Below are 55,411 nucleotides of genomic sequence, written 5' to 3'. Positions count from 1 at the left end.
CACAGATCCTGTGCCCAAGGACAATCCATGCGACGCTCGGCCGCCGGTTCCCTCGCTCTCGCCACCGTTCTCGCCTGCGCGGGCCTGACCCACGTCGCGCTGGCCGGCACCGACGGCGAGACCCCCGCGAAGGCGCCGGCCCATGTCGAGAAGACCTTCCTGATCCCGTCGAGCGACGGCTACGGCGTCGGCGAGTGCCTGACGACGCCGAACAGCGCCTGCGGCCAGGTGGTCGCCAACGCGTGGTGCGAGGCCCAGGGCTACGCCGCGGCGAACTCCTACGGCGTGGCCGCCGCCGACGAGTACACCGGCGCGATCAGCCAGCCGGTCCCGGCCCCGTCCGAGCGCCCGATCCGGATCACCTGTCAGGACTGAGCCGGCCGCGGGCGGCCCGTCGCCGGGACGCCGCGCCGATCGCCCCGGTCACCGGGCGCCGCTCACTTCATGAAGTCGGCGCATTTCTGCGCCGGTTCGGTGCCCCAGGGCGCCAGCGGCACCGCCGACGTCGAGTTCTTCGGCGAGCCCTGAATGACCTTGTCCGAGTAGACCATGTAAATCAGCGTGTTGCGCTTGGCGTCGCAGCCGCGGACGATCTGCATCGACTTGAAGATCAGCGACCGGCGCTCGCTGAACACCACCTCGCCCTGGCTGAGCTTGCCCTTGAAGGCGATCGGCCCGGTCTGCCGGCAGGCCAGCGAGATGTCCGAGACATCCTCTGCCAACCCCAGCGTGCCCTTAATCCCGCCCTTCTCGGGCTGGGTGTACCAGCAGGCCACGCCGGAGACCGCCGGATCGTCGACGCCGTAGACCACGAGCTTGTCGTTGGGCGTCAGCGGGCGCCAGACCGTCGACTTGTCGAAGATCCGGTCCGGCTCCTGCGCCGAGGCCGGACCGGCCGCCGCCAGGCCCAGGGCGAGAAGCCCAACATAGGTGAGACTCCGAAACAACATCGCCGGTCAATTCCCCCTCACGCTTGCCGGCCGGATGTAGGAGGGGTGTCGCGGTCTTGCGAGGGGGCGTAGAATGGCCCCGCTTCCGTTCCGAAGCGCGGATGCGCGCGAGCCCGGATACTCCGGATCGCCGCGCACCCGATCAACGCGATGCAGCCTATGCCTCACCGCCCGATCGTCCGTACGCTCGGCCGCCTCATCCTGAGCGCGGCCATGGCCCTCGGACTGTCCTATCCGCTCGCCACCTCCGCCAGCGCGCAGGAGACCGGGTCCGGTCCGCCGCCCGCCGAGGCGCGGCCGGCACCGCAGCTGCCGTCGCCGCAGTGCCGGCGCTACCGGGCGGAGCTGGCCTCGCTCCAGAGCGGCGCCAGCACGACGCGCGCGCTGAACGACGAGATCGGGCGGCTCGAGGCCTATTTCCGCGGGCTGAACTGCGAGGGCGGCAAGTTCCTGTTCTTCGACACGCGGCCGCCCCAGTGCGGCGCGGTGGAGCAACGCATCCGCGCCCTCAAGGCCACCTACGGCGGCGCGGTGATCGACGACAGCGGCGCCCGGAAGCGCGAGCTCCAGGGTCTGGTCGCCTCCACGTGCCCGCCGCGCGAGGCCTATGCCGGCTCCGGCGAGGCCTACGGCCGGGGCGGCCCGCAGATGGTCTGCGTGCGGACCTGCGACGGCGGCTACTTTCCGATGAAGAACCTGCCCGAGGGCCGCGGCGGCGCCGACGAGATGTGTCAGGCGCTCTGCCCGGGGACCGAGGCGCAGGCCTATTCCATGCCGTACGGCGACGATGCCCTGAAGCACGCCGCCTCGGTGAAGGGCAGCCGCGCCTACGGTAACCTCGCGAACGCCTTCAAATTCCGCAAGGAGTTCGTGCCGAACTGCTCCTGCAAGCCGGAGGGCAAGTCCTGGGCGCAGTCCCTGGTGAAGGCCGAGAGCATGCTGGTCCGGCACAAGGGCGACATCTTCGTGACGCCGATGCAGGCCGAGGCCCTGTCCCGGCCGAAGGTGCGCCTCACCCTCGTCGGCCGGGCCGACCGGACCGCGGCGGAGCTCGCCGCCGACGCCGCCGGCCGCGCGGGCGTCGACACGAAGGGCGCCACCGGACTCGGCCGCGACGATGCGGCGAAGGCCGATCCCGCCGCGACCGACGGCGCGAAGGCCGCGGAGGCCAAGCCGGATCACGTTGCCGTGCGCATCATCGCGCCCGACGTGATCGCGGTGCCCCAGCGCCTCATGCCCTGAGGCCGATCCGCGTCCAAGCGCGCGGAACCAATCGCGGCGTCCCGTGTTCGGCTCGGCCTGAACCGAGACGAGACCGCGATGCGCCTGCTCCGCCTGATCCTCCTCACCGGCACGGTGCTGCCGGCCCTCTCCCTCGTGCAGGTCGCCGACGCCGCGCCGGGAAGGATCCAGGTAGCGCAGGGCGGACCGGACGAGCGCGGTCCCCGCGGCGGCGAACCCCCGCACGGCGGTCCGCGTCCCGAGCGTCCTCCGCAGGAGCGCCCCGGCCCGCCACAGGGCCCGCCGGCCGCGCGCGAGCGCCCCGAGCCGCGGCCGGAGCGTGCCCCGCCGCCCCCGCGCGAGCGTCCCGAACCGCCCGCCCAGCGCCAGCCGCAGGCCGAACCGCCCCCGCGGGAGCGCGCGCCCGAGCACCGTCCGGAGGCGCCGGCGGCCCGTCCCCCGGCGCCGGATCGGCCTGACCGCCAGCCGGATCGTCAGCAGGACCGACAGCAGGACCGGCGGGATCAGCAGCCGGACCGTCCGGACCGTGGGCCGCAGGAGCGGCCGGCCTCGAGGCGGCCCGCACCCGAGCGTCAGGAGGCACCGGATCGCGATCAGGCCCCGACGCCCCAGGGGCGGCCCGGGCCCGAGCGTCCGCCAGCCCCGCCGCAGCAGCGCCAGGCACCCGACCGGGACCGTCCCGGCCCGGATGACCAGCCGAACCGTCCCGCGCAGCGCGACGCGGCCCCCGACCGGGCCGCGCCGGATCGCGGACCGCCCGGCCAGCGTCCCGGCGGACCGGGTGCGCCCGGCGATCGCTCGCAGCCGCCGAACGCGACCCCCGGCGCGCCCGGCCGGCCGGTCCAGCGCCTCGACGCGCAGCCCGAGAACCGCCAGCCCGAGAACCGCCAGCCCGAGAACCGCCAGCCCGAGAACCGCCAACCCGAGAACCGCGCCCAGCCGAATGCCGGTCCCGGCACCGAGCCCGGCCGGCCGCAGCCGCCCAACGCGGCGCCGGGCGTTCCCGGACGGCCGTTCCAGCCCCAGGGAGCCCAGCCCGAGGGGCGGACGCCGGCCCAGCTGAACGGCGCCCCCGGCGCCGAGCCCGGCCGGCCAGTACCGCCCAACATGGCCCCCGGGATCCCGGGACGGCCGTTCGTGCCGCCGGGGCAGGCGCCGACCCCCGGACAGGCCCCGCCGCCCGGTGGGCCGCAGCCCGGGATGCCGCCGGGACAGCCCGGCCAGCCGCCCGCGGGCGGTCCCGGCCGTCCGACCGACCCGAACGCCTTCAACCGGCCGGGCCAGCCGGGCTACGTCCCCGGCGGCTTCCGCCAGAACGACAATGTGCGCGACTTCGAGCAGGTCCGCACCGACCGCCGCGAGTTCCGGGAGGACGGCCGCACCTACTACCGCGAGCCCGGCCGCATCATCGTGCAGGACCGCGACGGCTACCTGATCCGCCACGACGAGAACGAGCGCTTCCGCACCCTCGACCCGCGCGGCTACCGGTTCGAGCGGCAGGGCGCCGACTTCTACAGCTACGTCGACCGGCCCGGCGGCGAGCAGATCGTCACCGTCACGAACGACGACGGGCGGATGCTGCGCCGCTACCTCCGCTATCGCGACGGCCGCGAGCTCATCCTGATCGACAACAGCTATGCCGGCCCGCTCCGCCCGATCTACGAGGACGTGGTGGTGCTGCCGCCCCCGGAGATCCGCATCCCGCGCGACCGCTACGTCGTGGATTACGCTCAGGCCGACGAGGCCGAGGTCTACGAGGCGCTGACGGCGCCGCCCGTGGTGCAGGTCGATCGCCGGTACACGCTCGATCAGATCCGCTACAGCCCGGACCTCCGCGCCCGCCTGCGCTCGGTCGACATCAACACGATCACCTTCGACACGGGCTCGTTCACTGTGACGCCCGATCAGGCGGCCAAGCTGTCGGTGATCGCCGCCGCGATGAACCGCGCCATCCAGGCCAACCCGCGGGAGGTGTTCCTGATCGAGGGCTTCACCGACGCCGTCGGCTCCGCGCTCGACAACCTGTCCCTGTCGGACCGGCGTGCCCAGGCGGTGGCGACCGTGCTGACCGAGCAGTTCCGCGTGCCGCCGGAGAACCTGACCACCCAGGGTTACGGCGAGCAGTACCTCAAGGTGAACACGCAGGGCCCGTCGCGGGAGAATCGCCGCGTCGTCGTCCAGCGGATCACGCCGCTGCTGCAGCAGGGCCAGGGTCAGGGTCAGGCAGCGCCTCCGCCGCCGCCGCCGCGGTGAGGCGGCGCCGCGCGGGCATGTCCTGCGCGGCAGTTGACCGTCCGGCCTCCGCGCCTCACCACCGGTTGAGGACAGCGGCGCAGGACGATGATGGACAGCGAGGCGGATGGCGAGCTCATCCGGTCGGGCACACCGGTATTCCGCCGCACGGCTCTGGCCCTGGCGGCGGCCGGCTTCTCGACCTTCGCGGTGCTCTACGCGGTCCAGCCGCTCCTGCCGATCTACGCGGAGGATTTCGGCGTCTCGCCCGCCGCGAGCAGCCTCGCGCTGTCGCTGCCCTGCGGGCTTTTGGCGGTGGCGCTGCTGGTCGTCAGCCCGCTCTCGGAGATCTGGGGGCGCAAGCCGGTGATGCTGGCCTCGCTGGTCGCCTCGGCGCTGCTCACGATCGTGGCTGCCCTGGTCCCCGGCTGGTACGGTTTCCTGGCGCTGCGCGCGCTCACGGGACTGACGGCCAGCGGCCTCCCGGCCGTCGCCATGGCCTATCTCGCCGAGGAGATGGACGCCAAGGCCATCGGCCTGTCGATGGGCCTGCTCGTCGGCGGCAACGCGCTGGGCGGCATGTCGGGCCGCCTGATCAGCGGCGTGATGGCGGACTTCGTGAGCTGGCGCGCCGGGCTCGCGGTGATCGGCGGCCTCGCGCTCGCCGCCGCGCTGGCGTTCTGGCGCTGGCTGCCGCCCTCGCGCCGCTTCGTGCCGCGCCGTCTGGCCTGGGCCGAGGTGCCAGGCAGCTTCGCCCACCATTTCCGCGACGCCGGCCTGCCCTGGCTCTTCGCCGAGGCGTTCCTGCTGATGGGCGGCTTCGTCTGCATCTACAACTATATCGGCTTCCGCCTGCTCGACCCGCCCTACTCGCTCAGCCAGGCGGTGATCGGGCTGATCTTCTCCGTCTACCTCGCCGGCATGATCAGCAGCCCGGTCACCGGCGAGCTGGCGAGCCGCTTCGGCCGCCGCCGCGTCCTCTGGGTCGCCACGGCCGTCGGCCTGGCGGGGATCGTGATGACGCTGTCGGACCACCTGCTGCTGATCCTCGCCGGCATCGTGGTGACGACGGTGGGCTTCTTCGGCGCCCACGCGGTCGCGAGCAGCTGGGTCGGGCGGCGGGCCCTGCGCGACCGGGCCCAGGCCTCGGCGATCTATCTCGGCCTCTACTATCTGGGCTCGTCGGTCCTCGGGACCGCGGGCGGCTGGTTCTTCGCCCATTCCGGGTGGAACGGCGTGGTGCTGTTCGTGGGCGGGCTGTACGGTCTGGCGCTGACGATCGCCCTGCGGCTGTCCCGCCTGAAGCCGCTCGCGACCTGAACCGGGAAATCCGCCGATGACCGCCCGCAGCCACACCCGACACGTCGTCGACCAATTCGGCGCGCAGGCCTCCGCCTACGTCACCAGCGCCGTGCACGCCGCCGGCGCCGATCTCGACCGGATCGGCGCGCGGGTCCGCGCGCGCCCGGGGCTGCGGGTGCTCGACCTCGGCTGCGGCGGCGGCCACGTCGCCTTCACGGCAGCGGCGGCCGGGGCCGCCGTCACGGCCTACGATCTCTCGGCCGAGATGCTGGCGGCGGTCGCGGCCGAGGCGTCCCGGCGGGGGCTCGACCGGATCGAGACCCTGCAGGGCGGCGCCGAGGCCTTGCCTTTCCCGGACGCGAGTTTCGACGCGGTCCTGACCCGCTACAGCGCCCACCACTGGCGCGACGTGCCGGCGGCCCTCGCGGAGGCCCGGCGGGTGCTGCGGGCGGACGGGTTCCTCATCGTCAGCGACATCGTCGCGCCCGAGGATCCGCTGCTCGACACGCACCTTCAGGCGGTGGAGCTGCTGCGCGACCCCTCGCACGTGCGCGATTACCGGGTCTCGGAATGGCGGGCCCTGCTGGAGGCGGCCGGCTTCGAGCCCGGCGCCGCGACGGCGAGCCGGCCGCGCATGGAGTTCGCGAGCTGGATCGCCCGGATGCGGACGCCGGCGACCCACGTCGCGGCGATCCGGGCGCTGCAAGCCGCGGCGCCCGCGGAGGTCGCGGCGCATTTCGGCATCGAGGCCGACGGCAGCTTCCTGCTCGACGCCGCGCTGATCGAGGCGCGCCCGAAGCCCGGCCGCTGATCGCTCAGGCGGCCGCGCCGGACAGCCGGCGCTCCGCCCGCTCCCGCCCGATCAGCGGCAGCAGGCCGGCGAGGTCCGGCCCGTGCTCCAGGCCGGTCAGCGCGAGCCGGAGCGGCATGAAGAGGCCGCGGCCCTTGGCGCCGGTGCGGGTCCGGATCTCGGTCGTCCACGCCTTCCAGGTCTCCGGGCCGAACGGCTCGGGCGGCAGGGTCTCGCGCGCGGCCGCGATCACGGCGGGCTCGGTGAGCACCGGCTCGACGGGACCGACCACGACCCGCCACCAGTCGGCCGCCTCCGCGACGCGCCCGAGATTGGCCCGCACCGCGAGCCAGAAGGCCTCGGCCCGGTCCTCCGGGATCCCGAGAGCCGCGAGGCGCCCGGCCGCCTCCGGGTACGGCATGGCGTGGATCAGGCGGGCGTTGAGGCCGTCGAGCTCCGCCGGGTCGAACCGGGCCGGCGCCCGCGAGATCTCGCAGAGATCGACGAGGCCCGCGAGGGTGTCGAGGTCGGGCACCGCCCGCACCGATTCGGCCGAGCCGGTGAGGACCGCCAGCGAGCGCACCGCCGCGGGCTCGTAGCCGGCCTCGCGCAGGCCGCGCAGCGACAGGTGGCCGAGGCGCTTCGACAGCCCTTGCCCGTCGGCTGTGGTCAGCAGGTTGTGGTGGCCGAACACCGGGATCGCCGCACCCAGCGCCTCGAAGATCTGCACCTGCACGCCGGTGTTGGTGACGTGGTCCTCGCCGCGGATGACGTGGGTGATCCCGAGATCGGCGTCGTCCACCACCGACGGCAGCGTGTACAGGTAGCTGCCGTCGGCGCGGATCAGCACCGGATCGGACAGAGACGCGCAGTCGACGTGGGCCGGACCGCGGACGAGGTCGTCCCAGCCGACGGTCCGCGCCTCCAGCAGGAACCGCCAGTGCGGCCGGCGGCCCTCGGCCTCCAGCGCCGCCCGCTCCTCGGCGGTGAGCCGCAGCGCGGCCCGGTCGTAGATCGGCGGCTGGCCGCGCCCGAGCTGGCGCCTGCGGCGGCGCTCCAGCTCTTCCGGCGTCTCGTAGCAGGGGTAGAGCCGGCCCGCTGCGCGCAGGCGGTCGGCGGCGGCGTCGTGCTGCGCCGTGCGAGCGCTCTGCCGGGCGAACAGGTCGGGCACGATGCCGAGCCACGCCAGATCCTCGCCGATCGCCTCGGCGAAGGCCTCCGTCGAGCGCTCCGCGTCGGTGTCGTCGAGGCGCAGCAGGAAGCGGCCGCCGGTCCGGCGGGCGAACAGGGCGTTGAGCAGGGCCGGCCGGGCGTTGCCGATATGGAGATAGCCGGTCGGCGAGGGTGCGAAGCGGACGAGAGTCATGGCCCGCTCTCTAGCCGATCTCTGCGGGAATGTGCGCGGGACTTCACGATCACTCGGGCCCGATGCGTCGCCGCGCGGCGCCCGCTACCCAGGACGCCGGAAACCCGTCAGAACGGCGCGCTCCGTGCGGTGCGGGACATGATGGGCAGGATGTGAGCGGCATGGCGACCGACGAGACGGCCGACATCGTGGTCATCGGCGGCGGGATGGTCGGCCTCGCCAGCGCCATCGCGCTGAGGGATCGCGGGCTCGACGTGGTGCTGCTGGATCCCGGCGAGGCGCGGGCCCGGACCTCCTACGGCAATGCCGGCGTGGTCAGCCGCGGCTCGATCCTGCCGATGTCGAGCCCGGCCCTGTGGGGCAAGCTCCCGGCCTACCTGCGCAACGCCGATCGCGGCCTGCGGCTCCACTACGCGCATCTCCCGCGGATCGTGCCCTACACGGCGCACTTCCTCGCCGCCGCGCGCGCCTCGCGCTGGCGCCGCGCCGCGGCGGCGCTGCTGCCGCTGACCAGCGCCGCCTATCCGGCACACGAGCGCCTCGCGGCCCGGGCCGGGACCGGCGACCGGCTGCAGCGGACGGGCTGGATCAAGGCCTACCGCACCGAAGCGGCCTTCGCGTCCGCCGCCCTCGAGCGCGAGATCCTGGCCTCTCACGGGGTCGCCTTCGACATCCTCGACACCGCGGCGCTGCGCGCCCTCGAGCCGGCGCTGGTGCGGCCCTACGCGCGGGCCATGCTGCTCACCGAGACGGGATCGGTGCGCGAGCCCGGCCGGCTCATCGAGGCGTGCGAGGCCCTGTTCGCCGGCCTCGGCGGCCGTCGCCTGCGGGGCAGCGTCGCCCGGCTGGAGCCCGAGGCGGGCGGCTGGCGCGTCGATCACGACGGCGGCGCCATGCGGGGCCGGCAGGTCGTCCTCGCGGCCGGCGCCGCCTCCGGGGCGATCGCCCGGACCCTCGGCTACCGCTTCGCGGTGGCGGCCGAGCGCGGCTACCATCGCCACTACGCCCTGCATCCGGACAGCCCGCCGCTGACCCGGCCGGTCCTCGACACGGGCGCGGGCTCGATCCTGTCGCCGATGGGCGAGGACCGGGTCCGGGTCCTGTCCGGCGTCGAGCTCAACGCCCGGGCCGCCGCCCCCGACCACACCCAGATCGAGGCGGCGTCCCGAGAGGCGGCCGGCACCCTGCGGCTCGGCGGCCCGCTGGACAACGCGCCGTGGCTCGGCTCCCGCCCGTCGACGCCCGACGGGATGCCGGTGATCGGCCGCGCCCCCCGGCACGACGGCCTGCTCTTCGCCTTCGGCCACGGCCATATCGGCCTGTCCACCGGCCCGATCACCGGCGAGATCGTCGCGGACCTCGCCACCGGACGGGATCCGGCGGTGCCGGTCGCGGCCTTCGCGCCGGAGCGGCTCCTGCGCTGGCCGCGGCTGCTCTGAGGGTATTTTCGATCAGCGCCAGTCGTAGGGATTGTAGGGCTCGAGCGCGGCCTCGACCTTCCGCAGGAAGTCCGGCTGGCGCTGGAGATCGGCCTCCCGGGCGAGCGCCCGGAGGAACGCCTGCGGGCCGTGCTCGAGGTCGCGCGTCAGACCGTTGTAGCGGTCGGCCGGCTCGACATGGGCGGGGTTGACCGCGACGCGGTAAGCGAGGCCGCAGGTCGGCGGGTCGATCCCCAGGCGATAGCAGATCCGGACCCGGGCGAACGGCACGTCCGGGCGGTAATCGACCCGGTAGCCGCCGAGCCGGAAGGCGCCGCGGGTCGCGCGCTCCGCGTAGGCCAGCGTCCGCGCCACGGTGGTGAAGCCGGCGGTGCGCCGGTCGCGCACGAGGTCGATCGCCGCGCGCTCGGTGGGCACGAAGGATTGCGCACAGGCGGGGCCGGACACCAGTGCGGCCAAGAGTGCGGGGACAGCGAATCTCATGGCTTCTTCATGCAGACCGCGACGGGCTGGGCATCCTTGGCGGCCTTGGCGGTCATGTCGAGGCAGCCGACCGTGGACACGCCGTCCGTGACGGTCACGGACGGCAGAACCGCCATGCCTCGGCAGTAAGCGCCAATCAATTCCTCGTCACGGCGGCACGCCACGTCGAGGCGCACCTGGCTGTTCAGGGACGGTCCCGGCGGGCCGGCCGGTCCGGCCGGCCCCGGGTCGCCCGTGAGTCCGCGGGCCCCGGTCGCGCCGTTCACCCCGGCCGGGCCGGCCGGCCCAGGCGGTCCGCGATCACCCTTCGCCCCGGGAGGCCCGGCCGGTCCCGGCTTCGGCGCGTCGCAGGCGGCGAGCGCGAGCGCCGTCGCGCCGACCACGAGCGCGATCAGGGGGGATCTCATGCGGTTCTCCGGCCACGCCTGCGCGCGAGGAACTGGTGCGCGCCCGCGGGGCGTCAACCGCGCGTCGCCGATCAGCCCGCCCTTATACAACTCAGAGTAGCAGACCTTTTGATAAGCCCGGTCTAGTCGATCGAATTAAGAGTTTTGCAAAAGCTTGGCGTCACATCGGATGAGATGGCTATTCCGCACTGATCTGCTCGCTCATGAACGGCCGAGGACTTTTACCCGAGCAGGGCAGAGCGACGCCAGGTTGTCTCCTGAAGCGTCTCGGGCGTGACACCGGCGGCGCGGCCGCGGTAGAGTTCGCCCTCGTGGCCCTGCCCTTCCTGGCGCTGTGCGGTGCGATCATCCAGATCGTGTTCCAGATGTGGGCGACGCAGAATTTCGACCGCGCGCTCCAGAACGCGGTCCGGACGATCTTCACCGGCCAGTTCCAGCTCGACACCGCGGGCCAGACCAATCCTGCGACCGTTCTGGCGACCCTGAAGGCGCGGATGTGCGGTCCGGCCAGCAGCCCCGTCGCCACCGTGTTCAACTGCCAGAACGTCAAGATCGACGTCTCGACCGCGAGCAACTTCTCGAGCGCCACCGCCGCCAAGCCGATCGACGCCGCGACGGGCACGTGGAACACGAGTTTCGGCTCCAACTACAAATGCGCCTCGCCCGGGACGATCGTGATTGTCACGGCGGCGGTGCCGTTCCCGACCTTCTTCAACCTGATGGGCCTGAACACGAAGCAGTTCACCAGCGGGTCCGCAGCGGGATCGAGCCTTCTGACGTCCACGGCGGTGTTCCGCACCGAGCCCTATCAGATCGTGGGAGCGAGCCCGTGCCCGTCCTCACCGTCCTGACCCGGCGGACGGCGCGGCTCCGGCACGACCGGAGCGGCAGCGCGGCCGTCGAGTTCGCCGTCATCCTGCCGATCCTGCTCGCGATCTGGGCGGGCATGACCGAGATGACCCACGCCATCGACGAGTGGCGCAAGCTGACCCAGCTCGGCCGCACCGTGGCGGACCTGACGGCGCAGGGCGACACGCAGAACCCGATCAGCACCGCCGTGATGAACGACATCCTCGCCTCCGCCACGGCGGTAATGCGCCCGTTCGACACGTCGAAGATCAAGATCGTGGTGAGCGCCATGGGCATCGACACGAAGAATCCGAGCGGTCCTCCGGTGGTCTGCTCCAGCGTGGCCAACGCCAACGGGGCCGCGCGGAGCCCGGGCGCCGCGGCCGGCCTGACCGTGCCGGACGGCTACCGCTTACCGGGCATGCGCTACGTCCTCGCGGAGGTCAGCATCAGCTATACGCCGATGGTCGGGAGCGCGCTGGTCAAACTCGCCCAGGGCGTGAGCAACACGATCACGTTCACCAGCAGCGCTCCGTGGCCGACCCGCGGCGGCCAGGCCTACGGCACCAGCACCTACACGGAAGTCGTCCTGCCGGACGACAAACACGCGAATTGCGATGGCACGAAAATCGACCGCAAAACCTGACGGCCGCCGCGGGCGGCACCGCGACGTCCTGCGCGACAGCGGCGGAAACGTCGCCCTGCTGTTCGCGTTCCTGAGCGTGCCGATGGTGATGGTCGGCGGCGCGGCGATCGATTACGGCTTCGCCACCCGGCTGGAGACGAAGCTCCAGGCCGCGACCGACGCTACGGCGCTGCTGCTCTGCCAGACGCCGCTGACGACGTCCGAGGCCGAACTCAACGTCCTGGCGCAGACGACCATGACCGGCGCCATGGGGGCCGCGAAGCTCGTCGTCGATCGGCTGGCCATCACCAGCAGCCCGCGCAAGATCACTCTGACCGCACACAAGCAGTCGACGACCTTCTTCGGCGGCCTGACCGGCACACAGCGGATCAACCCGGGCGCCGTCTCGCAATGCGCCACGCCGCTGCCCAAGACCTTCGAGATCGCCCTGGTGCTCGACAATACGGGCTCGATGGCCGCGTCGAGCGGCGGACAATCGAAGCTTCAGGCCGTCCAGACGGCCGCGACCGACTTCGTCAACTACGTCTATACCAGCCCGGCCTTCTCCAGCGCGACCAAGGTCGCGATCGTGCCCTTCGCCGCCGCCGTGGCGGTCGACCCGTCCGCCTATCGCTACGCGAGCTGGATCGATCAGAACGGCCTCTCCAGCTACCACTGGACCAATATCGTCCAGTCGAATCCGGCGCCGTTCAAGAACCGCTTCGAGGTTTTCGCGAAGCTGCAGGCGGCGAACCGGAACTGGGGCTGGGCCGGATGCCTCGAGGCCCTTCCCTACCCGTTCAACGTCCAGGACGGCGCGCCCACCACCAAGGATTCGTTCTACGTGCCGCTGCTCGCCCCCGACGAGCCGGGCGACAGCGCGTCGGGCGTCGCGCCCTTCCCGGTCGGCAACCAGAGGACGACGGCCTACAGCTACAACAGCTATATCGACGACGAGACCGGCCCCGATTGCCGGAACAGCAACGCCTACAACACCGCGCTCGGCCAAGCCTGCAAGTACATCAATCCGAAGGACCCGGCGTCCGGCTCGCCCCTCGGGATCCCGAACGGTCCGAATTTCGGCTGCACGACCCAGCCGCTTCAGCGGCTGACCAACAACACGAGCGCGTTGAAGACCCTGATCAGCAGCATGGCGCCGTCAGGATCGACCAACATCCACGAGGGTTTCATGTGGGGCTGGCGGACGCTCTCGCCCAACAGCGTCTTCGCGGACGGGCAACCCTACGCGTCGAGCGCGAACAGCTCGAACGCCACGACCATCAACAAGATCATCATCCTGATGACCGACGGCACGAACAGCTGGGGTACCAATTCGAGCGCGCCGACCGGCTCGCTGTACTTCGCGGCCGGCTATTTCCGGAACGCCAACGGTACGACGCCGAACCCGCGCCTGACCACGGCGTATCAGAACACCAATATCGCCGACGGTAATACGGCGCGGAAGGCGCTCGACGCGCTCACCGCCGAGGCGTGCGCGAACACGAAGGCGGTCAACGTCTCGATCTACACGATCGGCTTCAGCATCCCGACAGATCCGATCGATTCGGCCGGGCAGACGCTGCTGCGGAACTGCGCCTCGTCGCCGGACCAGTTCTACCTCGCCAACTCGTCCGACGACCTGATCAAGGCCTTCAAGTCGATCCAGGCGAGCATCGGCGCGCTGCGGCTCACGCAGTAGGCGTCGCGCCGGGGGAGCGCGGGATCCGGCGCGCGGCCGAGTCCCGATCAGTCGTCGCGGTAGACGCGCTCGCGGCGTTCGTGCCGCTCCTGGGCCTCGAGCGACAGGGTCGCGATCGGCCGCGCGTCGAGGCGGCGCAGGGAGATCGGTTCGCCGGTCTCCTCGCAGAACCCGTAGGACCCGTCCTCGATCCGGGCCAGCGCCGCGTCGATCTTGCCGGTCAGCTTGCGCTGGCGGTCCCGGGCCCGCAGCTCGATCGCCCGGTCCGTCTCGGAGGACGCGCGGTCGGCGAGGTCGGGGTGGTTCTCGTTCTCGCTCTGCAGCGCCACCAGCGTATCCTGCGCCTCGCGCAGGATGTCGTTCTTCCAGCTCAGCAGCTTGCGCCGAAAATATTCGCGCTGCCGGTCGTTCATGAAGGGCTCGTCGTCGGACGGGACGTAGCCGTCCTCCAGCTGCACCTTCGCCATGCGTCACCCTCGCTGGATGGTAAACCGCCCACCAGGGGATGGCCGGTGTGCGGCGATAACGTGAGGTGCCGTATAGTCGAGGTGCCTCAGCGCCACAACGCACACGGATGCAGGGGCTGTAACTGGCTGTCACTGCATCGCCGCGTGCGGCAAACAGGCCACGGTACAGATGTTTTACGCTGTCATCTGGTCCGCAACCGTACGATCGCCTCGGCGATCTCGGTCGTCAGGCTCCGGGCGATCGGCAGCCTGTAATGGGTCTGGTCGAAGAACTGGTCGGGATCGGCCGCCGCGGGACGGCCGTCGCGCCAGTCGACCACCGCGCTCGGGGCGTGAGTCGCCAGCACGGCGCGCACCTCGGCCCGGCAGGCCGCCTCGGCCCGCGCCCGGGGGCTGCCGGGCGGCGGCTCGCCGCGGGCGTAGACCGGCGGGAACACCACCACGACCGGCGTCTCCGCCGGGATCCGGGTCAGCTCGGCGCGCAGGCGCGCCGCGATCGGGAACGGGCCGCCGTGGTGCGGCTCCGGCTCGGGCCCGACCGGCTTCTCAAGGGCCGCCTTCTTGGCGGGATCGACGCCGAAGCCCTGGCTCAGGTAGTTGCGCTCGTAATCCCACCAGCCGTCGGCCGCGGCGGTCTTGCGGCGCGGGTTCAGGAGCCAGCCCAGGCGGTTGACCGTCTCCTGCGCGGCCGAGAAGCGGATCAGCCCCCGCAGGTAGGCGGGCCAGTCGCCCACGAGCCAGTAGGGAAAGCCGTGCTCGCTCGGGAAGGACGGGTCGTCCGCGCACCAGAACGCGTCGGCCGAGAGCACGATCGCGGCGGGGCGGGCATGGTGCTGCAGGTACCATCCCAACAGGGCGAATTGCTCGGAGGGGCCGGTGGCCGGCACCGAGAGCTGGAGGAACGGGATGCCGGTCAGCCGCGTCAGGGCCGCCGGTTCGATGAGCTGGATGTGCGAATTGCCGATCACCACGCCCGCGTAGGCCGGGTCGCGGCCGCGGACGGCCGAGGCGGTGCGGGGTCCCTGCGGCCGCACCGTGCCCCGGGACAGCAGCGCCGAGCGGCCGGTATCGTAGGGATCGACCAGCACGGCGAGCGCCAGGTAGCCCGCGAACAGGAAGACCGTCGACAGGAACAGGGTGCGGGCGAAGCCGCGCCAGTCCCGGTCGGTCGTGGGGGGTGCGGGCGCCATCCTCAGAACTGGAAGTAGATGAACTCGTAGTTCGCGTCGTCGCCGATCTTGAGCAGGACGAGCACGAACAGCAGCGCGAAGCCGTAGGCGAGGAGCCGCCGCGGCGGCAGGCGGTGCACCGCGTTCCAGGCTGTGGGTCCGACCGTCGCGACCAGCGCGGCGACCGCGATGGTCCGCCACTTGAAGCCGGAACCCCTGGGCGCCAGCCCGAACAGCCCCTTGAAGATCGCGAGGGCCGCCTCGAAGCTCGTCGCCCGGAATAGCACCCAGGTCAGCACGACGAACAGGCTGGTGAGCGCCCAGCCGAGGGGTGCGGGGATCGCGATCCGGGCCCGGCGCGCCAGGACCCCGGCCCCGAGGCCGATCCCGTGCAGCGCGCCCCAGGCGAGGAAGGTCAGGCCCGCCCCGTGCCAGAGGCCGCCGAGCGTCATCGTGGCCACGAGCGCCCCGACTTGCCGCGGCAAGCCGCGCCGGTTCCCGCCCATCGGGATGTAGAGGTAGTCGCGCAGGAAGCGCGACAGGGTCATGTGCCAGCGCCGCCAGAATTCGCGGAGCGACGTGGCGCGGTAGGGCACGTCGAAGTTCTGCGGCAGGACGAGGCCGAACAGCAGCGCGATGCCCAGCGCCATGTCGGTGTAGCCGGAGAAGTCGAAGTAGATCTGGAAGGTGAAGCCGAGCGTGGCCTGCCACGCCTCCACCACCGTGACGGCCTTGCCGGCGGCGGCGGCCTGGAACACCGGGTTGACGTACTCCGCGAGCGGGTCGCCGAGGAACACCTTCTTGGCGAGGCCGACCGTGAGCAGCATCAGCCCGCGGGCGAAGCGCTCGGCGGCGTCGGGCCGCGCGTAGGGCGCCTCGTCGAACTGGTGCATGATCTCGCTCCAGCGCACGAGCGGGCCGGCGAGAACCTGCGGGAAGAAGGCGATGTAGAGGGCGTACTTCACGAGCCCGAAGCCCGGCGCGCGGCCGGCCCGCAGGTCGGCCAGATACATGATGTGGTGGAAGGTGAAGAACGAGATGCCGAGCGGCAGGGCGAGGCCGAGCCGCTGCGCCTCCAGGCCGGGGATCAGGTTGGCGAGGTCGGCCGCGAAGTCGAGGTACTTGAACACGCCGAGCAGCGCGAGGTTGGCGGCGATCGCCGCCGGGATCAGCCAGCGGCCGGGCCACCGGCGATAGGCCCGGGCCACGCACCAGTTCGCGAGGATCGACCCGGCCAGCAGCGGCACGAACCGGATGTCCCACCAGCCGTAGAACACGAAGGACAGGACGACGAGGAGCGGCAGCCGCCACGCGGGCGCGGCGCGCGCCACCAGCCCGTGCAGGATCAGCGCGGCCGGCAGGAAGGCGAGGAGGAAGACGAAGGAGTTGAACAGCATCGGGCGAGGCGGCGCGGAGGAGCCCGGATGGGCCGCCGTTGTCTCCGAGCGGGAGGGACCGCCTTGTCGGGGATCGGGGCCGGCCCGTCAATCGCCGCTCCGCGGACGGGGCCGGTCCGCGGCGGTCCCGTCCGGCTACGCGGCGGCGACGGCGCCCGGTCTCACGCCCCTCGGCGGGCCGCCTCGATGGTCAGGCCCAGCCCCACTGAGCCGAACGTGTCGCCCTCCACCACCCGGGCGGCGGGCAGCGCGGCCGTGAGCGCGGCGCGCAGGTGCGGCAGCCCGGTGGAACCGCCGGTGAGGAACAGGGCGTCGACCCGCTCGGCCGTCAGCTCCGCCTGCGCGAGGCAGCGCACGATCCGGGCCGCCACGGCGCGGGCGAGGTCGCCGGTCTGGGCGGCCAGGGTCGCGCGATCCACCGGCACCGCGAGCCCGGGCTCCAGGAGTCCGAGATCGAGCACCGTCGCGTCCCGCTCGGAGGCCGCGATCTTGGCGCCCTCCACCGCCCCGGCCAGGGCGTGACCGCGCTCGCCCTCCACCGCCTCGCGCAGCCGTGCGAGCAGGTCGGGCCGGGCGCCGTCGCGGATGACCTCGTCGATCTCGCGCAGGGTCTTCTGATTGTAGAGGCGGTTGATCGCCGACCACGTCGCGAGGTCGTGGTAGTAGGCGTTCGGCACCGCGAGGTCGCCGCGGCGCATCGGGCTCCCGAGACCCAGGAGCGGCATCACCGTGCCGAGGCTGAGCTGGCGGTCGAAATCGGTGCCGCCGATCCGCACGCCGTCGTTGGCCAGGATGTCGCCGGCCCGGTCCGGCCGCCCCCGGCGCTCCGGCGCGAGGCGCACGATCGAGAAGTCCGAGGTGCCGCCGCCGATATCGGCGACGAGGGCGATCTCCTCCGCGCGGACCTGCCGCTCGTAGTCGAGCGCCGCGGCGATCGGCTCGTACTGGAACGAGACCTCGCGGAAGCCGACGTCGCGGGCGATGTCGCGCAGCGTGTCCTCCGCGCGGCGGTCCGCCTCCGGGTCGCCGTCGACGAAGTGGACCGGGCGGCCGTGGACCACGCTGTCGAGGCTCTGGCCGCTGGCGGCCTCGGCCCGCGCCTTCACGGCGGTGAGGTAGCGCGCGATGACGTCGCGCAGGCGCAGCCGCTGGCGGCCGACCGGCGTCGCCTCCTCCATGAGCGGCGTGCCGAGAACCGACTTCAGCCCGCGCATCAGCCGGCCGGACCGGCCCTCGACGTAGGCCGCCGTCGCGGCCCGGCCGATGATCGGCTCCCGGCCGAGCTCGAAGAAGATCGCGCTCGGGATCGTCCGGTGCGCGCCCTCCAGGGGCAGCAGCGTCGGACCGTCCGGGCCGTCATGCCCCAGGGTGGTGTTCGACGTGCCGAAATCGAGGCCGCAGGCCGCCATCGTGTCGTGGGTCCGGGAATGGGAGAAGGGTCGTGGGCCTACAGGGCTGACATGCCGGGGTCCAGGCCGGAGGAGCAGGGCCCGGGGCTTCCGAACGGGGGTTGACGGCACGCTCGCCCCTCGGCGGCGGCCGTCGAGCGGATCCGCCCCGTCGCCCCGGGGCCGCGGCGCGCGACAGTCAACCGCCCGAGCTCGCGCATGCGGGAAGCGTGGACAGCGCGCCGTCGACCCACCCGGACCCGCCGGGCCGTGCTATGAGGCCCAATGCGTTCCGACATCGATCTCGGCCTGACGGGCGAGCGCCCCGCGCTCCTCGACCTCACCGAACTGCTCGCCACGCGGCTCCTGGTCCAGGGCAATTCCGGGTCCGGCAAATCGCACCTGCTGCGGCGGCTCCTCGAGCAGAGCGCCGGCCTCGTGCAGCAGGCGATCATCGATCCGGAGGGCGACTTTGCCAGCCTCGCCGACCGCTACGGCCACGTCGTGGTCGAGGCCGACGGCGACGACGTCGCCCTGCAGCGCATCGCCGCCCGGGTGCGGACGCACCGGGTCTCGGTGGTGCTGTCGCTGGAGAACCTCGACGCCGACGGCCAGATGCGCGCCGCCGCCGCCTTCCTGGGCGGGCTGTTCGACGCCGACCGCGACCATTGGTACCCGATGCTGGTGGCGGTGGACGAGGCGCAGCTCTTCGCGCCCGCGGCCGCCGGCGAGGTCTCGGACGAGGCGAGGCGCCTGTCGCTCGGCGCGATGACCAACCTCATGTGCCGCGGCCGCAAGCGAGGGCTCGCCGGCATCATCGCCACGCAGCGCCTCGCCAAGCTCGCCAAGAACGTCGCGGCCGAGGCCTCGAACTTCCTGATGGGCCGGACCTTCCTGGACATCGACATGGCGCGCGCCGCCGACCTCCTCGGCCTGGAGCGCCGGCAGGCCGAGACGTTCCGCGACCTGCCGCGCGGGCATTTCGTGGCCCTGGGGCCGGCCCTGTCCCGGCGCCCGCTCACCATCGCGGTCGGGCCGACCCAGACCGTGAGCCGGAGCTCCTCGCCGGTCCTCGTTCCCCTGCCCGATGCCCTGGAGGATGCCCGCGCGCTGATCCTCACGGCGAGCCCAGCGGAGACCGTCGCGCCGCTGGCGCCGCGGCCCAAAACGCGCCCGACGCCGGCACCCGACGTGCTCGTCCAGCTCGCCAATTACCGTCCGCCGGCGCCGGCCGAGGATCCGGAGGAGGAGCCGATGGACCCGGAGGCCCGCGAGGCGGCGCTCGCCGAGGTGCTGGCCTCCGTGCTGGCGGATGCCGACGCCGCAGCCTGCACACCCGCGACGCTCTACCAGGACTTCACGGTCCGCTGCCGCATCCGTCGACTGCGCGGCGACACGATGGGCCTGCCCGAGTTCAAGCGGCGGCTCGCCGTCGCGCGGGCCGAGGCCGGCGGCGCGGTCGCGGACAATTCCGGCTGGGAGCAGGCCCAGGCGATCGCGGCCGGCCTGCCGGACGACCTCGCCGGGCTGTTCCTCGTGGTCGCGCGGGCCGCCATCGAGGGCGCCCCCTGCCCGACCGACACCATGCTGGCCGAGGCCTACGGAACCAGCTCGGGCGGCCGGGCGCGGCGGATGCTGGCCTATCTCGAGGAGCGCGGCGCCATCGTCACCCGCAAGGACCTGCGCGGCGCGCCGATCATCGCGGTGCCGGATCTCGGCGTCGAGACCGGACCGGGCGAGCCGCAGATGCTGCCGACGGGGCCGAAGCGGCGGGCGGTGTAGCGGGATCGGGCACCCGCCCGTCGCGGTCGCGGGGACGCGCCCAGCGACGGGCGCGGGTGGCCGATCAGACGCCCCGGGCCATCTCCAGCTTGGCCAGCTCCACCGCGGCCCGCAGCTCGATCTCGGCCATGAGACCGTCGAGCCGCGGATCCCCCGAGAGGCCGGCACGCTCGTTCAGGCGGCCGGCGATGGCGCGCAGATCCTGCGGGGCGACGCGGCCGCCGAGCAGCGCCGCCTTCAGCCGGTCGAGACCGTCGAGAAGGTCCTGGCCGCGCTGGGCGGAGCGCCGGCGCCGCTCCTGGGGCGTGTCGGCCTCGGCCTGGAGAAGCAGGACCGCGTCGAGCCCGGCGAGCGTCGCGGCGGCGGCCGGCGCGCCGGCCGACGTCGGCGACGACGGGGCCGCGCCGAGGCTGAAGGCTGCGCCGCCCTCGGGCTTCCGGGCGGACGCGACTCCGCCGGCGCTCTGGATCGGCTGGCGGGTCTCGACACGCATGATCCGGTTCGCGTTGCTCCAAGCGCCCCCGCGCAGAACCGGAAATTCCGCCGCCAGGGTTAAGCGCGGGTAAACAAGGCGGCAGAAGCTGCCGGGTCGGCAGGTTCGGTGCCGGTGCCGCGGAGCGCGCGGCCGGGAATGGTCCGAAAAAAATTCCTTCTCTTCAACAGCTTGCGCGGATCGAGCGACTGGCACGACCCTGGCAGGATGGCGTCAGGTCCGTCACGGTCGAAAACACGGCATGCGCCCGCGTCACGCGTTCAGTCCTCTCCGGTCTCTCCTGGCGGCCCTCACGGGCGCCCTCCTGCTCGCCGCCCTGTCCGTGCCGGCGCTCGCCCTGTCGCGGGTCAAGGACCTCGCCTCCATCGAGGGTGTCCGCCAGAACCAGCTCGTCGGCTACGGCATCGTGGTCGGCCTCAACGGCACCGGCGACACGCTGAACAACATCCCGTTCACCAAGCAGTCCCTCCAGGCCATGCTGGAGCGCCTCGGCGTCAACACCCGCGGCGCCACGATGCGCACGCAGAACCTCGCCGCCGTGATGGTGACCGCGAGCCTGCCGCCCTTCGCCGCGCAGGGCACCCGGATCGACGTGACGGTCTCGTCGCTGGGCGACGCCAAATCGCTCCAGGGCGGCACCCTGCTGGTGACGCCGCTGCTGGGCGCCGACGGTGAGGTCTACGCCCTGGCGCAGGGTTCGGTGGCGATCGCGGGCTTCTCGGCCGAGGGCGACGCCGCCAAGATCACCCGGGGCGTGCCCACCAACGGCCGGATCTCCAACGGGGCCAACATCGAGCGCGAGATCGCCTTCAAGCTGAACGACGCCCGCGCGCTCCGGCTGTCGCTGCGCAACCCGGACTTTACCACCTCGAAGCGGATCGCCGCCGCGATCAACGACTTCATGGGCGCCGACACCGCCGAGCCCACCGACCCGGCCACCGTCACGATCCAGATCCCGGCCCGCTACAACGGCAACATGATCCGCCTCATCACCGAGGTGGAGCAGCTCAAGGTGGAGCCCGACCAGACCGCCCGGGTGGTGGTCGACGAGCGCTCCGGCATCATCGTCATGGGCCGGGACGTGCGCGTGTCGACGGTGGCGATCGCGCAGGGCAACCTCACGGTCACCATCACCGAGCAGCCGCAGGTCAGCCAGCCGGCGCCGTTCTCCGACGGGCGCACCGTCGTGGTGCCGCGGACGGGGGTGAAGGTCGATACCGGGGACGGCAACAAGCTCGCCCTGGTGAAGGAGGGCGTCAGCCTGCGCGAGCTGGTCGACGGCCTCAACGCGCTGGGGGTCGGCCCGCGGGACCTCATCTCGATCCTCCAGGCGATCAAGGCCGCGGGCGCGCTCCAGGCCGATATCGAGCTGATGTGACCGGACCGACGCGAAGGAACGATCCATGCTGCAACTCGCCAGTCTCGCGGCCAGCGCCGCCGCCAGCGTCGGAACCTCGGTGGCCGGGAGCGCCGTCGACGGGATCATCAAGACCGCCAACAAGGCCAAGGCCCTCAAGACGGCGACCGAGTTCGAATCGATGTTCCTGGAGAACAGCCTCGAGCGGCTGACCCAGTCAGAGGGCACCGACGGACCGCTGGGCGAGAACGGGACCGGCGGCGGCGTCTACCGCTCGATGCTGACCAAGGAATACGCGAAGCAGATCGTGAAGAGCGGCGGCGTCGGCATCGCCGAATCGGTTTTCCGTGAGATCATGAAGATGCAGGGTGCGGCGAGCGATGGAGCGATCAATGCAAAGGGCTGAGCCGCTGCGCGTCGGGGACCGGATCACCGCCGAGGCCCTGGTGGCGGGCGTGCTCGGCAACATGGCGGCCCTGGAGGCCGTGCTCGCCGAGGAGGCGGCCTACGTCCGGGAAGGGCGTCTGCAGGAGGGCGTCGCCGCGGCCGAGCCGAAGGCCGCGCTGGCCGCCGCCTACATGCAGGGCCTGGAGGTCGCGAAGGCGAACGCGGTCGCGCTGAAGCGCTTCCACCCCGACGGGGTCGAGGCCCTGCGCACGGCGCACCGGCGGTTCACCGCGGCCGTGGAGGCGAACCAGACGGTGCTCGCCAGCGCCAAGACCGTCTCGGAAGGGCTGATCAAGACCCTGGCGGAGGAGATCGGCCGGGCGCAGCTCCCCTCCGGCTACGGTCGGCAGGCCCCGGCGCCCTCCCCCTACGGCCGCGGCGTGCGCAGCGGACCGCTGGTCCTCTCGCGCAACCTCTAGGGCCCGCCCTGACGGCGGCCGGCGCCGATCCTGACGTAGGTCCGCACCTCGCCGAGATCGGTGTCGGCGCGGTTGTCGACCGCGATTCGCCCGGCGACGGCCGGCGCCGCCGCGGCGCCGCGGCCCGCTCCGAGATCCACCCCCGCGACGACGCGGCCCGAGACGCGGATGCAGCTGTCGCTTCCCGGCAGGCGCACGAAGCCCTGGCCCTTGGACGGGCACGGCGCCGGGCCGGGGATCACCGGCAGATCCCGCAGGTCGAGGGCGGCGGCCGGTCCCGCGCAGGTCAGGATCGCCGCGAGGGCGGCGCAGCTCCGGAGGCGGCCGCGCATCTCAGGCCGCCTGGCGGGCGAGATCCCGGTGAAGCACGTCGATGTAGAGCTCGACCTCGCCGATGAAGCCGTCGAGATCGGGCTCGTGGATGCGCAGGCGGGCGAGGTCGCGCAGCAGGATGTCGAGGGCGATGGCGCGCTCGTCGGGATGCGCGTAGCCCGCGAGATAGGTGTCGACGGCCTGCTCCACCAGGACGATCGCGCCGATGCGCGGGACGGCTCCGAGGCGGAGGACGAGTTCGATGGGTCCGGGCAGCGCCATGCCGACCTCTCCTCAATCGAATGACGGCGCGTGGGCGCGACCGCACGCTGCGCTTCATTCCCGGAAAGCGGCAAGACTATGGTGAATCTGAACGGTCACAAAACTTTTCAAACGTCAGGCGCGCCGTCACCGGTCGGCACCTTCGGCTCAGCCGATGTAGTTGACGAGCGAGAGCTTCGAGAGCGTCGCGGTCACCTGATAGCTGGCCTGGAGCCGGTTCTGCACGTCGAGCAGCTTGGTGATGACCTCCTCGGGGGAGATCTGCTCGATCCCGTCGAGGGTGTTCTGGACCGTGTTCTGGGTGGCCTTGTTGGTCGTGCTGGCGTTCGAGAGCCGCGTCGACGCGACGGTCAGCTGCGTGATGGTGTCCTGCACGCTGGGGGTCTGGTTGACGGAGGTGAGCAGGCCGCCGGCCTTCGTCGCCACCGTCTGGTAGGTGTTGTAGGTGTTCGAATCGTTGGTGGTCGGCAGGCCGAAGGCCATGGTCGCGAGGCCGGCGAGCACGTTCTGGACCGTCGGATCGTTGGCGCGGGCGCCGGTTCCGACGCTCCCGGTCGCGCTCACCTGGACCGACTGCGTGTCGATGGCCGGCGTCGGCTTCCCTGTGGCGGGATCGTAGCTGTTCTCGCCCTGGTACCACAGCACCGTGTTCTGGGGCGTGGCCGCCGTGTAGCCCACCGGGTTCTTGCTCCCGTCGTACACGATGCGCTGCGGCATCACGCCGGCCCCCGCCGGACCGCCGTTCGCCGCGCCCGAGAAGAAGTTCGACGCGGTCGCCGCGGTGGCGTTCACCGCCAGCGTGCTGCTGGCCGCGCCGGTGAGTGCGTTGCTCAGCGTCGTCGACAGGTTCGCCATCGTCTGGGCGGGCGTCGAGCCGATGGCGAAGCTGGTGATCGATTTCGGGTCCGCGCTCGCCGCCGCCGTGAGCGTGATCGTCGTCGAGGTCCCGTCCGCCATCTTCAGCGCGAACGACACGGTGTCGCCGGCACTCGGCTGCGTCGTCATGCTGAGGCTGAAGCTGGCCGGGCTGGTGGCCGTGCCCGGCGTGTAAGTCGCGCCGATCGCCGAACCGGTCGTCGTGGGCGTGCCCGCCAGGGTGAAGCCGAACTTCCCGCGCGTCGCGTCGTTCGCCTCCTCGGTGACCTGCACGGTCGTGGTCGGACTGGCCGGCGTCTGCGTCAGGCGACCGTTGCCCCCCGCGCCCAGCTCGGCGGCGACCCGCTGCGAGATCAGGGTCGAGAGCCCGTCGAGCTTGTTGCCGCTCGCGTCGGTCGTGCCGTTGAGGATCTTGCTCGAATCGACCACCGGCTGGGTCGTGGTGTTGCTGCCGCCGAACAGGTAGTTGCCCGCCGCCGATTCGTTGAGCGTGTCGAGCGCCGTCTGCAGGTTGGCCAGCGCCGTCGACCGGCCGGAGACCGAGTTGGCCGCCACGCTCTGCAAACCGTTCTGGAGCATCGTCCCGGTGGATGTGCCGAGCGTCGCCACCTGCGTCAGGCTCGTGACCGCGAGGTTGGTCCGGGTCTGCGCGGCGGTGATGCCGGCGGCGTAGCCGGTGAGCGCGCTCAGGGTGGCCTGGGCGGACAGGGCCGTCGACCGGCCGGAACCGAGGCCCCCGTAGGTCTGCGAGACCTGACCGCTGGAGAGCTGGTTGGTCAGGTCGTTGAGCTGGCTCTTCAGCGTCTGGAGCTGCGAGGCGTTGCGGGTCGTCAGGTACGAGCCGGCCGCGAAGGGCGTGATCGTCGTCATGATCAGATCTGCAGCAGCTGGGTGAGCATGTCGCGGGCCGCGGTGAGCACCCGGGCGTTGGCGCCGTACGCGGTCTGCAGGGCGATCAGGTTCGACATCTCCTGGTCGATATTGACGCCTGCGCCGGCGGAGAACCGGCTCTGCGCGGTGGAGAGCGCCGTCTGCTGGGTGGCGTCGAGCGCCGACGCGTTCGACGCGTTGGCGCCCTGCGTGGAGACGATGTCCTGCGCGAAGCCGATCACGGTCGCGTTGTAGGGCGCCGAGACGCCGCCGATGCCGCTCGACGACGAGAAGGTCTGCTGGTTCGCGGTGAGCGCCGAGAACAGCTTCTGGGCGCGGGCGCCGGACGCGCTCGTGTCCGTGGCGCTGGTCGCCGTCAGCGCGGCCGTGTTGCCCGCCAGGGCGCCGTTGACCGTGATGCGCTGGGCGAAGCCGGTGAGCTGCGAACCTTGATCGACCGAGCCGGTGTAGAGTTTGTTGGGTGTGCCGTCGACGAACAGGGCGAGCGACGGGTTGCCCGTCGACAGGTCGGTCACGGACGACATAGCCGTGATGTTGGCACTGGCCGACGTCACCTTATTGGTGTTGCCGGCCGCCGGCCCGATCGTCACGGCGGCTCCGGTGCCCGAAGCTGTCACCGTCGTCGAGAGACCGAGATTGCCAAGCGCAGCGTTGATCGCACCGGCATAGTCCGATCCCGCGCTGGGAATCTTGAACGTCTGGACGAGGGCCGTCGAATCCTTCGTCAGATTCGCGGGGATCGAGGCGGCATCGTTGTTCGACGCGACCAGGATGACGTTGCGAACCGCACCGTTCACGGTCACGGGGAAGGTCAAGGTGTTGCCCGGCTGCATGCCGGCCAGATCGATGGCCGTCTGCGTGCCGTCGGAGGTGCCTGTAACCGTCTTGTCGCTCAGTGCGCTGGAGAGGCCGGCCGCGAGATCGTCCAGCTGACGTTGCGCCTGCGGCAGCGTCTGGTCGCGCAGCTCGATTCCGGCCGCCAGGCTGCCTGAGCGCAGCGCGCCGGGAGCGCCGAGGTCGATCTTGCCACCGCCCGGCAGGGTGGCTGTGATTGTGCCAACCGTACGCTTCGTCGGGTCGGTGGAGTAAGCGGAATTGGCGTCGAGGGCACCCCGCCCGTCGAACCTGAGGGTCGCGGCGTTCCCATGATCCACGAGGGTGACGCCCGACCGGGTGATCACCGAAACCGTTCCATCCCGCTGTTCGGATGTCTGCACGTCCATATAGCTCGACAGGCTGTTGATCGCCTGGTCCCGCTGGTCCTGCAAGGCGGTCAGCGCCGTGCTGTCAGTGTTGTTCTGGATCTTGCCGTTCAGTGTGGCGATGTTGGCCAGCAGCGTGCTGGCGGCGCTCGTATCGCTTCCGAGCTGCGACTCGACGCCGGTACGAAGATTTTGCACCGTGTTGGCGGAACTGTTGATCAGGCTCGCCAGCGCCGAGGCGTTGCCCAACACGGTGGTCCGGGCGGCCGCGGAAGTCGGGTTGGCGGCAAGCTCCTGGAGCGACTCGGTGAAGGTGTTCAGCGTGCCGTCCAGCGAGGTCGAGCTGCCGGGAACGCCATAGAGGGCGTCGAGCTGTGTGGCGATCCCAGCCTTGGTGCCGGTATAGGCTGCCCCCGAGGTCTCGAGTCGCAACTGACCCAGAGCCGCCGCATCGAAGCTGCGGGTGATGGTCCCGACGGCGACGCCGGAATTGTTGATCCCACTGGCTACCGTCGAGACTGTGCGCTTGACGTAACCGGCGGTCCCAGCGTTCGCGACATTCTGCGAGACGATGTTGATGGCCGCCTGCGTCGCGGCCAGACCCGCGGTCGCGGTTGAAATCGCGTTCAGCGACATCTCACACCCTCCAAGCCGGGAGCTTGCACCTCAATCAGCGAATCACATTCAGCAGATCGGACATCATCGTCTGGGCCGTCGACATGACCCGAGTGTTCGCAGAGTATGCCTGCTGGGTTACGATCATCTTAGAGAATTCGCTGGCAATGTCCGTATTCGACTGCTCGATGGTGGCCCCGTTGATCGTGCTGCCGTTGAGGCCGGTCAGCGGCGGCCCGGAATCGGCGGTCTGGAGGTAATTGCCCTTCCCATCGGCCTTGAGGCCGTCGGGATCGGCGAATTGCGCGATCCCGACAGTGGCGACGGGGATCACGGACCCGTTTGAGAAAGTCCCGTTGATCTTCCCATCCTCGCCGACCGCGACAGTCATCAGCGTCCCGGCGCTGTTGCCGTCCTGATTGAGCTTCTTCGTGGTCACGGCGCCGCTGGCATCGGCGTACTGTGTTAAGCCGCCACTGATATCTAGATTGAGGCTCGCGAAACTATAGTCACCGATCTGAACACCTGTTAGCGCCACAGGTGCGGTAGAGGCAGGACTGGTCAATTGACCCGTTGAGTCGAAATTGAAGGTTGGCCCGGTTTGGGTCCAAGACGGCGTGTCCGTGGTGCTACCGTTGTAGTACAATTGCCACGATGACGGTGACGTCCCAGCGGTCGACGTCTGGACCCAGCGCATGCTGATCGTGATTGGCGCGCCAGTCGTGGTGTAGCCGGTGATGGACGGACCGGCGATGCTGTTGGCCGGCTGAGCCGACGCACTTACCGTCGGCGTCGCCGGTAGGTTGGCCGAATACTCGATCGTCTTGGTAGGTTGGGCAGGAAGCGTCAGGTTGCCGATATTGACAGGACCGGTGCTCGTGACCTGACCGGTCTGGGGATCCAGATTAGTCCCGGTCAGGTATCCGCCCGCACCGTTAACAAGATATCCGTCCTTATCCTGCGAAAAATCGCCGCGCCGCGTGTAAATATTGGCTCCGCTAAACGTCGGTTGATTGTTGGCATCGCCGGTCTTCTGGACTACGGTGAAGAAGCCGCTGCCGGTGATCGACATGTTGGTCGGAACGCTGGACGACACAACGTTGCCGGCGATCGTGTTGGTCAGCTGCGACTGGGCCAGCACGGATCCCGCAACCTCGCGCTTCGGCGTCGTTTCGGCCATCAGGTCGACGAAGCTGGTGTCGATGCGCTTGTAGCCGGTCGTCTGCGAGTTCGCGATGTTCCCGGAGATGTTGCTGATGGCGTAGGACTGCGCCTGGAGTCCGGAGACCGAGGTCTGCAGGGCGGAGAAAAGATCCATGGCGAACGATCCCGATGCGCGCCGCTTCGGCCCGCAGGCCTGAGCCGCCGCAACCGGCGTGCCAGGACTAAGTCTTTGAGAAATCGAGCCCGTACTGCCGCCGACCCGGCAGGGTTCGCCGATCTCGACGGTGCGCCCGGCAGATCCTGCCGGGTCGGCTCCGCACGCCGCTTGGTCCCGCCCGGCAGATGCGCCCGCCGCGTTTACGCGGTGTTATTCGACACGCGCGAAGATGCCGCCGGGCCGGGGCCACGCGCGGTGAGTCCTGTCCGGAAGCGCTGAACGGGTACGGATTTCGGATCTCGGGATCATGCGGGCGAAACGGACAAGCCTCGTCCACATCATCTACTTCTCGCGCCTGAACCTGTCGTCGGACGCGGCGAAGCGGTCAGAGCAGATCGGCGAGATCGGTCGTATTGCTCAGAAGAAGAACGAGTTCGCGGTGATCACGAGCTTCCTGGTCATCGAGGGCAACTTCGCCTGCCAAGTCATCGAGGGGGAGCGCACGTCGGTGCACGAGACCTTCGATCGGGTGAGTGCCGACAGCCGCCACCGCGACGTCCAGATCAGCGAGTGGCGCGAGATCACCAAGCGCGAGTTCGTTCACTCGTTCAAGAGCGCGCAGCGCACCGTCGGGAACGACACCCTGTTCGCGAAGGCCAACCTGCTCCCGATGCTCCAGCGCGGAACGCCGAAGGCGTCCGCGATCCACGGGCTGTGCCTGTCGCTCCAATCCGACGCGATGTCCCGTCAGGGCATCGACCACCTCTTCATCTGAGCCGCCGATGTCCGAGAGCGATACGCCCCCGATTCTCATCGTCGACGATCAGGAGAAGCTTCTGCGGCTGATCGTGATGCTGATGACCCGCATCGGCTTCCCGGACGTCGAGGGCGTCACCAACGCGCCCGAGGCGCTGGAGCGGATGCGGCAGCGCCGCTACGCCCTGGTGATCTCGGATCTCGACATGGAGCCCATGGACGGGCTCACCCTGCTGCGGGAGATCCGCGCCGACGACGCGCTGATGAACACCCCCTTCATGCTCACCGAGTCGTCCTTCGACTTCGAGGACATCAACCTCGCCCACCAGGCGGGCGCGGACGCCTTCATCCTCAAGCCGTTCGACATGGCGGTGCTGAAGACCAAGCTGAAGCAGGTCCTCAACCGCAAGCCGCGCAAGCGCGAGGCGCCGATCGCGTCCGAATCGAGCCTGAGCGTCGAATTCCCGATGCTCGGGAAGTTCTGACGCCGCGCCGTCCTCGGGAGCGCAGCGAAGCGACCCGGGGCGGCGGGACGTCGCCGCAGGTCGCGGTCCGCAGGATCGCTTCGCTGCGCTCGCAAAGACGCGGCGCCGCCGCGGAAACGTGTCACGCCGCCCGCTTCTGGTAATCCTTCACGTCGGTGAAGCGCACGGCCGGGTAGCGCTCCTCCTCGTAGCGGAGCGAGAACGCGGTCGTCGCCATGAAGACCGGGGCGCCGTCGAGGTCCTTGGCCATTGCCGAGCCGTGCGAGTCGACGAACTTGTCGAGCTCGGCCTCCGAGTCGGACGACACCCAGCGGCAGACCGAGAAGCGCGAGGTCTCGTAATCCACCGGCAGGCCGTACTCGGCCTGCAGGCGCTCCTTCAGCACGTCGAGCTGGAGCGCACCGACCACGCCGACGATCGCCTGGCTGCCGTCCTGCGGGACGAACACCTGGACGACGCCCTCCTCGCCCATCTGCTGGAGCGCCTCGCGCAGCTTCTTGGCCTTCATCGCGTCGGTCAGCTTGATCCGCCGCAGGATCTCGGGGGCGAAGCTCGGCACGCCGCGGAACACGATGTCCTCACCCTCGGTGAGCGTGTCGCCGATCCGCAGCGTGCCGTGGTTCGGGATGCCGACCACGTCGCCGGCATAGGCCTCGTCGGCGATGGCCCGGTCCTGGGCGAAGAAGAATTGCGGCGCCGAGAGCGAGATCGGCTTGCCGGTGCGCACCAGCCGGGCCTTCATGCCCCGGTTGAGCTTGCCCGAGCAGACCCGCATGAAGGCGATCCGGTCCCGATGGTTCGGGTCCATGTTCGCCTGGATCTTGAACACGAAGCCGGTCATCCGCGGCTCGGTCGGCTCGACGAGCCGCTTGTCGGCATCCTGGCCCCGCGGCGGCGGCGCCACCTTGGCGAGACCGTCGATCAGGTCGCGCACGCCGAAATTCCGCAAGGCCGAGCCGAAGAAGACCGGCGTCAGATGGCCCTCGCGAAACGCGTCGAGGTCGAACGGCTTCAGCCCGCCCTCGGCGAGTTCCACCTCCTCGCGCCACGCGTCGGCGGCGCCGTTCTCGGTGAGCAGCTCGTCGAACAGCGGGTCGTCCGGGCCGGACACCGCGACCATCCCGGCATCCTCGGCCGCGTCGAGGCGGCGGACGCGGTTGCCGCCGAGCTCGTAGGTCCCGGAGAAGTTGCGGCCGGTGCCGATCGGCCAGGTGACCGGGGCGACGTCGAGGGCCAGCGTCTTCTCGATCTCGTCCAAGAGTTCGAACGGGTCGCGGGCCTCGCGGTCGAGCTTGTTGATGAAGGTGACGATCGGGATGTCGCGCAGGCGGCAGACCTCGAACAGCTTGCGCGTGCGCGCCTCGATGCCTTTCGCCGCGTCGATCACCATCACGGCCGAATCGACCGCCGTGAGTGTCCGGTAGGTGTCCTCCGAGAAGTCCTCGTGGCCGGGCGTGTCGAGCAGGTTGAAGACGCAGTCGCCGTACTCGAAGGTCATCACCGAGGTGACGACCGAGATGCCGCGCTCCTTCTCGATGCCCATCCAGTCGGAGCGGGTCGAGACCCGGTTGCGCTTGGCCTTCACCTCGCCGGCGAGCTGGATCGCGCCGCCGAACAGCAGCAGCTTCTCGGTGAGGGTGGTCTTGCCCGCGTCCGGGTGGGAGATGATCGCGAAGGTGCGCCGCCGCGCCACCGGATCGGCCGGCCTCGCCTCGGTCTTGGTCTGCATCAGCATGGAGCGAACGCTCTGGGTCGGCGGAACGTGGTGGTGCGCGGCGCGGCACTCGCGCGGTCTCGGGATCGTGTAGCGGCAAGCCCCGATATTGGCAAAGACGCCGGCAGAATCGGACCGCCTTTCAGGCACCGTACAGGGGCGCGGCACCACGCTTCCCATGTCGATCCACGCTTCGCGAGGCCCCGATGTCGCGCGCCGCACCACGCTGCTGTCTGGTCACCGCCCTGCTGCTCGCCGCGGCCGGCCCCGGCCCCCGCGCGGCCGAGGCGCCGCCGCGCGCCGCGGCGGCCGATGCCGCTTTCCTCGATGCCCTGACCTGGGGCGCCACGCCCTCGGCCTTCGCGCAGCTCACCGCGGAGGGGCGGGCCAGCTGGCTGCGCGCGCAGCTCCACCCGCCGGCCGAATCGCGCCTGCCGCCCGCCGCCCAGGCGCAGGTCGACGCGCTGACCCCGCCGGGCAGCCTGTTCGAGCGGGCCCAGGCGCTGGACGCGCAGGCCAGGGCCGCCAGGGACATTCCGGATCCCGAGGCCCGGAAGGCCGCGCAGCAGGCCTTCCAGGGCGCGCTCAACGCGGCCGCGCGGAACGCCGCCTCCGCCTGGGTGCTGCGGGCGCTCTACAGCCCCGACCAGCTGCGCGAGCGGCTGACGTGGTTCTGGTTCAACCGGCTCAACGTCCACCAGGGGAAGTCCACCCTGCGCGCAGCCGTGGGCGACTACCTCGACACCGCGATCCGCCCGCACGTGCTCGGCCGCTTCCGCGACCTGCTGATGGCGAGCCTGCGCCACCCGGCGATGCTGCGCTACCTCGACAACGACGCCAACGCGGCCGGCCGCCCGAACGAGAACTATGCCCGGGAGATCATGGAGCTGCACACGATGGGCGTCGGCTCCGGCTACACGCAGGGCGACGTCGAGGCGCTGGCGCGGATCCTGAGCGGGGTCGGCATCGACATGAAGTCCGAGACCCCGAAGCTCCGCCCCGAGCACGCCGCCGATTACCGCCGGGACGGACTGTTCGCGTTCAACCCGAACCGGCACGATTACGGCGACAAGGTCTTCCTCGGCACGCGCATCCAGGGCCGCGGCTGGCCCGAGGTCGAGGAGGCGGTCGACCTGATCGCCCGCAACCCCGCCACCGCGACCAACGTCTCCCGGGCGCTCGCCACCTACTTCCTCGGCCGGCCGCCCGACGACGCCCTGGTGGTGCGGCTCGCCGCTGTCTTCGGCCGCACCGACGGCGACATCGCCGCGGTGATGGAGGCGCTGGTGCGCGAGCCCGCCTTCACGGCCGAGCGCGTCGGCGCCTTCAAGGACCCGGTCCGCTACGTCTTCTCGGCGCTGCGCATGGCCTACGACGCGCGCGTGATCCGCAACGCCGGCCCGGTGCTCGGCTGGCTGAACCGCCTCGGCGAGGGCCTGTTCAACCGCTCGACGCCGGACGGCTACCCCCTCGACGCCGCGTCCTGGACCGGGCCCGGGCAGCTCGCGACGCGGTTCGAGATCGCCCGGCAGATCGGGTCCGGCTCGGCCGGCCTGTTCAAGCCGGCGCTGCCCGACCAGGCCGAGGAGCCGGCCTTCCCGGTGCTCGCCAACGGGCTCTACTTCGCGGCTTTGTCCGGCACCCTGTCGGCGGCGACGCGGGCGGCCCTCGCCCAGGCGGTCTCGCCGCAGGACTGGAACACCCTCTACCTCGCCTCGCCGGAGTTCATGCGATGAACCGTCGCGACCTGATCCGCGCCGCCGCGGCGCTCGGCCTGTCCACGGTGGCCGGCCGCGTCTGGGCCGCCCCGAAGGCCGACGCGCGCCTCCTCGTGGTGTTCCTGCGCGGCGCCTACGACGCCGCCAACGTGGTGATCTCGACCGGCAGTGACTTCTACTATCGGTCGCGGCCGACCCTCGCGATCCCCCGGCCGGACGCCGCCGACCCGAAGGCCGCCCTGGCGCTCGACGGCGACTGGAGCCTGCACCCGGCGCTGCGCGAGACGCTCCTGCCGCTCTACGCCAAGGGCCAGGCCGCCTTCGTACCGTTCGCCGGGACCGACGACCTGACCCGGAGCCATTTCGAGACGCAGGACACGATCGAGATGGGCCAGACGGTCGGGTCCGCCCGCGACTACAATTCCGGCTTCATGGCCCGGCTCGCCGCCGAGCTGACCCGGGTCCGGCCGATCGCCTTCACCGACCAGATGCCGCTGATCTTCCGGGGCGGCGAGACGGTGCCCAACATCGCCATCAACGGCGTCGGCAAGCCCGGCATCGACGACCGGCAGGCCCGCCTGATCGCCGCCATGTACAGCGACACCGAGCTGGCCGCCGCCGTGACCGAGGGGTTCCGGGTGCTCGACGCGGTCTATCAGACGATCTCCGACCATGCCGGCCAGGCCGACCGCGGGGCGGTCTCGCCCAAGGGCTTCGAGCTGTCGGCCCGGCGGATCGGCCGCCTGATGCGCGAGAATTTCAACCTCGGCTTCGTGGATGTCGGCGGCTGGGACACGCACGTGAACCAGGGCGCCGGCACCGGCTACCTCGCCGACCGGCTCGGCGAGCTGGGGCGCGGCCTCACGGGCTTCGTCGAGGAGATCGGGCCCGGCTGGTCCGACACGGTGGTGGTCGTGCTCTCGGAGTTCGGGCGCACCTTCCGGGAGAACGGCAGCCGCGGCACCGACCACGGCCACGGCAGCGTCTACTGGATCCTCGGCGGCGGGGTGCGCGGCGGCCGGATCGCGGGGCCGCAGGTTCGGGCCGACGAGGCGCACCTGTTCCAGAACCGGGACTATCCGGTGCTCACCGACTACCGCGGGCTTCTGGGCGGCCTGTTCCGGCGGCTCTACGGGCTCGATCAGGCGAGCCTGCGGCGGATCTTCCCCAGCGCGGACCCGGCGGATCTCGCGCTGCTGTAGGGGGGCAGGTCGCCGCAGCGTCGTGCCGTCCCGGCACTCGCGAGCCTGGGTCACCGGCTCTGCCGTCATCGCGAGTGCAGCGAAGTGAACCAGGGCCGCACGCCATCGGACAGCGTCGCGCGACACTGGATTGCGTCACTGCGCTCGCAAGGACGACGGTGCGCACGTCGCGCCGGCGTATCGACGCTCCTCAGAAAAGCTCGACACCTGCGCGCGAGACACATTCGGTGAGGCGGCTCTACCTCTATGTCCGCTTGCTCAGGCCGCGGCGGCCGCCAGCGCGCGCAGGTCGCCGACCAGCTCGTCGACCCGCTCGGACCGGGCATCCCAGGCGAACATGAAGCGCGCCCCGCCGCCGATGAAGGTGTAGAACCGCCAGCCCCGGGCGCGCAGGCCCTCCATCGTGGTGGCGGGCATCGTCAGGAAGACCGCGTTCGCCTCGACGGGGAACAGCGCCCGCACCCCCGGCAGCCCGGCGACCGCCTCGGCGAAGCGCCGGGCGCAGGCATTGCCGTGGGCCGCGTTCGTCAGCCACGCGCCGCTCTCCAGCATGCCGACCCACGGGGCGGCGAGGAAGCGCATCTTCGAGGCGAGCTGTCCGGCCTGCTTGCAGCGGTAGCCGAAATCCTCCGCGAGCTTGGCGTCGAAGAACACCACGGCCTCGCCGGCATGCATGCCGTTCTTGGTGCCGCCGAAGCACAGGACGTCGACGCCCGACCGCCACGTCATGTCGGCGGGGCTGCAACCGAGGCTCGCGCAGGCGTTGGCGAAGCGCGACCCGTCCATGTGCAGGGCGAGGCCCAGCTCGCGGCAGGTCGCCGACAGGGCCCGCAGCTCGGCGAGGCTGTAGACCTGACCGGTCTCGGTCGGCTGGGTGATCGTCACCACGCGCGGCCGCGGGAAGTGGATGTCGCTGCGGTTCTGGGCGAGCCCGCGGATCGCCTCCGGCGTGAGCTTGCCGCCCTCGGTCCGGACGGTCAGCAGCTTCGAGCCGTTGGAGAAGAATTCCGGCGCGCCGCACTCGTCGGTCTCGACATGGGCCGAGTCGGCGCAGATCACGCTGTGGTAGGACTGGCACAGCGCCGCCAGGGCCAGCGCGTTGGCGGCCGTGCCGTTGAAGGCGAAGAACACCTCGCACGGGGTCTCGAACAGGTCTCGGAACGCGTCGGCCGCCCGGGCGGTCCAGGCATCCTCGCCGTAGGCCGGGGCGTGGCCGCGATTGGCCGCCTCCATCGCCGCCCAGGCCTCCGGGCAGATGCCGGAATAGTTGTCGCTGGCGAATTGCTGCGAGTCGTCGTGTCTCATCCGCGCAACCTAGCACGGCGCAGGCGCAGATGGATCGCGCGGCCCGGTTGGAACTGGTGCGCGCTTGGTGTAATAGCCCCGTCAAGGCGTGAGCTCCACGCCGATTCGGAAACCGACGTTCCCGTCCCTCCCGGGTTCAAACCGGGCGAGGGACGTTGCCGGTTTCCAGATCGGCGGCGGGCCGCGTGAACCCAGAACTTCAGGTCCAGAGGATCAAGTCCGTTGCAGGTACTCGTTCGCGACAACAACGTCGATCAAGCGCTCCGCGTCCTCAAGAAGAAGATGCAGCGCGAGGGCATCTTCCGCGAGATGAAGCAGCGCAAGGCTTATGAGAAGCCGTCCGTGCGCAAGGCTCGCGAGAAGGCCGAGGCCGTCCGCCGCGCCCGCAAGCAGGCCCGCAAGACCGCGATCCGCGAGGGCCTGATCGCCGCGCCGAAGCCGAAGCCCCGCTTCCCCGCCGGCAGCCGCCGTCCCGGCTTCCCGTCGCCGTCTGCCGCGCAGGGTCAGGGCGGCAACGCCGCCGGTCAGACCCCGGTCAGCCCGGCTCCCGCCGCCTGAGCGACACCACTCCGGTTACGGGAAAGCCCGGCCTGCGCGCGCAGGCCGGGCTTTTTCTTTGGGTCGCGTCGCGCCCGGACGGCGACGCCCGGTAACGCGAGACGTCCGCGGCGCGGCTCCCCTCTCCCGTGCGGGAGAGGGGGCGTGGCGCGGCTGTCTCGACCGGAGTTGTTCCTCCGAACCGCTGCAACACGGGCGAGAAGAGCTCTAGCCGCGCAAATCGAAGCCGCATCCGGGGATGCGGCGCCGAGTCGGGTCGCGGCGCTCGCGACGACGTGAAGGGCGTCGGCCGCCGCCGGTTCAAGCCGCCCGTTCAAGCCGCCTTGGCGGCCATGGTCGCGTGCTCGGCCTGGACCAGCACGTCCAGGGCCCGCCAAGGCTTCTGCATGTAGACCGCCTGGTCGGGGAGACGCGCGTCCCGGCTCGCGCCGGAGGTGACGACCACGCGCACGTCGGGCCAGCGCCGCTTCACCGCCTGCGCGAGTGACACGCCGTCCATGGCACCGGGCAGGCGCACGTCGGCGAAGAGCAGTGCCACCGTCACGTCGGCCCGCTCCAGCACCGAGAGGGCCGCCTCCGCACTCTCGCAGGCGATCACGCCGAGGTCGGTCTCCTCGAGCACCGCCGTCGCGAGATCGCGCACAGCCGCATCGTCCTCCACGACGAGCGCCACGGGGGCGGAACTATCGGGCGTTGCGCGATCCATAAAAGTCTCCTGCTGCCGGTGCCTTGCCCCGCGTCGGGCGGTCGCCTGTAGGGCGAACTTCTGATTCCCCGATTCGGCCATGCTGATCCTTCATGAGGCGGCTCACAAGAGTCGCTCCGCTCCGGGGGCGAATGCCTGCCCTGCGGACAGGCGGCACCATTTCCATGCGGAACGCACGAAAATGGCGCAGTTTCCGGTCGGTTAAGAAACTGTTCACCGGAGTGGACCGACTGTTAACGTCCTGCGGCGGAACGTCTCCACCCGCGGGAGGCGTCTCACCGGATCGAACGCGGCCCAGAGCTGAAGGATCACCGTCCGACATGTGCCGTTTCCTCGCCTACAGCGGTGAGCCGGTCTTCCTCTCCGACCTCGTCTGCGCGCCGACCCACTCGCTGGTGCACCAGTCGCTGCACGCCGACGAGGGGAAGACCGAGACCAACGGCGACGGCTTCGGCATCGGCTGGTACGCCGAGCGACCCGAGCCGGGTGTCTATCGCGACATCTCCCCGGCCTGGTCCGACGAGAACCTGGTGAACCTCTGCGGGCAGGTGCGGGCGCGGACCTTCTTCGCCCACGTGCGCGCCTCGACCGGGACGGCCACCGCCCGGGCCAACTGCCACCCCTTCGTGTACGGCCGCCACCTGTTCATGCACAACGGCCAGATCGGCGGCTACCACCGGATCAAGCGGCGCCTCGAGGCGCTGATCCCGGATTCCTACTACGACCATCGCCGCGGCAGCACCGACTCGGAGGCGCTCTTCCTCCTGGCGCTCGCCAACGGCCTGGAAGCGGATCCCGTCGGCGCGATGGCGCGGACGCTGAAGATCGTTCGCGAGTTGATGGAGGCGGCGAATGTCTGCGAGCCGCTGCGCTTCACCGCGCTGCTCACGGACGGCGAGACTCTGACCGCCTATCGATGGGCCTGCGACGGCCGGCCGCCGAGCCTGTACTACCGCGAGGGGCCGGGCGGCATCGTGGTGGTCTCGGAGCCGATCGACGGCTGCCGCGAGGGCTGGCGGGTCGTCCCGAAGGGCGCGACCCTGCGCGCCCGCCACGGCACCGCGACCGTCGTCGAGGCGCCGGAGCCCGCACGCGCCGCCGCCTGACTACAGACGGCGCCAGCCATGCCGCCGCGGGGATTGCCGGGGCGCGCCACATCGCCACATTCCGCCTGCGGCCGATGGTGCGGCCGAGCGGGAATCGACCGATGTATCCGGATACCGAGCTTCACATCGCCGGGCGCTGGCGCGCGGGTGCCGACCGGGACACCCTGGGGGTCCTGAACCCCGCCACGGGCGAGACGATCGGCCAGTGCGCGGTCGCCACCACGGCGGATCTCGACGAGGCCCTGGCGGCCGCCGCCCGCGCCTTCCCGGCTTGGCGCAGGGTCGCCCCCTTCGAGCGCGCCAAGGTGATGCGCAAGGCGGCCGACCTGCTGCGCGCCCGGGTCGACGAGATCGCCCGGATCATGACCCTGGAACAGGGCAAGCCGCTGGCCGAGTCGCGGGTCGAGACCCTGGCGGCGGTCGACATCATCGACTGGTTCGCCGAGGAGGGAAAGCGCGCCTACGGCCGCGTCATCCCGGGCCGCGCCGACGGCGTGCTGCAGGCGGTGGTGCGCGAGGCGGTCGGGCCGGTGGCCTGCTTCACGCCCTGGAACTTCCCGATCAATCAGGCGGTCCGCAAGATCTCGGCGGCGCTCTGCACCGGCTGCACGGTGATCCTGAAGGGCCCGGAAGACACGCCGGCGAGCTGCGCCGCCCTCGTCCGCGCCTTCCTGGATGCCGGCATCCCGGGCGACGCGCTCTCACTGGTCTACGGTGATCCCGAGGCCATCTCGGCCTACCTGATCCCGCACCCGGTCATCCGGAAGATCTCGTTCACCGGCTCGACCGTGGTCGGCAAGAAGCTCGCGGCGCTCGCGGGCGAGCACATGAAGCGCGCCACGATGGAGCTCGGCGGCCACGCCCCCGCGATCGTGTTCGGCGACGCCGACGTGGAGAAGGCGGTGGCCGTCCTCGCCCCCTCGAAGTTCCGCAATGCCGGCCAGGTCTGCGTCTCGCCGACCCGGTTCCTCGTGCACGATTCGGTCTTCGACCGCTTCGTCGAGGGCTTCACCACCTTCGCCAAGTCGGTGAAGGTCGGCGACGGGCTCGATCCCGAGACCAAGATGGGCCCGCTGGTCCACGGGCGGCGCCTCGACGCCGTCACGGCGCTGGCGGCGGACGCCGAGTCGAGCGGCGCAACGCTGCGCGCCGGCGGCAAGCGCATCGGCAACCAGGGCAACTTCTTCGAGCCGACGGTCTTCACCGAGGTGCCGCTGACCGCCCGGATCATGAACGAGGAACCCTTCGGTCCCCTGGCGATGATCAACCGGTTCTCCGACGACGAGGAGGCGCTCACCGAGGCCAACCGCCTGCCCTACGGGCTCGCGGCCTACGCCTACACCCGCTCGGCCGAGCGGGCGGCGCGGGTGTCGAACGGGGTCGAGAGCGGCATGATCTCGATCAACCACCACGGACTCGCCCTGCCGGAGACCCCGTTCGGCGGCGTCAAGGATTCGGGCTACGGCAGCGAGGGCGGCCCGGAGGCCCTCGACGCCTACCTGGTCACCAAGTTCGTCACGCAGGCGAACTTCTGACGCCTCGGCCGGCGCGCTGCGGCGCGCCGGCCCCTCCCCCTCAGTAATGCGGCGGCGGCGGCTCCGGCCCCCGCGGCGCCGCCCGGGCGGCCGCCTCCTCCACCTGCTCCCGCAGCGCGTCGAGCTGCCGCACGAGCCGGTCGATCACCCGCCACTGCTCGGTCACGGTCCGGTTCAGATCCTCGATCGTCGCGTCCTGCTCGGTCAGGCGCATCTCCAGGCGATCGATCCGTGTGGCCTCGTCCATGTCGGGTCTCCCGTCAGTGCCGTGCCGCGAGCCGCCCCTCCTGATCGGGTCGGGCCGCCGGCGCTCGACCCTCCTCCTAGCGCAGGCCGCCCGCCGGACAACCTGCGCGGCAGCGTCCGGTCATGACCAGTCAGCCGACGCTGGAAACACGATCAAAGCTCGCAATATTTCACATCAAACAACGATGTATTTGTATAAATACGGCCAACATCTACATTGAAAACGCATCGTATGCAGATTGACTTGGCGGTCTCAGTGTTGCGATACTGATCGACGATCCGATTCATGGCGACAGATCGACATTAATGGATTTTTAAGCCAATCTCCTCATCCTTCCCCGCACACATTACAGATCAGGCGAGCACAGACGGCGATGGCGATGTTTGGTTCACGCGACGACGCCCTGCTCGCGGCGATCGACCGGACGATGGCGCGGGTCGAGTTCGATCTCGACGGCACCGTCACCGACGCGAACGCGCTGTTCCTCGACCTCCTGGGCTACACGCCCGAAGAGGTGCGCGGCCAGCACCACCGGGTGTTCGTCCCGGAGGCCGACCGCGCGGGCCAGGATTACGCCGCCTTCTGGGACCGGCTGCGCGCCGGGCAGCACGAGGCCCGCGCCTTCCGCCGCGTCACGAAGTCCGGCCAGATCGTCTGGATCCAGGGCTCGTACAACCCGATCCTCGACCGGCGCGGCCGGCCGATCAAGGTCGTCAAGCTCGCCACCGACATCACCGAAGAGCGCGCCCGGAACGCCCGCCACGCGGGCCAGATCGCGGCCCTCGACCGCTCGCAGGCGGTGATCACCTTCGCGCTCGACGGGACGATCACGGACGCCAACGCCAACTTCCTGTCCACCATGGGCTACACCCTGGAGGAGATCCGCGGGCGGCACCACCGGATGTTCCTGCCGCAGGCCGAGGCGGCCAGCGCCGGCTACGCGGCGTTCTGGGCCGCCCTCGGCAACGGCGAGTATCAGGCCGGCGAGTTCCGGCGGATCGGGAAGGACGGCCGCACCGTCTGGATCTTCGGCGCCTACAACCCGATCCTCGACGCCGACGGCAAGCCCTGCGCCGTCGTGAAGTTCGCCACGGACGTCACCCGTCAGGTCGAGGACCGGCAGCGCCGGGCCGAGGGGCAGCGGGCCATCGACGCCGACATCGCGGCGATCCGCGACTCGATGAGCCGGGTCGTCCGGCAGGCCGACGACACCGCCGAGACGTCGAGCCAGACCGCGCGGAACGTCGAGGCGGTCGCCGCCGGCTCGGAGGAATTCGCCGCCTCCATCGAGGAGCTGAGCCGCCACGCCCTGCAGGCGAAATCCTCCGTGGACCTCGTCGTCACCCGCGCCGAGGAGGCGGGGGCGATCGTCGTGGGCCTGACCGGGGCCGCCGACCGGATCGGGGCGGCGGTGAGCCTGATACGCTCCATCGCCGACCAGACGAACCTCCTGGCGCTGAACGCCACCATCGAGGCGGCCCGGGCCGGGGCCGCCGGCAAGGGCTTCGCGGTCGTCGCCGCCGAGGTGAAGGCGCTCGCCGAGCAGACCGCCAAGGCGACCGGCGAGATCGGCACCCAGATCGCCGCCGTGCAGGCCGAGACCTCCCGGGCCGTGGCGGCGATCGACGGGATCGGGGCCACGATCGAGCAGCTCAGCGCGATCTCGCTCAGCGTGTCGTCCGCCGTCACCGAGCAGGCCGCGGTGACCCGCGACATGACCGAGAACATGCAGTCCGCCGCGCAGAGCGTCGCCGCCGTCCACGCCGCCATGTCGGAGATCGCCGCCTCGGCGGGCGTGGTCGACGCCTCGGTGCGCAAGGTCTCGGAGGCCGCCCGCGCCCTCGCGTGAGCGCCCCGCGCCCGCCTCAGGCGGCGCGGATCGCGGCCTGCCCCGCGACGGCGACCCGGTCGCGCCCGCCATCCTTGGCGACGTAGAGGGCGGCGTCGGCCCGCCGCATGAGCTCGTCGAACGCGATCCCCGCGCGGGCCTGCGCGATCCCGATGCTGACGCTGACGCGCAGGGCCGGCAGCTCGGGAACGGTGAGCTGCGCGAAGGTCTGGCGCAGCTCCTCCGCCCGGGCCAGGGCCTCGGCGGGCGACACGTCCGGCAGCAGGCAGGCGAACTCCTCGCCGCCCAGGCGGCCCAGCAGGGCCTCGCGGGGTAGCAGCGTCGTCGCCACGGCGCAGAAGCCGACCAGGACCGCGTCGCCGACGCCGTGACCGAAGCGGTCGTTGACCGCCTTGAACCGGTCGAGGTCGAACAGCAGCAGGGCGGCGTCACCGTGCTGCGCCATCGCGGCCTCGGCGGCCTGCGCGAAGGCCCGGCGGTTCCGAACGCCCGTGAGCCCGTCCGTGGAGGCGGCGATGCGCTGCTCGCGCTCGGCCCGTTCCTTGACCAGCGCCATGAAGGTGAAGGCCGAGGCGATCGAGAACATCAGGGTGACAAAGCACAGGATCGCCACCCAGGGCGACGTGAGCGGGCTGAGACCCGGCTGCGGCGGCGCCACCAGCGTCGCGGGGATCCGCACGATGTAGAAGGTGCCGTGCAGCCCCAGGATGGCGGCGGCGGCGATCCGCGAGGCGAGCCGCTCGGCGCGACCGCGCCAGATCTCCGCGGTCGCCGCGCAGCAGTAGAGTGCCGCCACCGCCGAGGCGTAGATGATGCGGGCGTCGATCGACGCGTAGAAGGTCGGGATCAGGCACAGGACGCACCAGCCGAGGGCGCCGGCCAGCGCGAAGCCCAGCCGCGGCTCCCGGTGCTCGAACGAGCGGACGCCGCTCCAGATGAGACCGTAGGCGGCGAGCACCACGGCGTTGGCCAAGCCCACCGAGATCAGGTCGGGGATCTGATTGCGCAGCGCGAGGCCGGCCGATCCGACCGCGCCCACCAGATGCGCCGCGCCCCAGTAGGCGAGCACCCGGGATTCGGGTGCCTGCCGCCACGAGGCCATGAACAGCGTGCCGACCAGGAAGGTCGTCGCCGCGCTGACGACCAGCAGGGTGGCGGGATCAAGCTGCACGGACGACTGTCAATCCTCGACCCGGACGTCGGCGCCGTCCCCGCCCCGCATCGCGCCGCAGCAAGGCCGAGCAACGATACGAGCCACGTGTTGATAACACTATATCTGAACGGAAGCCACAATAAGCCAGATTAGAATGTCGATAGGGGACGAAGGTGCTAGTACACCGGCATATTCGCCCCAGAACGTCGCGCGGCTCTCGTGCCGGTTTCGGCAGAGCCCCCGCCCTGATCTTGGCGCCGTCCCCTCCGCCGCCCGATCTCGGGACGCCGCGGCCGGACAGGCCATCGGATCGCCGGCGTCTCACGCGGGTCGAGCCGCGGCGTTCCGGGTCGCCGCAGGCGAGCCCGACCCCGGAGACCGGTTTGCGGGTGGCAACCCGGAACGCCGCGGGAACGCGCGGTCCCGTCCGCCCGTCAGGCGCGGTGGATCACCGGGACCGCGGGCGCGCCCTCCCACTCGGTGTTGGCCGGGATCGACTCGCCCTTCATGACGATGGTGAGCGGCCGCAGGCGGGCGTAATCCCCGACCTTCGTGTCGTACAGCACGGTCGAGAACGCCCCCACCGAGACGCCGCGCCCGACGACGACGCGGCCGATCTTCATGATCCGGTCCTCGTACAGGTGCGTCTGCAGCGCGGAGACCCGGTTGATGGTGGCGTAATCGCCGATGGTGACGCAGTCGAACTCGGTGATGTCGGTCGTGAGCATGCACACGCCCTTGCCGACCTTCACGCCGAACAGCCGCAGCACCCAAGGCAGGAAGGGCGTGCCCTGGAGGTGCTCGAGCAGCACCTTTCCGGCAAGCCCCCAGTAGGCCACCGCGATCGCCTCGGTGCGCATCGCCCACCACGACCACATCGGCTGCATGCCGGGCCTGTAGACGCCCATCAGCAGCCACTTCATCGCGATCACCGCCGAGGACTGGATCAACGCGATGGCGACGCTCGCCGTGATGAAGCTGACCGCCAGCCCCGTCCAGTCCTGCTCCAGGATCGCCGGGTAGAAGTACCAGTCGATCACCGTGATCGCGAGGGTGATGTAGAGCATCGGCGAGAACGAGGTCGCGAAGGCCTCGAAGACGCCGCGCCGGATCTTCGGCCACGCGCCGGGCTCGTAGGTCTGGGCGGTCGAGCCGAGATCGACCTTCTGGCGGGCCGGCAGCCGGATCGGTGGCGAGCCGAACCACGTCTCGCCGGGGCTCATCGCGGCGTTCTCGGGCGGCTTCGACTTGATGCCGATGAGCACGTCGTCGGGGATGACGGCGCCCGGCGGCACCACCGCGTCGTTGCCGACGAAGACCCGCGCCCCGGTACGGGTCGGCTCCAGGTGCATCCAGCCGCGCCGGATCTCCTCCTCGCCGTACACAACCTCGTCGGCGACGAAGTTCTTCGCGCCGACATCGGCGAGGTCGTAGCGGCCCGCGAGGTTGGTCGAGATCTCGGCACCGTGGCCCATATTGGCGCCCATCAGCCGGTACCACGCCCGCATGTAGACGGTCGCGAACAGCGACGAGAGCGTCTCCAGCGTCACCTCGACGGCCAGAGCCAGCGACCATTTCCGCAGGTAGAACAGCGAGTGGACCGAGTAGGTACCCGAGCGCGTCCGCGGCAGCACGACCCAGCGAATGCCGGCGATCAGCAGCACCGTGCCGGCCGTCATCAGCATGGCGGTGGGCCAGGTGAGGATCGGCAGGTACCAGTGGTAGTCGATGTCGGTGATGTCGGAGAGCGAGTCCGAGATCTGGTCGAAGATGAAGAAGGCCGGGAAGATCGGCAGCAGACCGACCGCCGGGATGGCGCCGAGCAGCACCACGTAGGCCGCCAGGAAGGCCGCGCGGCGCGCGAAGGAGGCCTCGGCGGGCGCGGGCAGCTCCGACGGGTCGGCCACGCCGACCTTGCGGCCCGGCGAGCCGTCCCAGCGCTCGGCGGCGCCGACCCGCGAGCCCGCCGGGATCGTTGTCAGGTCGGCGATCTCCGCTTGCGGACCGATCACCGTGTCGTGGCTGATCACGCAGGAGGTGCCGACCGCAGCGTCCGCGCCGATCTCGGCCGTGCCGATGACCAGCTCGTTCCCGACGATCTCGGCGTTGGCGATGACGAGGCGGCCGCCCAGGGACGCGCCGTCGCCGATGGTCAGTAGGTCGGGCGCGCCGATCTCGATGTCGGAGATCAGGGTGTCGCGTCCGACCTTGGCGCCCATGAGCCGCAGGTAGATGGCGATGGCCGGGGAGCCCTGCAGCCACTTCACGTGGACGAGGGGCGCCAGCCGCTGCGCGAGCCACCAGCGATAGTAGTAGGTGCCCCAGAGCGGGTACCGACCCGGCCTGGTCCGGCCGAGGATCAGCCACTTGCCGGCCACCGCCGCCACCGCGGTCACGCCGTTGATCGCCACGTAGACGAGGAGCAGCACGCCGAGCTCGGCGAAGAAGCTGAGCCCCCCGCCGGTGAGCAGCAGGTAGGTCACGAACATGCCGAGCCACTGCGCGGTGGCCAGCGCGATCACGAAGGGCAGCGCGACGAGCTGCGCGAGGCCGCACAGCGCCCGGCGCAGCAGAGGCGGCGGCTCGAAGCTCAGGTCGCGGGTCGCGGCCCCGGCGCCCATCCCGCCCGTCCGGGCGATGAGCGCGTCGGCCATCGCCCGCATGGTGCGCAGGGCGTAGACATCCGGCAGCGTGATGCCGGCGAGCGGCGGGTTCTCGCGCACCGCCGAAACGAAGCGGGCGGCCAGCAGCGAGTGGCCGCCGAGATCGGAGAAGAAGTCGCCCTCGAGGGCGATCGGCTGGTTGCCGAAGACCTGCTTGGCAGCGGCGACAAGGGCCGCCTCGGTCTCGTTGGCGGCGGGCTCCTGCTCGCCGTCGGCGGCGACCACGGTGAGCGGGGCGATCTTCAGCGCCTTGCGGTCGACCTTGCCGGAGGTCAGGCGCGGGAGCGTCTCGGCCACCTCGAAATGGCCGGGCACCATGTAGGGCGGCATCTGCCCGGAGAGGGTCCGGCGGAGGGCGGTGGCGTCGATGGACCGGCCGCGCTCCGGGATCAGGAAGGCGACGAGGCGGTCGACGCCGTCATCGTTCCGCAGCACGACGGCGGCCTGGTTGATGTCGGGCACCGCCCGGATCCGGGACTCGATCTCGCCGAGTTCCACGCGGAAGCCGCGGATCTTCACCTGGTCGTCGATCCGGCCGTGGAACACGATCCGGCCCGCGGCATCGAGGGAGACCGCGTCGCCCGAGCGGTACAGGACGGGATCGGTCCCGTCCGACGCGAACGGGTTGGCGATGAACTTCTCCGCCGTCAGCTCGGGACGGGCGAGGTAGCCGCGCGCCACGCCGGGACCGCCGATCAGCAGCTCGCCCTGCTGGTCGCGGCCGAGCAGGGCGAGGTCCTCGCCGGCGACGTAGACCGAGTAGTTCGGGATCGGGCCGCCGATGGTCACCGGCTCGCCGGGCCGCATCTCGGCCGCGGTCGCCACCACGGTGGCCTCCGTGGGCCCGTAGGTGTTGAACAGCTGGCGCCCGCCCGTCGCCCAGCGGGCGATCAGCGGCTCGGGCAGCGCCTCGCCGCCGAGCAGGACGAGGCGGACGCGCGGCAGGTCGCCCGAGATCATCGCCAGGAGCGTCGGGACGGTGTCGAGCACCGTGATCCCCTCGGCCTCCAGGATACCGGGGAGCGATTCCAGGTCGCCCATCATGGCGGGGCTCGCCACGAACAGGGTCGCGCCCACGAGATACGGGACCCAGATCTCCTCCATCGAGAGGTCGAAGGCCACCGAGGCGCCCTGGAAGACCACGTCGTCGGCGCGCATCCCGTAGAGGGCGTTCCCCGAGCGCAGGAAGTGGCAGATGTTGGCGTGGCTGATGACGATGCCCTTGGGCACGCCGGTCGAGCCGGAGGTGTAGATCAGGTAGGCAGGGTGCTCGGGCGTCAGCCCGGCCGCGCGCGGGTCCGGCACCGGCGCGTCGACGGGCGTCCCGGCGTCGAGGTCGGCGGGCGTCAGGGCGGGCGCGGCGTCGGGGGCCGCGGCGGCGAGCGTCGGGGAGACCAGCAGCGCCTTCGCGCTCGCGTCGGTGAGGCACACGCCCACCCGGTCGGCCGGCGCCTCGGCGTCGAAGGGCAGCCACGCCGCCCCCGACATCGTAATGCCGATCTGCGCCACGAGGAGGTCCGGCCCACGGGCCATCCACAGGCCGACGACGTCTCCGGGCCCGATGCCGCGATGGGCGAGGCCGGCGGCGATCCGGGCGGCCCGGGCGGCGACGTCGGCGTAGGTCAGGTGCGGATGGACGCCCCCGGCCTCGACCCGGGCGCCGTCGACGAGGCAGGGATGGTCGGGCCGGGTCTCGGCCGCGTGCAGGAAGATCTCGGCCAGGACCTCGTCGCGGATCAGGTCGGGCCGGTGGTCGCCGCGCAGGATCGCCGCCGCGTCTCCGAGAGGCACGGGCTCCCCAGCCGCCGGGCCGGGCCGGGTCTTCTCGGCGACGTCGCTCATCCGCTGCTCCGCTGGCCGCCCGCTCGGGTCGGCGCCTGTCCTGGCCGCCGCCCTATAGCCTGCCGATCATGCCGTTATCGAGGCGGCTTTGCACTGCGCCGGCGCACGGGATCAAGCCCAGCGCCAGCCATCCGGATCGAGGATCAGGACCTCGCCCTGGCGGATGCCGAGGCGGGGCGCCGCGTAGATGTCGAGGTGGCCGAGGGCGACCAGGGCAGCCCGAGCGACGCCGCCATGGGCGACGATCACCGCGTCCCGCTCCAGGGCCGCGATCATCGGGCCGACGCGCTCGACGAGGCCGGCGTAGCTCTCGGCGCCGAGGCCCGGCGGGCGGTAGTGCCAGCGGTCCCGGTCGCGGCCGGCCGCCCCGGCCGGGTCGCGGCGGCGGATCTCCGCCCAGGTGGAACCCTCCCAGCTGCCGAAGCCGATCTCCCGCAGGCGCGGATCGGTGCGGTACGCCTCCGGCGGCAGGCCGAGGGTGGCCCGGAGGATCTCCATGGTGCGCCGGGTACGCTTGAGCGGGCTCGCGACGAACTCGGCCTCGGCCAGCGCCGACCCCGCAGCGGCAGCGAGGCGCTCGGCCACGGCGGCGGCCTGTGCCTCGCCGTGGGCGTTGAGGTCGGTGTCGCGCCCGCCCTGGAGGCGTCCCTCGGCATTCCAGGCGGTCTGGCCGTGCCGGATGAAGTAGATCGTACCCAACCGTCTCAACCCCGTCCTGCACAGGCGTCCGGAACAGCCTGGATTACCGACCGTTCTCGCCCTCGGTCGGCAATATCCGGAAACAGGTCCTGCCCCATGTCCAAGAAGCACGGCAAGCATCATCGCGGCCACAAACGCGGCGACGGCATGACAGGTGAGGCCGATCTGCATGGCCCGACCGTGGATCACCGCCCGTCGACGGCCCGCTGGGCCGGCAGCGTCGACACCGTGGCCGAATCCATCCCGGCAGCGCTCGGCCAGCACGGGCCGGTGCCGATCCGCCCCGCGGCGGGCATCGTGGCGGTGGAGCCGGGCGCACCCTTCGATCTCGGCACGGTGGATCCCGACGCCGTCGGCGGCCTCGACAAGGACTGGGCCAAGAACGCCCTCGCCGCGGAGCGCGAGCGCATCGTCGCCCTCCAGGAGCGCCTCTACGCGGAGCGGGCGCGGAGCCTGCTGCTGGTGTTCCAGGCGATCGACACCGGCGGCAAGGACGGCACGATCCGGTCGGTGCTCAAGGGAGTGAACCCGCAGGGCTGCGCGGTGGCCTCGTTCAAGGTGCCGTCGAGCGAGGAACTCGACCACGACTTCCTGTGGCGCTACCACGCCCGGGTGCCGGGGCGCGGCATGATCGGGGTGTTCAACCGCAGTCACTACGAGGACGTGCTCGTGGTGCGGGTGAAGGGCCTCGTGCCGGACGCGGTCTGGCAGGGCCGCTACGGCCGGATCAACGATTTCGAGCGCCTGCTCACCGAGTCGGGCACGACGGTCCTCAAATTCTTCCTGCACATCTCCAAGGCGGAGCAGAAGAAGCGCCTGGAGGCCCGGATCGCCGATCCCGAGAAGCACTGGAAGTTCGACCCGGCCGACTTGGTCGAGCGGAAATCCTGGGACGCCTACCAGCAGGCCTTCGCGGACGCCCTCGGCCGCTGCTCGACGCCCGAGGCGCCCTGGCTGGTGGTGCCGGCCAACCACAAGTGGTTCCGCAACTACGTGATTGCCCGGACCGTGGCGGATACGTTGGAGGCCATGGACCCGCGATTCCCCGAGGCCGCCAAGGGCATCGCGGATCTGACGGTCCCCGACTGACGCGGGAGGAACCGGGATGCTGGTGGTTCGGGAGATCGCGGTCTCGGGCTACCGCTCGCTGCGGCGGATCAGCTTCCCGGTCGACGCGCTGTCGGTCTTCGTCGGGGGCAACGGCACCGGCAAGACCAACCTCTACCGGGCCCTGAAGCTGCTGCAGGCCGCCGCTCGGGGCACCCTCACTCGCGACCTCGCCGCCGAGGGCGGCATGGATTCGGCCCTCTGGGCCGCCCGCCGGCGGCAGGGCGAGGCCGCGCGGATCCGCCTGTCGGCCACCCTGCGCCACGACGCGATCGGGCAGGACTTCGTCTACGCGGTGGAGATCGGGCTGGTGCAACAGGTCGGCGGGACGACCTTCGGCGCCGCCTTCCGGAAGGAGCCGCAGGTCAAGGTCGAGCGTCTGACGGTCCGCACCGGCGGCCGCGCGGCCGTGATCCTCGATCGCGACGGGCGCAGCGGATTCGTCCGCGACGCGGAGGGCCGCAAGCACTCCCTCGGCGGCGACCTGCTCCCGACCGAGACCGCCCTCAGCAGCCTCCTCGACGCCACCGGTCATCCCGAGATCGCCGTAGTCCGCCTCGCCCTGGCGGGGTGGCGCTTCCACCACGATTTCCGGACGGATGCCGACTCGCCCTTGCGCCGCCCCTGCCTCGCGGTGACGACGCCGACGCTCGCGTCCGACGGCGCGGACCTCGCCGCCGTCTTCGCCACACTGGCGCATATCCGGCAGGACACGACCGAGATCGACGCGGCCGTCGACGGTGCCTTCCCGGGCGCGGCGCTCGTCCTCCCGGAGCCCGGCCGTCACGCGAGCTTCGGCCTGCGCTTCCCCGACTTCCCTGCCCGCACCTTCGATCCGCCGGAACTGTCGGACGGCACCCTGCGCTACCTCGCCCTGGCCGGAGCGCTGCTCGGTTACCGGCTGCCGCCGTTCATCGCGCTGAACGAGCCCGAGACGAGCCTGCATCCCGATCTCATGGACCCGCTGGCCCGGCTGATCGCGCGGGCTGCGGAGCGGACGCAGGTCTGGCTCGTCACGCATTCGGAGCGGCTGGCGGCGGGGATCGCGGAGCACGGGAACGTCCGGCCGCGCACCGTCATCAAGCGCGACGGCGAGACCTGGATCGACGGCCTCAAGCTCTCGGGAGAGTTCGACGAGGCGGAGGACGCGTGAGGATGGCCGGCCCGTTCGCGCCGCCTTGCCCGCGGGCGCGGCGAGCGACCCGGGCAGCGCCACGTCGGCCGCCGCCCCCCCGGTTCCAGGCGCCCGCGACGACCGAGGCGTCTCAGTCCTTGTCGAGGGTGAGGTCGGGCGCTTCGGGATTCTTCATGCCGACGACGTGGTAGCCGGCATCCACGTGGAGGATCTCGCCGGTCATGCCGGCCGCCATGTCGGAGACGAGGTAGGACGCGGTCTCGCCGACCTCGCCGATCGTCACGGTCCGGCGCAGGGGCGCGTTGTACTCGTTCCACTTCAGGATGTAGCGGAAATCGCCGATGCCCGAGGCGGCGAGGGTCTTGATCGGACCGGCCGAGATCGCGTTGACCCGGATGTTCTTCGGGCCGAGATCCGCCGCGAGGTAGCGCACCGACGCCTCGAGCGCCGCCTTCGCGACGCCCATGACGTTGTAGTGCGGCATCCACTTCTCGGCGCCGTAATAGGTCAGCGTCACCAGCGAGCCGCCCGGGCGCATGATCTTCTCGGCGCGCTGGGCCACGGCCGTGAACGAGTAGCACGACACCAGGAGCGACTTGGTGAAGTTGTCCTCGGAGGTCTCGATGTAGCGGCCGGTCAGCTCGTCCTTGTCGGAGAAGGCGACGCAGTGGACGACGAAGTCGATGCCGTCCGGGAAGACCTTCGCGGCCTCCGCGAAGACCGCGTCGATCGTGGCCGACTCGGTGACGTCGCAGTGCCCGATCACGTGGGCGTCGAGTTCCTTGGCGAGGGGCTCGACGCGCTTGCGCAGGGCGTCGCCCTGGTAGGTGAAGGCCAGTTCGGCCCCGTGGGCGCGGGCGCTGCGGGCGATGCCCCAGGCGATCGAGCGGTTGTTGGCGACCCCGAGGACGATGCCCCGCTTGCCCGCCAGAAGGCCCTGCCCGTGTTCCGCCATGATCGATCCCGAAGCCGCGCGACCCCTCTCGGGGCCGGGGGGCCTCCTTAGCGGAGGCGGCCCGGCGACGGAAGTCCGGGACGCCGCCGAGCGCCGACAGGGCGGCGCCGCTGGCTCACGCGGGAGCGCTCAGGCCGCATTGGCGGCACGCCGGCCGCGGGCGAATTCCGTCAGGGCCGCGTCCTCGCCCTCCGGCAGGACGATCGCTGTCGTGGCGAACAGGTCGCCGCGGGTACCGTCCTTCTTCGGCAGGCCCTTGCCGCGCAGGCGGAAGGTCCGGCCGGAACTCGTCATCGCCGGGATCTTCATCTCGACGGCGCCGGTGAGCGTCGGCACGCGGATCGTACCGCCGAGCACGGCATCCTCGAGCGGGACGTCGACGCTGGTGCGCAGGTCGGCGCCCTCGACGGTGAACCGCGGATGCGGCCGGATCCGGATGGTCAGCAGGGCGTCGCCCGGCTCGGCCCGGAGGCCGCCGCTCTGGCCGAGGCCGCGCAGCCGGATGGTCTGGCCGTCGACCACGCCGCGGGGGATCACCACGTCGACCTCACGGCCCGTGGGCAGGGCGAGGCGCAGCTTCTCCTCGCTGGCGACCTGCTCCAGCGTCACCAGCAGCTCCGCGGCGACGTCCTCGCCCTTGGCTGCCTGGCGCTGGCCGCCCGGACCGGCGCCGCCGGCGCGGAAGGCCTCACCGAAGATGTGCGAGAAGATGTCCTCGCCCATCCCGCCGCCCATGCCGCCGCCGCGCTGGGCGCGCGCCATGTTCTCGAAGTCGAAATTGCCGCCGCGCCCGCCGCCGAAGCCGCCGAACCCCTCGAAGCCGGTCGCGCGCGGCTTGCCCTCGGCGTCGATCTCGCCGCGGTCGAACTGCTTGCGCTTCTCGGCGTCGCCCAGGATCTCGTAGGCCGAGTTCGCCTCGGCAAACCGGTCCTTGGCCTTCGCGTCGTTCTTGTTGCGGTCGGGGTGGAAGTCCTTGGCGAGCTTGCGATAGGCCTTCTTGATCTCGGCCTCGCTCGCCCCCTTGGCCACGCCCAGCACGTCGTAGGGATTGCGCATGGATCTCTTGGCTGTGCGGTTGGCTGTGCGAAGTGGGTTCGCAACCGGGATGTGGGATGGATGTTGCATCCCTGCAACGGTTCTGGCGGCGAAAGTCTGCGGGTTCGGGCCGAACGTCAAGCGGCCGGCCTCGCCGCGGCTCCGTGCCGGCCCTATCGTCGGACGCGGCGCGGGACGGCGCCTTCGGTGGGACGACCCAGAGGCCGCTCCCGCCCATTTCATCCGGGGCCGGAGAGCCGATGCACTACGCCTGCGACCACCTCCACCTGCGCAGCCGCGACGCCGTCGCGGCCGCCTCCTTCTACGTCGAGACCTTCGGGGCCCGGGAGGTGAAGCGCGTCGGCGCGGACCCGGTGCAGCGGGTCGTGCTCGACCTCGGCGGCCTCGCGGTCTTCATCGAGCAGGCACCGCCGGAGGTGGCGCCCGCCACCCCCACGCCCTGCCTCGGGATCGAGCATGTCGGCCTGCGCGTCGCCGACATCGAGGCCGCGATGGCGGATCTCGAGGCCCGCGGCGTCCCGGTGCGGACCGGCATCACGGAGCGCGGACCCGGCCTGCGGATCGCCTTCGTGGAGGGGCCCGACGGGGCGCTGATCGAGATCCTGGAGCGGAAACCCGCCTGATGGCGCCCCGACCCGGCCGCCGCGCCCTGGCCGCGGCGCTGATCCTGCTGCTGGCTGCGTCCGGCGGGGCGGCGGCGCGCCCCTTCACGGACGCGGCCGGCCGCACGGTCGAACTCCCCGAACGGGTCGGGCGGGTGCTCGCCGCCGGACCGCCGGCCGCGGTGCTGCTCTACACCCTGGCGCCGGACCTGATGGCCGGCTGGGTGAGCGCCCCGCATCCCGAGGCGCTGCCCCTCCTCGAGCCTCGGACCCGAGCCCTCCCCGCCTACGGTCGCCTGACCGGGCGCGGCGGCACGGCGAACGTCGAGGCGGTGCTCGCCGCCAAGCCGGACCTGATCGTGGATTCGGGCAGCCTCGGGCCGACCTACGCGTCGCTCGCCGATCGGGTCCAGGCGCAGACCGGGATCCCCTACATCCTGCTCGACGGCAGCTTCGCGAAGACTCCGGAAGCCTATCGGCAGCTCGGCGCGGCCCTGGGCCGTCAGTCCGCCGCGGACGCCCTGGCGGCGGAGGCCCAGAGTCTCGCCGACACCGTGGGCCGCGCCGTCGCGACGGTCCCGGAGGACAAGCGGCCCCGGGTCTACTACGCGCGCGGGCCGCGCGGGCTGGAGACGGGGTTCACCGGATCGATCAACACCGAGCTGGTCGAGGCCGCCGGCGGCCGCAACGTCGCGCAGGATGGCGGCGGCCGCCTCGGCAACGTCTCGCCCGAGCAGGTTCTCGCCTGGAACCCGGACGCGATCGTCACCCTCGACCCGGCCTTCGCGGCCGGGCTGAGCGCCGACCCGCTGTGGCGGAACGTCCGGGCCGTCCAGAGCGGGCGGGTCTACGTGGCGCCGCTCCAGCCATTTCCTTGGTTCGATGCGCCGCCGGGGGTCAACCGGCTGATCGGCCTGCGCTGGCTGGCGGCCCGACTTCATCCGGACCTGTTCCCGCAACCGATGCCCGACGTGGTGCGCGCCTTCTATAGCCGCTTCTACCATGTCGACCTCGATGCCGGTCAGGCCGCCGCCCTCCTCGGCGGAACGGCGACGGGCGCGCCCCCGGGCCCGGCCCGGTGAGCCGCGCCCCGGCGGCCGCCGAGACGATCCGGGCGCGCACCCGCCTCCGCCTGTCCGCGGCGCTGCTGTCCGGGCTCGGCCTGCTGGCGCTGACCGCCCTCGCGCTGGCAGTCGGCAAGTACCCGGTCGCGCCTGCGGACCTCGCGTCGATCCTCGGGCACCGCCTGCTCGGGCTGCCCGTCCGGGCCCCGGCGACGGCGGAGACGGTCGTGATGCAGGTGCGCCTGCCCCGGGTGATCGCCGCGCTGGTTGTCGGCGCGGCCCTTTCGGCGGCGGGGGCGACCTACCAGGGCCTGTTCCGCAACCCGCTGGTCTCGCCCGACATCCTCGGCGTCTCGGCCGGCGCCGGTCTCGGCGCCGTACTCGGGATCTATCTCGGCCTGCCGGTGGCGCCGATCCAGGTCCTGGCCTTCCTGGGCGGCCTCGGCGCCGTCGCGGCGGTCTACGGCGTCGGTCTCGCCGTGCGGCGGCACGATCCGGTCCTGACGCTGGTCCTCGCGGGGGTCGCGGTGGGGGCGGTGCTCGGGGCGGGCATCTCACTCCTCAAGGTGCTGGCCGATCCCTACAACCAGCTGCCGGCGATCACCTTCTGGCTCCTCGGCAGCCTGTCCTCGGTCACCCTCGGCGACGTCGCCGCCACCCTGCCGATGATGCTGCTCGGCCTCGTGCCCCTGGTGCTGCTGCGCTGGCGCATGAACCTGATGAGTCTCGGCGACGCGGAGGCTCGGGCCCTCGGCGTGGAGACGCGGGTGTTGCGTCCCGTCCTGATCGCCAGCGCGACCCTGATCACGGCGGCGGCCGTCGCGATGACCGGGGTGATCGGCTGGATCGGGCTGATCGTGCCGCACATCGCCCGGCTGCTGGTCGGGCCGGATTACCGCCGCCTGCTGCCGGCCTCGCTGTTACTCGGGGCGGGCTACCTCGTGCTGGTCGACCTGATCGCGCGGAACCTCGGCACCGTCGAGGTGCCCCTCGGCATCCTGACGGCCCTGGTCGGGGCTCCGTTCTTCCTCTGGCTGCTGGCGTCCGGGCGCCGGGGCTTCAGCTGATGCTGCTCCAGGTGCGGGACCTCGCCTTCGGGCACGGCAGCCGGACTGCCGGCCGTACGGTCGGCCAAGATGTGTCGTTCGACCTCGCCGCGGGCGAGGTGCTGTGCCTCGTCGGGCCCAACGGTGGCGGCAAGACCACCCTGTTCCAGACGCTGCTCGGCCTGCTGCCGGCCCGCGCCGGGCGGGTGATCCTCGACGGCGCGGACCTGTCGCGGCTGTCGCGGAAAGCCGTCGCCCGCACGATCGCCGCCGTGCCCCAGGCGCACGCGGCCTTCTTCCCGTTCACGGTGCGCGAGGTCGTCGTGATGGGCCGGGCGAGCCGGCTCGGCCCGTTCGCCGCCCCCGGCCGGTCCGACGTCGCGGCCGCCGAACGGGCGCTGACCGCCCTGGGGATCGGGCATCTCGCCGATCAGGTCTACACCGAGATCAGCGGCGGCGAGCGCCAACTCGCGCTGATCGCGCGGGCGCTCAGCGGCGAGCCGCGGCTCCTCATCATGGACGAGCCCACCGCCAGCCTCGATTTCGGCAACCAGGCCCGCGTTCTCGGGCAGATCCGTCGCCTCGCGCAGGCCGGCATCGCCGTGCTGTTCTCGACGCACGATCCCGGCCACGCCCTGCTCTGCGCGGACCGCCTCATCGCCCTGCACGCGGGCCGCATCGTCGCCGACGGGCCTTCCGCCGCGACGGTCACGCCGGACCTGCTGCGCCTGATCTACGGGATCGACGTGGTGGTGGCGCCGGTGCCGGGTCTCGCGGCGCCGGTCTGCGTGCCGGTCGTCGACTGACCGCGCCCCGGTCCCTCACCCGGCCCGCGAGAGCGTCTCGACCGGCTCGGTCTGGCGGTTCTCGTCGGCTCCGTAGACGGCGCCGAGCACCGCCTCGCACTGCAGGCGCACGCGGGCGTGGCACTCGCAGGCGGCGTTGGAGACCGCCCGGCGGTCGAGGATCGTGATGCGCCCGCGGCCGACCCGGATGAGCCCCTGCTCCTGCAGCACCCGCAGGATCCGGGTGAGGTAGGTGCGCTGCACCCCCAGCATGGAGGCCAGCAATTCGTGGGTGATCGGGAGGGTGTCGCCGCCGGTCCG

The 55,411-nt window shown here is 71.5% G+C and carries 51 protein-coding genes (1 of these 51 cut by a window edge); 27 read left to right on the top strand and 24 right to left on the bottom strand.

Annotation, left to right across the window (positions count from 1 at the left end; all coding sequences use genetic code 11):
- Positions 1 to 27: 27 nt before the first annotated feature.
- Positions 28 to 375 carry a hypothetical protein gene (locus LOK46_RS29180; protein ID WP_273561775.1) on the top strand — a complete coding sequence of 116 codons (348 nt, stop codon included), beginning with the start codon at positions 28 to 30 and terminating at the stop codon, positions 373 to 375.
- A gap of 62 nt (positions 376 to 437) precedes the next feature.
- Here the strand turns inward: LOK46_RS29180 and LOK46_RS29175 are convergent, their stop codons facing one another.
- Entirely contained in the window at positions 438 to 950 is a 513-nt protein-coding gene (locus LOK46_RS29175; RefSeq protein ID WP_273561774.1) for a CreA family protein, read from the bottom strand.
- 159 nt (positions 951 to 1,109) lie between these two features.
- On the opposite strand from LOK46_RS29175, the gene LOK46_RS29170 reads away from it, so the two are divergent.
- The 4 genes from LOK46_RS29170 to LOK46_RS29155 all read left to right on the top strand — a co-directional run bounded on the left by LOK46_RS29170 (position 1,110) and on the right by LOK46_RS29155 (position 6,537).
- On the top strand, positions 1,110 to 2,192 hold the full coding sequence (locus LOK46_RS29170) for a DUF2865 domain-containing protein (RefSeq protein WP_273561773.1): 1,083 nt from the start codon (positions 1,110 to 1,112) through the stop codon (positions 2,190 to 2,192).
- A gap of 78 nt (positions 2,193 to 2,270) precedes the next feature.
- Positions 2,271 to 4,445, top strand: coding sequence for an OmpA family protein (locus tag LOK46_RS29165; RefSeq protein ID WP_273561772.1), 2,175 nt, complete (start codon positions 2,271 to 2,273; stop codon positions 4,443 to 4,445).
- Positions 4,446 to 4,535: 90 nt separating this feature from the next.
- Positions 4,536 to 5,744: an MFS transporter gene (locus LOK46_RS29160; RefSeq protein WP_273564713.1), complete on the top strand. Its 1,209-nt coding sequence runs from the start codon at positions 4,536 to 4,538 to the stop codon at positions 5,742 to 5,744.
- Between the two features lie 16 nt (positions 5,745 to 5,760).
- Complete coding sequence (locus tag LOK46_RS29155; RefSeq protein ID WP_273561771.1) at positions 5,761 to 6,537, top strand: class I SAM-dependent methyltransferase; 777 nt, start codon at positions 5,761 to 5,763, stop codon at positions 6,535 to 6,537.
- A 4-nt stretch (positions 6,538 to 6,541) separates the two neighbouring features.
- Here the strand turns inward: LOK46_RS29155 and LOK46_RS29150 are convergent, their stop codons facing one another.
- Positions 6,542 to 7,882 carry a glutamate--tRNA ligase gene (locus tag LOK46_RS29150; RefSeq protein WP_273561770.1) on the bottom strand — a complete coding sequence of 447 codons (1,341 nt, stop codon included), beginning with the start codon at positions 7,880 to 7,882 and terminating at the stop codon, positions 6,542 to 6,544.
- A 161-nt stretch (positions 7,883 to 8,043) separates the two neighbouring features.
- Here LOK46_RS29150 and LOK46_RS29145 point away from each other — a divergent pair, with 161 nt between their 5' ends.
- Positions 8,044 to 9,321, top strand: a complete 1,278-nt coding sequence (locus LOK46_RS29145; protein WP_273561769.1) for an NAD(P)/FAD-dependent oxidoreductase — start codon at positions 8,044 to 8,046, stop codon at positions 9,319 to 9,321.
- A 12-nt stretch (positions 9,322 to 9,333) separates the two neighbouring features.
- On the opposite strand, the gene LOK46_RS29140 is transcribed toward LOK46_RS29145, so the two are convergent.
- Together LOK46_RS29140 and LOK46_RS29135 are read right to left on the bottom strand one after the other, a co-directional pair.
- Positions 9,334 to 9,804, bottom strand: a complete 471-nt coding sequence (locus tag LOK46_RS29140; protein WP_273561768.1) for a hypothetical protein — start codon at positions 9,802 to 9,804, stop codon at positions 9,334 to 9,336.
- Positions 9,801 to 10,211 (bottom strand): hypothetical protein, encoded by a 411-nt coding sequence (locus LOK46_RS29135; protein ID WP_273561767.1) that lies wholly within the window; start codon positions 10,209 to 10,211, stop codon positions 9,801 to 9,803. Before LOK46_RS29135 ends, LOK46_RS29140 begins: the two co-directional genes overlap by 4 nt.
- Positions 10,212 to 10,522: 311 nt before the next feature.
- Here LOK46_RS29135 and LOK46_RS29130 point away from each other — a divergent pair, with 311 nt between their 5' ends.
- The 3 genes from LOK46_RS29130 to LOK46_RS29120 are packed head-to-tail and all read left to right on the top strand — an operon-like array spanning position 10,523 to position 13,384.
- Positions 10,523 to 11,062, top strand: a complete 540-nt coding sequence (locus tag LOK46_RS29130) for a pilus assembly protein (protein WP_273561766.1) — start codon at positions 10,523 to 10,525, stop codon at positions 11,060 to 11,062.
- A complete protein-coding gene (locus LOK46_RS29125; protein ID WP_273561765.1) occupies positions 11,041 to 11,706 on the top strand; it encodes a TadE/TadG family type IV pilus assembly protein in 666 nt (221 codons plus the stop codon). The genes LOK46_RS29130 and LOK46_RS29125 overlap by 22 nt, the downstream gene beginning before the upstream one ends.
- Positions 11,678 to 13,384, top strand: a complete 1,707-nt coding sequence (locus LOK46_RS29120; RefSeq protein WP_273561764.1) for a TadE/TadG family type IV pilus assembly protein — start codon at positions 11,678 to 11,680, stop codon at positions 13,382 to 13,384. Before LOK46_RS29125 ends, LOK46_RS29120 begins: the two co-directional genes overlap by 29 nt.
- Before the next feature lie 47 nt (positions 13,385 to 13,431).
- Here LOK46_RS29120 and dksA read toward each other — a convergent pair whose 3' ends face one another.
- The 4 genes from dksA to LOK46_RS29100 form a co-directional block, all read right to left on the bottom strand.
- The gene (dksA, locus tag LOK46_RS29115) at positions 13,432 to 13,851 is read right to left on the bottom strand and encodes an RNA polymerase-binding protein DksA (protein WP_012322444.1); all 420 of its coding nucleotides are present in this window, start codon (positions 13,849 to 13,851) and stop codon (positions 13,432 to 13,434) included.
- Between the two features lie 182 nt (positions 13,852 to 14,033).
- On the bottom strand, positions 14,034 to 15,041 hold the full coding sequence (locus tag LOK46_RS29110) for a hypothetical protein (RefSeq protein WP_273561763.1): 1,008 nt from the start codon (positions 15,039 to 15,041) through the stop codon (positions 14,034 to 14,036).
- Positions 15,042 to 15,043: 2 nt separating this feature from the next.
- Complete coding sequence (locus LOK46_RS29105; RefSeq protein WP_273561762.1) at positions 15,044 to 16,417, bottom strand: MBOAT family O-acyltransferase; 1,374 nt, start codon at positions 16,415 to 16,417, stop codon at positions 15,044 to 15,046.
- 161 nt (positions 16,418 to 16,578) lie between these two features.
- Positions 16,579 to 17,826: an Hsp70 family protein gene (locus LOK46_RS29100; RefSeq protein ID WP_273561761.1), complete on the bottom strand. Its 1,248-nt coding sequence runs from the start codon at positions 17,824 to 17,826 to the stop codon at positions 16,579 to 16,581.
- Positions 17,827 to 18,090: 264 nt separating this feature from the next.
- On the opposite strand from LOK46_RS29100, the gene LOK46_RS29095 reads away from it, so the two are divergent.
- Positions 18,091 to 19,587, top strand: coding sequence for a helicase HerA domain-containing protein (locus tag LOK46_RS29095; RefSeq protein ID WP_273561760.1), 1,497 nt, complete (start codon positions 18,091 to 18,093; stop codon positions 19,585 to 19,587).
- 64 nt (positions 19,588 to 19,651) lie between these two features.
- Here LOK46_RS29095 and LOK46_RS29090 read toward each other — a convergent pair whose 3' ends face one another.
- Positions 19,652 to 20,080: a flagellar assembly protein FliX gene (locus LOK46_RS29090; RefSeq protein WP_273561759.1), complete on the bottom strand. Its 429-nt coding sequence runs from the start codon at positions 20,078 to 20,080 to the stop codon at positions 19,652 to 19,654.
- 241 nt (positions 20,081 to 20,321) lie between these two features.
- On the opposite strand from LOK46_RS29090, the gene LOK46_RS29085 reads away from it, so the two are divergent.
- Genes LOK46_RS29085 through LOK46_RS29075 form a run of 3 tightly spaced genes read left to right on the top strand, consistent with a single transcriptional unit; the run spans position 20,322 to position 22,303 of the window.
- A complete protein-coding gene (locus LOK46_RS29085) occupies positions 20,322 to 21,458 on the top strand; it encodes a flagellar basal body P-ring protein FlgI (protein WP_273561758.1) in 1,137 nt (378 codons plus the stop codon).
- 25 nt (positions 21,459 to 21,483) lie between these two features.
- Complete coding sequence (locus LOK46_RS29080; protein WP_273561757.1) at positions 21,484 to 21,843, top strand: rod-binding protein; 360 nt, start codon at positions 21,484 to 21,486, stop codon at positions 21,841 to 21,843.
- A complete protein-coding gene (locus tag LOK46_RS29075; protein ID WP_273561756.1) occupies positions 21,830 to 22,303 on the top strand; it encodes a hypothetical protein in 474 nt (157 codons plus the stop codon). Before LOK46_RS29080 ends, LOK46_RS29075 begins: the two co-directional genes overlap by 14 nt.
- Here LOK46_RS29075 and LOK46_RS29070 read toward each other — a convergent pair.
- The 5 genes from LOK46_RS29070 to LOK46_RS29050 form a co-directional block, all read right to left on the bottom strand.
- Positions 22,300 to 22,635, bottom strand: coding sequence for a porin (locus tag LOK46_RS29070; protein ID WP_273561755.1), 336 nt, complete (start codon positions 22,633 to 22,635; stop codon positions 22,300 to 22,302). The two genes, LOK46_RS29075 and LOK46_RS29070, sit on opposite strands and share 4 nt — an antisense overlap.
- 1 nt (position 22,636) lies before the next feature.
- A complete protein-coding gene (locus LOK46_RS29065) occupies positions 22,637 to 22,897 on the bottom strand; it encodes a hypothetical protein (RefSeq protein WP_273561754.1) in 261 nt (86 codons plus the stop codon).
- 147 nt (positions 22,898 to 23,044) lie between these two features.
- Positions 23,045 to 24,643 (bottom strand): flagellin, encoded by a 1,599-nt coding sequence (locus LOK46_RS29060; RefSeq protein ID WP_273561753.1) that lies wholly within the window; start codon positions 24,641 to 24,643, stop codon positions 23,045 to 23,047.
- Positions 24,644 to 24,645: 2 nt separating this feature from the next.
- Complete coding sequence (gene flgK / locus LOK46_RS29055) at positions 24,646 to 26,502, bottom strand: flagellar hook-associated protein FlgK (protein WP_273561752.1); 1,857 nt, start codon at positions 26,500 to 26,502, stop codon at positions 24,646 to 24,648.
- A 34-nt stretch (positions 26,503 to 26,536) separates the two neighbouring features.
- Positions 26,537 to 27,799: a flagellar hook protein FlgE gene (locus LOK46_RS29050; protein ID WP_273561751.1), complete on the bottom strand. Its 1,263-nt coding sequence runs from the start codon at positions 27,797 to 27,799 to the stop codon at positions 26,537 to 26,539.
- Positions 27,800 to 28,109: 310 nt separating this feature from the next.
- On the opposite strand from LOK46_RS29050, the gene LOK46_RS29045 reads away from it, so the two are divergent.
- A complete protein-coding gene (locus LOK46_RS29045) occupies positions 28,110 to 28,577 on the top strand; it encodes a BLUF domain-containing protein (RefSeq protein ID WP_273561750.1) in 468 nt (155 codons plus the stop codon).
- A 7-nt stretch (positions 28,578 to 28,584) separates the two neighbouring features.
- Positions 28,585 to 29,043, top strand: coding sequence for a response regulator (locus LOK46_RS29040; protein WP_273561749.1), 459 nt, complete (start codon positions 28,585 to 28,587; stop codon positions 29,041 to 29,043).
- A gap of 121 nt (positions 29,044 to 29,164) precedes the next feature.
- On the opposite strand, the gene LOK46_RS29035 is transcribed toward LOK46_RS29040, so the two are convergent.
- Entirely contained in the window at positions 29,165 to 30,778 is a 1,614-nt protein-coding gene (locus tag LOK46_RS29035; RefSeq protein ID WP_273561748.1) for a peptide chain release factor 3, read from the bottom strand.
- Between the two features lie 185 nt (positions 30,779 to 30,963).
- Between LOK46_RS29035 and LOK46_RS29030 the strand changes: the two genes are divergently transcribed.
- Both LOK46_RS29030 and LOK46_RS29025 read left to right on the top strand, forming a co-directional pair.
- Positions 30,964 to 32,493: a DUF1800 domain-containing protein gene (locus tag LOK46_RS29030; protein WP_273561747.1), complete on the top strand. Its 1,530-nt coding sequence runs from the start codon at positions 30,964 to 30,966 to the stop codon at positions 32,491 to 32,493.
- Positions 32,490 to 33,677 carry a DUF1501 domain-containing protein gene (locus LOK46_RS29025; RefSeq protein WP_273561746.1) on the top strand — a complete coding sequence of 396 codons (1,188 nt, stop codon included), beginning with the start codon at positions 32,490 to 32,492 and terminating at the stop codon, positions 33,675 to 33,677. Before LOK46_RS29030 ends, LOK46_RS29025 begins: the two co-directional genes overlap by 4 nt.
- Before the next feature lie 258 nt (positions 33,678 to 33,935).
- Here LOK46_RS29025 and LOK46_RS29020 read toward each other — a convergent pair whose 3' ends face one another.
- On the bottom strand, positions 33,936 to 34,982 hold the full coding sequence (locus LOK46_RS29020; protein WP_273561745.1) for a threonine aldolase family protein: 1,047 nt from the start codon (positions 34,980 to 34,982) through the stop codon (positions 33,936 to 33,938).
- A gap of 222 nt (positions 34,983 to 35,204) precedes the next feature.
- Here LOK46_RS29020 and rpsU point away from each other — a divergent pair, with 222 nt between their 5' ends.
- On the top strand, positions 35,205 to 35,540 hold the full coding sequence (gene rpsU, locus LOK46_RS29015; RefSeq protein WP_273561744.1) for a 30S ribosomal protein S21: 336 nt from the start codon (positions 35,205 to 35,207) through the stop codon (positions 35,538 to 35,540).
- Positions 35,541 to 35,853: 313 nt separating this feature from the next.
- Here the strand turns inward: rpsU and LOK46_RS29010 are convergent, their stop codons facing one another.
- Complete coding sequence (locus tag LOK46_RS29010) at positions 35,854 to 36,246, bottom strand: response regulator (protein WP_012322423.1); 393 nt, start codon at positions 36,244 to 36,246, stop codon at positions 35,854 to 35,856.
- 320 nt (positions 36,247 to 36,566) lie between these two features.
- Between LOK46_RS29010 and LOK46_RS29005 the strand changes: the two genes are divergently transcribed.
- Both LOK46_RS29005 and LOK46_RS29000 read left to right on the top strand, forming a co-directional pair.
- Positions 36,567 to 37,352: a class II glutamine amidotransferase gene (locus LOK46_RS29005; protein ID WP_273561743.1), complete on the top strand. Its 786-nt coding sequence runs from the start codon at positions 36,567 to 36,569 to the stop codon at positions 37,350 to 37,352.
- Between the two features lie 101 nt (positions 37,353 to 37,453).
- Positions 37,454 to 38,887 carry an NAD-dependent succinate-semialdehyde dehydrogenase gene (locus tag LOK46_RS29000; protein ID WP_273561742.1) on the top strand — a complete coding sequence of 478 codons (1,434 nt, stop codon included), beginning with the start codon at positions 37,454 to 37,456 and terminating at the stop codon, positions 38,885 to 38,887.
- A 40-nt stretch (positions 38,888 to 38,927) separates the two neighbouring features.
- On the opposite strand, the gene LOK46_RS28995 is transcribed toward LOK46_RS29000, so the two are convergent.
- The gene (locus LOK46_RS28995) at positions 38,928 to 39,134 is read right to left on the bottom strand and encodes a SlyX family protein (RefSeq protein WP_020092944.1); all 207 of its coding nucleotides are present in this window, start codon (positions 39,132 to 39,134) and stop codon (positions 38,928 to 38,930) included.
- A gap of 373 nt (positions 39,135 to 39,507) precedes the next feature.
- Between LOK46_RS28995 and LOK46_RS28990 the strand changes: the two genes are divergently transcribed.
- Positions 39,508 to 40,983, top strand: coding sequence for a methyl-accepting chemotaxis protein (locus LOK46_RS28990; RefSeq protein WP_273561741.1), 1,476 nt, complete (start codon positions 39,508 to 39,510; stop codon positions 40,981 to 40,983).
- A gap of 16 nt (positions 40,984 to 40,999) precedes the next feature.
- Here the strand turns inward: LOK46_RS28990 and LOK46_RS28985 are convergent, their stop codons facing one another.
- The 3 genes from LOK46_RS28985 to LOK46_RS28975 form a co-directional block, all read right to left on the bottom strand.
- The gene (locus LOK46_RS28985; RefSeq protein WP_273561740.1) at positions 41,000 to 42,154 is read right to left on the bottom strand and encodes a GGDEF domain-containing protein; all 1,155 of its coding nucleotides are present in this window, start codon (positions 42,152 to 42,154) and stop codon (positions 41,000 to 41,002) included.
- A 416-nt stretch (positions 42,155 to 42,570) separates the two neighbouring features.
- A complete protein-coding gene (locus tag LOK46_RS28980; protein ID WP_273561739.1) occupies positions 42,571 to 46,641 on the bottom strand; it encodes a Pls/PosA family non-ribosomal peptide synthetase in 4,071 nt (1,356 codons plus the stop codon).
- 111 nt (positions 46,642 to 46,752) lie between these two features.
- Positions 46,753 to 47,340: a histidine phosphatase family protein gene (locus tag LOK46_RS28975; RefSeq protein WP_273561738.1), complete on the bottom strand. Its 588-nt coding sequence runs from the start codon at positions 47,338 to 47,340 to the stop codon at positions 46,753 to 46,755.
- 96 nt (positions 47,341 to 47,436) lie between these two features.
- On the opposite strand from LOK46_RS28975, the gene LOK46_RS28970 reads away from it, so the two are divergent.
- Entirely contained in the window at positions 47,437 to 48,429 is a 993-nt protein-coding gene (locus LOK46_RS28970) for a polyphosphate kinase 2 family protein (RefSeq protein ID WP_273561737.1), read from the top strand.
- A gap of 16 nt (positions 48,430 to 48,445) precedes the next feature.
- The gene (locus LOK46_RS28965) at positions 48,446 to 49,600 is read left to right on the top strand and encodes an AAA family ATPase (protein ID WP_273561736.1); all 1,155 of its coding nucleotides are present in this window, start codon (positions 48,446 to 48,448) and stop codon (positions 49,598 to 49,600) included.
- Between the two features lie 112 nt (positions 49,601 to 49,712).
- Here the strand turns inward: LOK46_RS28965 and fabI are convergent, their stop codons facing one another.
- Together fabI and LOK46_RS28955 are read right to left on the bottom strand one after the other, a co-directional pair.
- On the bottom strand, positions 49,713 to 50,537 hold the full coding sequence (fabI, locus tag LOK46_RS28960; RefSeq protein WP_012322413.1) for an enoyl-ACP reductase FabI: 825 nt from the start codon (positions 50,535 to 50,537) through the stop codon (positions 49,713 to 49,715).
- A 129-nt stretch (positions 50,538 to 50,666) separates the two neighbouring features.
- On the bottom strand, positions 50,667 to 51,593 hold the full coding sequence (locus tag LOK46_RS28955) for a J domain-containing protein (protein ID WP_273561735.1): 927 nt from the start codon (positions 51,591 to 51,593) through the stop codon (positions 50,667 to 50,669).
- Between the two features lie 239 nt (positions 51,594 to 51,832).
- Here LOK46_RS28955 and LOK46_RS28950 point away from each other — a divergent pair, with 239 nt between their 5' ends.
- The 4 genes from LOK46_RS28950 to LOK46_RS28935 are packed head-to-tail and all read left to right on the top strand — an operon-like array spanning position 51,833 to position 55,111.
- Positions 51,833 to 52,216 (top strand): VOC family protein, encoded by a 384-nt coding sequence (locus tag LOK46_RS28950; protein WP_273561734.1) that lies wholly within the window; start codon positions 51,833 to 51,835, stop codon positions 52,214 to 52,216.
- A complete protein-coding gene (locus tag LOK46_RS28945; protein WP_273561733.1) occupies positions 52,216 to 53,277 on the top strand; it encodes an iron ABC transporter substrate-binding protein in 1,062 nt (353 codons plus the stop codon). Before LOK46_RS28950 ends, LOK46_RS28945 begins: the two co-directional genes overlap by 1 nt.
- Entirely contained in the window at positions 53,274 to 54,326 is a 1,053-nt protein-coding gene (locus LOK46_RS28940; RefSeq protein ID WP_273561732.1) for a FecCD family ABC transporter permease, read from the top strand. The genes LOK46_RS28945 and LOK46_RS28940 overlap by 4 nt, the downstream gene beginning before the upstream one ends.
- Positions 54,326 to 55,111, top strand: a complete 786-nt coding sequence (locus LOK46_RS28935) for an ABC transporter ATP-binding protein (protein ID WP_273561731.1) — start codon at positions 54,326 to 54,328, stop codon at positions 55,109 to 55,111. Before LOK46_RS28940 ends, LOK46_RS28935 begins: the two co-directional genes overlap by 1 nt.
- Before the next feature lie 15 nt (positions 55,112 to 55,126).
- Here the strand turns inward: LOK46_RS28935 and LOK46_RS28930 are convergent, their stop codons facing one another.
- A protein-coding gene (locus tag LOK46_RS28930; RefSeq protein ID WP_273561730.1) for a Crp/Fnr family transcriptional regulator crosses the window boundary here: on the bottom strand, positions 55,127 to 55,411 show its 3' end. The gene runs 489 nt beyond the window's last position; 285 of the gene's 774 nt are visible here — the last part of the coding sequence; its start codon lies beyond the right edge, outside the window — the gene reads right to left on this strand; its stop codon occupies positions 55,127 to 55,129.

It is taken from the genome of Methylobacterium sp. NMS14P, assembly GCF_028583545.1.
Classification (GTDB): Bacteria; Pseudomonadota; Alphaproteobacteria; order Rhizobiales; family Beijerinckiaceae; genus Methylobacterium.
This window is presented reverse-complemented; position numbering and strand designations above follow the sequence as displayed.

Bases quoted from the DNA above. Each gene is read 5' to 3' on its own strand.
- LOK46_RS29180 (WP_273561775.1), top strand. From the start codon at position 28: ATGCGACGCTCGGCCGCCGGTTCCCTCGCTCTCGCCACCGTTCTCGCC.
- LOK46_RS29175 (WP_273561774.1), bottom strand. From the start codon at position 950: ATGTTGTTTCGGAGTCTCACCTATGTTGGGCTTCTCGCCCTGGGCCTG.
- LOK46_RS29170 (WP_273561773.1), top strand. From the start codon at position 1,110: ATGCCTCACCGCCCGATCGTCCGTACGCTCGGCCGCCTCATCCTGAGC.
- LOK46_RS29165 (WP_273561772.1), top strand. From the start codon at position 2,271: ATGCGCCTGCTCCGCCTGATCCTCCTCACCGGCACGGTGCTGCCGGCC.
- LOK46_RS29160 (WP_273564713.1), top strand. From the start codon at position 4,536: ATGGACAGCGAGGCGGATGGCGAGCTCATCCGGTCGGGCACACCGGTA.
- LOK46_RS29155 (WP_273561771.1), top strand. From the start codon at position 5,761: ATGACCGCCCGCAGCCACACCCGACACGTCGTCGACCAATTCGGCGCG.
- LOK46_RS29150 (WP_273561770.1), bottom strand. From the start codon at position 7,882: ATGACTCTCGTCCGCTTCGCACCCTCGCCGACCGGCTATCTCCATATC.
- LOK46_RS29145 (WP_273561769.1), top strand. From the start codon at position 8,044: ATGGCGACCGACGAGACGGCCGACATCGTGGTCATCGGCGGCGGGATG.
- LOK46_RS29140 (WP_273561768.1), bottom strand. From the start codon at position 9,804: ATGAGATTCGCTGTCCCCGCACTCTTGGCCGCACTGGTGTCCGGCCCC.
- LOK46_RS29135 (WP_273561767.1), bottom strand. From the start codon at position 10,211: ATGAGATCCCCCCTGATCGCGCTCGTGGTCGGCGCGACGGCGCTCGCG.
- LOK46_RS29120 (WP_273561764.1), top strand. From the start codon at position 11,678: ATGGCACGAAAATCGACCGCAAAACCTGACGGCCGCCGCGGGCGGCAC.
- dksA (WP_012322444.1), bottom strand. From the start codon at position 13,851: ATGGCGAAGGTGCAGCTGGAGGACGGCTACGTCCCGTCCGACGACGAG.
- LOK46_RS29110 (WP_273561763.1), bottom strand. From the start codon at position 15,041: ATGGCGCCCGCACCCCCCACGACCGACCGGGACTGGCGCGGCTTCGCC.
- LOK46_RS29105 (WP_273561762.1), bottom strand. From the start codon at position 16,417: ATGCTGTTCAACTCCTTCGTCTTCCTCCTCGCCTTCCTGCCGGCCGCG.
- LOK46_RS29100 (WP_273561761.1), bottom strand. From the start codon at position 17,826: ATGGCGGCCTGCGGCCTCGATTTCGGCACGTCGAACACCACCCTGGGG.
- LOK46_RS29095 (WP_273561760.1), top strand. From the start codon at position 18,091: ATGCGTTCCGACATCGATCTCGGCCTGACGGGCGAGCGCCCCGCGCTC.
- LOK46_RS29090 (WP_273561759.1), bottom strand. From the start codon at position 20,080: ATGCGTGTCGAGACCCGCCAGCCGATCCAGAGCGCCGGCGGAGTCGCG.
- LOK46_RS29085 (WP_273561758.1), top strand. From the start codon at position 20,322: ATGCGCCCGCGTCACGCGTTCAGTCCTCTCCGGTCTCTCCTGGCGGCC.
- LOK46_RS29080 (WP_273561757.1), top strand. From the start codon at position 21,484: ATGCTGCAACTCGCCAGTCTCGCGGCCAGCGCCGCCGCCAGCGTCGGA.
- LOK46_RS29075 (WP_273561756.1), top strand. From the start codon at position 21,830: ATGCAAAGGGCTGAGCCGCTGCGCGTCGGGGACCGGATCACCGCCGAG.
- LOK46_RS29070 (WP_273561755.1), bottom strand. From the start codon at position 22,635: ATGCGCGGCCGCCTCCGGAGCTGCGCCGCCCTCGCGGCGATCCTGACC.
- LOK46_RS29065 (WP_273561754.1), bottom strand. From the start codon at position 22,897: ATGGCGCTGCCCGGACCCATCGAACTCGTCCTCCGCCTCGGAGCCGTC.
- LOK46_RS29060 (WP_273561753.1), bottom strand. From the start codon at position 24,643: ATGACGACGATCACGCCCTTCGCGGCCGGCTCGTACCTGACGACCCGC.
- flgK (WP_273561752.1), bottom strand. From the start codon at position 26,502: ATGTCGCTGAACGCGATTTCAACCGCGACCGCGGGTCTGGCCGCGACG.
- LOK46_RS29050 (WP_273561751.1), bottom strand. From the start codon at position 27,799: ATGGATCTTTTCTCCGCCCTGCAGACCTCGGTCTCCGGACTCCAGGCG.
- LOK46_RS29045 (WP_273561750.1), top strand. From the start codon at position 28,110: ATGCGGGCGAAACGGACAAGCCTCGTCCACATCATCTACTTCTCGCGC.
- LOK46_RS29040 (WP_273561749.1), top strand. From the start codon at position 28,585: ATGTCCGAGAGCGATACGCCCCCGATTCTCATCGTCGACGATCAGGAG.
- LOK46_RS29035 (WP_273561748.1), bottom strand. From the start codon at position 30,778: ATGCTGATGCAGACCAAGACCGAGGCGAGGCCGGCCGATCCGGTGGCG.
- LOK46_RS29030 (WP_273561747.1), top strand. From the start codon at position 30,964: ATGTCGCGCGCCGCACCACGCTGCTGTCTGGTCACCGCCCTGCTGCTC.
- LOK46_RS29025 (WP_273561746.1), top strand. From the start codon at position 32,490: ATGAACCGTCGCGACCTGATCCGCGCCGCCGCGGCGCTCGGCCTGTCC.
- LOK46_RS29020 (WP_273561745.1), bottom strand. From the start codon at position 34,982: ATGAGACACGACGACTCGCAGCAATTCGCCAGCGACAACTATTCCGGC.
- LOK46_RS29010 (WP_012322423.1), bottom strand. From the start codon at position 36,246: ATGGATCGCGCAACGCCCGATAGTTCCGCCCCCGTGGCGCTCGTCGTG.
- LOK46_RS29005 (WP_273561743.1), top strand. From the start codon at position 36,567: ATGTGCCGTTTCCTCGCCTACAGCGGTGAGCCGGTCTTCCTCTCCGAC.
- LOK46_RS29000 (WP_273561742.1), top strand. From the start codon at position 37,454: ATGTATCCGGATACCGAGCTTCACATCGCCGGGCGCTGGCGCGCGGGT.
- LOK46_RS28995 (WP_020092944.1), bottom strand. From the start codon at position 39,134: ATGGACGAGGCCACACGGATCGATCGCCTGGAGATGCGCCTGACCGAG.
- LOK46_RS28990 (WP_273561741.1), top strand. From the start codon at position 39,508: ATGGCGATGTTTGGTTCACGCGACGACGCCCTGCTCGCGGCGATCGAC.
- LOK46_RS28980 (WP_273561739.1), bottom strand. From the start codon at position 46,641: ATGAGCGACGTCGCCGAGAAGACCCGGCCCGGCCCGGCGGCTGGGGAG.
- LOK46_RS28970 (WP_273561737.1), top strand. From the start codon at position 47,437: ATGTCCAAGAAGCACGGCAAGCATCATCGCGGCCACAAACGCGGCGAC.
- LOK46_RS28965 (WP_273561736.1), top strand. From the start codon at position 48,446: ATGCTGGTGGTTCGGGAGATCGCGGTCTCGGGCTACCGCTCGCTGCGG.
- fabI (WP_012322413.1), bottom strand. From the start codon at position 50,537: ATGGCGGAACACGGGCAGGGCCTTCTGGCGGGCAAGCGGGGCATCGTC.
- LOK46_RS28955 (WP_273561735.1), bottom strand. From the start codon at position 51,593: ATGCGCAATCCCTACGACGTGCTGGGCGTGGCCAAGGGGGCGAGCGAG.
- LOK46_RS28950 (WP_273561734.1), top strand. From the start codon at position 51,833: ATGCACTACGCCTGCGACCACCTCCACCTGCGCAGCCGCGACGCCGTC.
- LOK46_RS28945 (WP_273561733.1), top strand. From the start codon at position 52,216: ATGGCGCCCCGACCCGGCCGCCGCGCCCTGGCCGCGGCGCTGATCCTG.
- LOK46_RS28935 (WP_273561731.1), top strand. From the start codon at position 54,326: ATGCTGCTCCAGGTGCGGGACCTCGCCTTCGGGCACGGCAGCCGGACT.